Below are 57,671 nucleotides of genomic sequence, written 5' to 3' on the forward strand. Positions count from 1 at the left end.
TGTCCGGGTTGACCATCTCCGGCAGCTTGTCGGTGTAGGTGCTGCGCAGCTTGGCCAGGCCGCGGTAGTCGAGGATCACCCGCGGCAGCTCGTGCTGGTCGGCAATCGCCTCCAGCGCCTCTTCATTGGTGCTGGGCTGGCCTTTGGGGGTCTTCACCACCGCCGGCAGCTTCAACTCATCGAACAGCACCGCCTGCAGCTGCTTGGGCGAATCCAGGTTGAAGCTGCGCCCGGCCAGTTCGGTGGCCTTCTGCTGCGCGGCCAGCATGCGCGAGGACAGGTCCTGGCTCTGCCGGCGCAGTTCGTCGGTGTCGATCCGCACGCCGTTGGCTTCGATCGTGGTCAGCACCGGCACCAGCGGCATCTCGATGTCGCGGTACACGCTGTCCAGCGCCGGCTCGGCCAGCAGCTGCGGCTGCAGCGCGTGGTGCAGGCGCAGGGTGATGTCGGCGTCCTCGGCCGCATAGCGGCTGGCTTCGTCGATGCCCACCTGCGAGAACGGAATCTGCTTGGCGCCCTTGCCGGCCACGTTCTCGAACTTGATGGTGTTGTAGCCCAGGTAACGCAGGGCCAGTGAATCCATGTCGTGGCGGGTGGCGGTGGAGTTGAGCACGAAGCTCTCAAGCATGGTGTCGTCGTGGTAGCCCTGCACCTCCACGCCATGGCGGCGCAGCACGTGCAGGTCGTACTTGCCGTGCTGGCCCAGCTTCTTCTTCGCTGGGTCCTGCAGCGCCGGGCGCAGTGCATCCAGCACCTGCTGCAGCGGCAGCTGCGCCGGTGCGCCAGGATAGTCGTGACCAACCGGGATGTAGGCGGCCTTGCCCGGCTCGACCGCCAGGCTGACACCGACCAGGCGCGCGCGCATCGCGTCCAGCGCGTCTGTCTCGGTATCGAAACTGATCAGGTCCGCCTGCTGCAGGTGCTCAACCCAGGCCTGCAGCTGTTCGGTGGTCAACACGGTCTCGTAGTCACCCGGTACCGCCAGCGCCGGATCCAGCGTGCCGGCGGCCGGCGCCTCGGCGCTGCCGCGGGCAAAGCCAGCCGCGGTACCGCGCAGGCTCGGCGTCGCTTCGCTGGCGGCCGTCGGCGCCGGCAGCGGCGCACCCAGCTCCTTCAGCGCCTGGGTGAAGCCGTAGCGCGCATACAGCTCGGTCAGCTCCGGCACGTCCTGCTCGCGCAGGGCCAGCGTGGTCGGGCTGGCATCCAGCTCCACATCGGTGCGGATGGTCACCAGTTCGCGGTTCAGCGGCAGGCGCTCCAGCGCCGCGCGCAGGTTCTCGCCGATCTTGCCCTTCATGGTCGGCGCAGCGGCCATCACGCCGTCCAGGTGCTGGTACTCGGCCAGCCACTTGGCGGCGGTCTTCGGCCCGCACTTCTCCACGCCCGGCACGTTGTCGACGGTGTCGCCCATCAGCGCCAGCAGGTCGATGATCTGGTCGGCGCGCACGCCGAACTTCTCCATCACCGCGGCGTCCGAATCCATGCGGCTGCCAGTCATGGTGTTGACCAGCTCGATGCCCGGGCGCACCAGCTGGGCGAAGTCCTTGTCGCCGGTGGAAATGGTCACCTTCAGGTCCTGCGCCACGCCCTGCAGGGCCAGCGTGCCGATCACATCGTCGGCTTCCACGCCGGGAATGCGCAGGATGCTGATGCCCAGTGCTTCGACGATGCGGCACATCGGCTCGACCTGGCTGCGCAGTTCATCGGGCATCGGCGGGCGGTTGGCCTTGTACTGGTCGTACAGGTCATCGCGGAAGGTCTTGCCTGGCGCATCGACCACGAACGCCACGTAGGCCGGGCGCTCCTTCAGTGTCGAGCGCAGCATGTTGACCACGCCGAACAGCGCGCCGGTGGGTTCGCCCTGTGCATTGGACAGGGGCGGCAGCGCGTGGAACGCGCGGTACAGGTAACTGGACCCGTCGATCAGGACTAATCTGCTCATGGGTCGATTCTACGCGCCCGTGCCTGCACCGCGGCGACACGGCAGGTGCCCGGCGATGGGGCATAATCAAGGCTCATTCCAGGCAAAGGCCCCCGCCGATGAAGACCCTGATGCTGGCTTCCCTGCTCCTGCTCGCTGGCTGCGCCAGCATGGGTGGCGCGGGCGCTCCCCCGGTGGACGTCAAGGGCGCGGATGTGTCCAAGCGCACCATGGACAACGGCGATGTCATCGAGGAATACCGCGTGTCCGGCCAGCTGCGCATGGTCAAGGTGACCCCGTCGCGCGGCGCCCCGTTCTACATGTACGACAAGAACGGCGATGGCCGTTTCGACAACGACAAGGACGGCGTGTCGCCGGTGTACTGGAAGCTGTACAGCTGGTGAGGTGACCGGCATCGAACCGGGCGGAGTGGCCACACTCCGCCCGGTTCAACGGGTCATTGCACGCAACCCGCCGCGTCACCGTCACAGGCTCGCGCCAGCCCCGTCGGCAACCGGATCCCGGGGTGCGTGATGCCGATCGCACGCGGCTCGATGGTGGCCGCAGCCGCATCGACGTAGACCGCCCGCGGCAGCACCGCGCCCTGCGCACGCACGCCGGGGCCCATCGCAGCAGGATCAGGGCCAGGATCAGGTCCACCGCCCATTGTCAGAGGGCGGCCATCTGCGCCCACGGCATGGAAATAGGCCGGCGGCCGGCCGACGAAATCGACCTCGTAAGTACTGCTCGTGCTGGTCAGATGGATCGGCGCAGGCTGGGTGCCGATACCGCCGCTGGACCACCAACGACTGCTGCCGGCCAGCACCGGCGTGGTGCCCAGCTGGCGGATGTCACCCTCCTGGACCTTCAGGTAGAACGCACTGCTGCCGGCGTCGACGCTGAATGCGCTGCCGTTGACGGTGGCCAGGGTCAGGTTGCCGGTGTTGGTCAGGCTGAAGCCCGCAGGCGACTGGAAATCACCCAGGTTGCCGATGGCATTGGCCACGAACAACGACGCATTGCCCAGCGTCGTTGGACCGACCGCGCGACCGCTGAGCTGGTCGGCGAACAGGCGGCCACTGGCGCTGGAACGGATCGCACCGGCCGACTGCAGCCGGAGTCTGCCCGCCTGCAGGCTGCCATCGATCTGCAGATCCCCGCCACGCACGTCGAGCAGACCCTGTGCGCCGGCCTGCACAGTGCCGGTCACCTGCAGCCCCTGCTGGGTCTGCAGTTCCAGGCCCTGGCTGCTGAAATCGCCGAGCGTCGCAATGCGGTTGTCGCCGCGCAGGCGGGCGTTGCCACCCGCGCTGCCCTGCAGGCGTTGTGCGGCCAGCACGCCACCGCTCTGGGTCAGCGCACCCGCGCTGCCAAGCTGCAGTACGCCTGTCGCCAGCACATCGTGGGCGAGCTGCAGGTCCTGGCCGCTGTGCAGCGTGATGTTGTTGCCGCGCAGTGCCGCCGGAAGCTGCAGGGCACCGACCGCGAGCAATTGCAGGTCACCGCTGCCGGTATCGATCCGGGTGCCGGGCAGCTGCAGTGCTCCACCCGCCTGCAGGCGTACCGTCGCATTGCGGTTGTCGAGTGAGGCCACGCGCAGGTCACCCGCGGCGGCCAGGTCGATGCCGACGCCGGTCAGTGCAACCGCACCACGCAGGTCATTGTCCGAACGTGCCAATGCGATGCCCGCGTCGCTGCGCAGGTCAGCGCTTCCATCCACACGCAGTGCGCCACTCTGATCGATGCCATCGCGGCCCTCGGCCTGCAGGTTGCCACCGACGTGGGTCGTACCCAGATGCAGCTGCTGTCCGTCCAGCACCACGTTGCCAACGATGTCCACCGTGCCCAGGGCCAAACGCCCACCACTTCGCGCAACCAGGCTGTCCGCTGTCACGCGTTGAAGCTGCAGGCTGCCATCGGCGGCCAGTGCCACCTGCCGCCCCTGCACCGTGACAGCGTCGCCGAAACGGTTGCCACCTGCCTGCAGATCAATGGCACCGCCGGCGTTCAGGCGAGTGGTGCCTGCCACCTGCGCGCCGCCCTGCTGGCGGATGCCTCCTGCGCTGGCCAGCGCCAGTCTGCCCCCTGCACTCACGCTGCCCAGCAACAGCGAAGCAGCCACCACGTCGATATCGCCGCCAGCCAGGTCGAGCGCGCCGTCGAAGCGGTTGCCGGACTGGCCCAGGGTGATGGCCGAACCTGCCTGGAAGCGGCTGTTGCCTGCGACCTGCAGCGCATCGGACTGGGTGATCGCGCCGCTGCTGTTCACCTGCAGCGCACCCAGCACCGAGGTGGCACCCAACCGCACGCCGTTGCCACTGAGCTGCACGTCACGCATGGCCTGCAGGTTCTGCAGGTCCAGCGCCGTACTGCTGGTCAGTGTGATGTCACGGCCCTGTACCTGCAGTGCACTGCCCAGCCGGTTGCCGGTATTGCCCAGCAAGATATCGGTGCTGGCCCGCAAATCGCTGTTACTGCCGAAGGTCAGGGTGCCGCTGCCCTGGCGGATGTCACCAGTGCGCGCGGTGGCCTGCAGCAGCCCCCCCATGGATGCGCCGTCGAACAGCAGCGATGTAGCGTTGAGACTGGCAGCTGCAGCGACATTGGCATTGGCCAGCGACATCGCACCGCCACTGTAGGCGTCCAGCGTGGTGGTATCGATGCCGTCCAACGCCAGCCCCGACAGCGCCTGGATGCGCGCCTGGTTGCCCTTCAGGGAAACCTTGCCGCCGAAGATGTTGGGATAGGCATCGAGTACCAGATTGCCGGCGGGGCCTGCGCTGAAGCTGGCGTCGCCACCAACGGTGAACGCACCGCCTTGGGTGAAGCCGGAGCTGCTGGTGACGTCAAGCCGACCTGTCGTCCGGATCGCCTCGGTGGTCACGCTCGAGCCCTTCAGCTCCAGATCGGTCAACCAGGCGCCAGCGGTGGTCCCTGCTCCCGATTGCAGTTCAAGCGTGCCGTGCGCGTTGAGCGCCAGGCTGCTCAGCCCGTCACCGCTGCCGTCGACGCGACCGACCACCACATTGCCATTGTTGCTGCGGATGCTGAGCCAGCGCGGCGTGCTCGCGGCCAGGTTGACGTTGCCCAGTTGGACCGCGCCGTCGGTCGTGATGCTGCCGCCGAGCTGGAGCGGACCGGCACTGTTGATGCCCAGGCTGGCAAGCGCCTGGCGACTGCCGACGTCACCGGCAAACACCACGTCGAGTCCGCTCGTGAGCGTCAACGCATGCGACCCATCGATACGGCCGCGGAAGTTGATCTGGCCGAGCTGGCTGTTAAGCGTGCTGTCGCCGGTGAGCACTGCATCGCCCTGGAAGTATTGCAGGCCGATGCTCCTGCCACTGGCGGGGAGCTGCACCGTGTCGGCGATCGTCCACAGGCTGGCCACGTCGAAATCGGAGAACGCCAGCGTGCCTTTGGCGTAGAGGTAGCTGGCACCGCCCTTCAGCGACACAGCACCGGCAAACTGGTTGACCGGCCTGCCCATGCTGTCCACCTGGTTCAGAATGACCGAGCCACTGGCGTCGATGTGGGTGGTCCCACCGATATCCAGCGCACTACCGGCGGTCTGCTGGAGCGATCCACCCAGATTCAGCTGCAGGTTGTCCGACAGGATGGTGTTGCCCAGCTGCAGATTGCCCGCACGCAGTTCGGCTTTCCTGCCCAGGAGGCTGACCTCGCCGCTGAAGCGGTTTCCTCCGTCAACCAGGTTGATGTCGCCCAGGCTCTTGAACCGCGCGCGGCCATCGACCTGGTAGCTGCCCAGCTGGACCAGGCTCGCCACGGAATCGATGTCGAGATTGCCCTTGCTGATGATGCCGCGACCGTTGAAGAGCTGTCCGGTGATGCTGACATCGGCGGCACTGATGTTGCCGTTGACCTGGACCCGGCCGGAGGTGCTCAGCGCCAGGTTGTAGCCGCCGCTGACATTGCTGGAGATGCCGTCGGTGGTGATGGTGCCGCCACCGGTGCTGACCAGTTGGGTAGCGCCGGCCAGGCGCACGTCACCCTGCAGCAGGATTTCACCATTGGCGACGATGCGGCTGCCCAGTGTGAGGGTGTCGGCACCGCCGTAGATGCGATCGAATGCGCCGCGGGTCCCCGCTGCGCCACCCAGCGTGAGCTGGCGAGCGCTCAGGTTCAGCGAGCCGCCATCGCCATCGAGTGTGCCACCGAAGCGCAGGCTGCCACCCACGGATGACAGGTTGCGCGAACCGAACACCTGCACCGGACCATCGAAAGCGAGCATGCCGGTGGCACTGACATCGCCGAACAGGCGAGCGCCGGTACCGGTGGTGACGGACAGGCTCTGCAGAGCGGTGTTGCCACCGATGGCACGGGAGAAGGTCGTCAGCCCGCTGGATTCAACCGCCAGATGGTAGCTGCCATCGACACTGCCATCGAACTGGACCGTACTGCCCTGCAGCGTCGAGTTGCCCCGCAGTATCACCGGTGACTGATAGGTCTGATCACCGGTGGTGATGATCGTGCCGCTCAGGTCGATGGTGCTGCCCTGCGCGGCCAGGCTGCGGGCGTTGATGTTGCCCAACCCGAGTGTGCCGCTGCTGACCAGCGCGATACCACCGCCATTGGCACTGACCCGGTTGCCGAAGCTGTTTCCGGAATGGGTCAAGGTGATGTTGCCGGTGCCGGCGTCAAGCGCGGTGAAGCCGCCGACCGACAAGGCATCGCCGTTGGACAGACCGATGGACGTGGCCAGCGTCAGGTCGGAGCCCACGCTGCCGCCCACACTGCCGATGCGGTTGCCGGTCTGGCCCAGGGTTGCGCCGCCCTGGAGGGCCAGGGTCAGTGCCCCCTCCAGCGCGCCGCTGGCCTGCACGACATTGTTCGCTGCAACGTTGATCGAGTCGGCCTTGACGTCACCGTTCAGCATGACGTCACCGTTGGCTCCGCCATTGAGCGCGACGGAGCCGGCCTGGAGACGGCCACCATCGATCTGGATCGCAACGGGGCCGCCGACTGCGTTGCCGACCACCGCCACCGTATCGGCGGTGATGGCGGCATTGCTGGTCACCACCGGGGCCGTGCTGTGGATGGTGAGACTGCCATCACCGGCGTCGATCGCATTGGCGGTGATCGTACCGCCAGCATTGATGCCTGTGCTGGACAAACCCGGGCCCATCAACGCGGTCATGCTGATGCTGCGTGCATCGAGGACGCCGACATTGCTGACGCCGGTACCGGCCACGGTGCTGGGTGCAGTGGCGGCAAATGCCAGGCGCGACATGCCGTCCGGGGACACGCCGCTCACCACCGTGGCTGCACCGGCGGCCACCAGATCGATATTGCCGTTGGCCGCGTAGATGGACCCGCTGTTGGAGACCGCGCCACCAATCAGGCTGATGCCACCGGCCGCAGCGCGCAGCGTGCCACCCAGATTGCTGACCACGCCAGTACTGCCACCGCCAGCCAGCTGGAAGGCGGCCGGCAGCGGACCACCATCCATCGGCAGTCCCGGCGTACCCGGCATCAGGGTACTGGCCAGCAGTCCGCCAACATTGACGCTGGCAGTGCCGGTGAAGGTGATGCCCGCCGGGTTGATCAGGAACACCTGGCCGGATGACAGCAGCTGGCCACTGATGATGCTGGCCGAACTGCCGGTGACCAGGTTGATGGCCGTCGATTGCGAGCCCTGCTGCATGTTGAACTGCACTACATCGCCGGTGCCGATGCTGAAGCTGCTCCACTGGATGAGCGCGGACTGGCTGGCCTGGGTGACGGTCATCACGTTGCCGTTGGTGTTGATCGCCCCGGAGCCTGCGATGATGCTGCCGTTCTGTGGCAGGACAACCTGCGCCATGGCAGGCAGGCTGCCGGTCAGCAGCAGCGCCGCCGTCAGCGGCGCCAGCCACAGCGTGCGGCACGTGCGTTGTGGCGCACAGCGGCGCGGCCCGCGTGCGAGTTCTGCGGCGACCTGCACCTGGCCCAGCGAAGGATTGAAGACGAGTCGGTAGATACGGTTCATGGTCGCTCCTCAGAAGGTCAGGCCAAGCCGCGCATACACGCGGACATCGCGGCCGTCACCCGGTCGCAGGGCGCTGGTCGGCTTGGCCGCCGCCACACGCAGTTCGAGGTTCTTCCACTGGCGCAGGCGGAAAGTCGCGCCCATGCCCACCGATGCCAGATCGGCCGGTGCCTCCACACCATCGATATCGAACACGCGCGCCTGGTCAGCGAACACGTCCAGCTCCAGCACTTCGCGCCACGGCACCCCGCGGAACGGCGAGACCACGTCGCCGAAACCCGGCGCATCGACGTGGTACTCCAGCGCTCCGTACCAGCCACGATCGCCCAGCGTCTCGCCCTGCGCATAACCCCGCACGCTGTCGTTGCCACCCACCTGGAACTGCTCCAGCGCCGGCAGCGAGTTGTTGCTGTACTGGCCATTGAACTTGAACAGCAGGCGCTGGCTGCGGCTGAGATACTGCAGCCGCAGCAGGCCCAGGCGCACTACGGTGAAGCGGCTGTCGCGGGTCGGGTTGATCGCATCGAAGTCGGCCGAGCGATCATGCAGCGACTGGCGCACGCTCAACTGCGCCAGGTTGATGCCATGCAGGCGCGCATCGTTGTGGCGCAGGCTCGCGCCCACTTCGGCCACGTCGTACTTCTGTTTGGACAGCACCAGGCCCAGCGCTTCAAAGCGTGAGCTCTCGCGGATGTAGCGCATCGAGCTGGTCATCTGCAGGTCGGGACGGTTGATGAACTTCCAGTCGGCACCGGCATAGGCCTGCGAGGCGGGGCCCTTGAGCTTGAAGCCACGCAGGATGCCGTCGTCCACCTCCAGTTCACTGCGGTTGGCACCGGCCAGCACCGACAGCCCCTGCACCACCTGCAACGGCACGCTGTAGGACAGCGCGCCAGCGCGACTGGCCTGCGGATCGAACGCATACGTGCCACTGGCCGCAAATACATCGCCCAGTCCCAGCGGACTGTTCCAGGTGACGCCCAACTGGGCGCGCCCGCGACCGGTCAGCTCGGTGCCGTGGTTGTCCACGCTCGTACTGATTTCGTACGGCCGGCCGCTTTCGCGTGCGACCAGTACAAGATCGGTTTCTCCTACGTTCTCGCCAGGCTGCAGCACCGAGGACACGGATACACCGGGCAGGTCACGTGCATACAGCAACGCGCTGTCGATGTCGGCCTGGCGCAGCGGTTGCCCGCGCAGGCGCTCGGCGACGTTGCTGAGCACATGCGTGCGATAGCGCTGGTTCCCTTGCACCACCACCTTGCCGATGCGACCTTCCAGCACGCGCACTTCGATGCGTCCTTCGGCATCGAGTTTCTGCGGAGGCAGATAGGCAACGCTGACCAGGAAGCCTGCCTTGCGATAGGCCGCCGTCACTGCATCCGCCGCCCCCTGCAACTGGGCGAAGTCCAGCGAGATCACGTCCGCGCCGTGCGCCAGACTGGCGAAGTAGGCATCCAGCACTGCCTGTACCTGTGCAGGCGTGATACCACGTTGCGGATGGTCCCCGACGTCGCTGGCGCGGAAACCGCGTACCTGCAGGGTTTGGCTGCCGGTGCGCGCGGCCATGCCGGGCAGGTCAACCGTGGATGGCGCATCGGCCTGCTGCGCGGCAGCGACTACTGGCAGGGCCGCAGACAGCAGCAGTGCGAACGACGATCGATTCAATGGCACGAATGTGTCCTCCAATGACGACGGATGTCCAAGACAATGGACAGCACCCGCCAGTCCCCGGGCGGAGCGCATGAAAGAGACAGGCGCAGCAGGACGCGCTGGCATCCAGCAGGCGATTCGCCCACTGCCCAGACATGCGTGCACCTCAACAACCCCGCGCGGAGGATGCCACAAAGAATGAACGGCCACGCGTGCCGTTCGTAACCGTTCGTCGGACGCATCTGTGCATGGCCGATGGCTTCGGCACATGGATCGATCTGAATGCATGTGCGCCGCTCAGGGCACACAAAAGATGACGCCGGCGCGCATCCTGCGGCCGGCGTCGGGTCCCCTCCCCGGGAACGCTTGAATCAGTGGGTGTGGATCAGCGGATGACCAGCACCGGCAGGGTGCTGCGCGCCAGCACTTCCGCGGTCTGGCTGCCCAGCAGCACGCGGGTCACGCCACGGCGGCCATGCGAGGTCATCACGATCAGGTCGCTGTTGCGCTCGCCCGCCGTCTCGATGATGCCATCGGCCGCATAGCGGTCCAGCACATGCACCGGATTGGCGGTAATGCCCTGCTCGGCGGCCTTGGCCAGCGCGGGCTGAAGGACCTTCTGCGCGCCTTCCTCGCGGTCTGCCTTGTACTCCGGGCTGTTCATGTAGCCCACGCTCCAGCCCATGGCGTCGTACATGCCGACGGCCCACGGCTCGGAAACGGTCACGATATCAACCTCGGCATTGAGGTCCTTGGCCAGCTCCAGGCCCTTGGCCAGGCCCTTGTCGGCCAGCTCGGACCCGTCGGTGGCAATCAGGATGCGCTTGTACATGGTGGGGCTCCGTAGCGATCTGCCAGATGGGAACGACACCATTGCACACCGGATGTGCAGGCCGCGCCTTGAGCAGGATCAATCCGGCGCCGCGCAGCGGGGTGTGCGCACCGTCGGCTTGCGTACCCGGACACTGCGGCGCATGCTCGGCGGGGGCGCACCGCCGCGCTCAAGGATGACCGACATGCAGGACAACAAACCGCCCGTCTGGAGTTCCCGGAAATCCATCCTGGTCGCCGTGATCGTCGCCTTGGCTGTGCTTTTCGGCGGCTACCAGGTCGGCAAGGACATGGCGCTGCGCGACAACGCGCGGCAGGCAGCCGGCCGATAACCTGCTCCTGTAGCCGAGCATGGCGATGCCGGTCGTCCTGACCGGCACCCTTCGGGCCATCGCAAGCGACGTTGGCAGCGGCTCCTGCCGCTACCTTCGGCTCCACATCAGGCCTGCTCTCAGGCGATCTGCACCACGCGTGCGTTCTGGCACAGCGGATAACTGGCCACGAACCCGGCGATCGCATCGCGCATCGCCTCGAACGATTCGCCATACATGTACAGCGCGGTTTCGGTCGGGCCCTGCCACCAGCTGCAGATCTCGCCCAGGCCGTCGATGTTCTCGGACAGCTGCTCGAACACGTGGTTGGAATCGCACTGCTCGTAGACTTCGTCCGGCAGGGTCAGGCCATCCAGGTAGATGCCCAGGCCCTCGGTGACGCCGAAGCTGCGGTCGGCCTCGCCCGCCCCCTGCAACTGCGAACCCTTCGGCGCACCCAGCTGTTCCAGCAGGTCGATCAGCTTCGGCACGCCGTCCGCATCGACCAGCGCCACTTCGATGTCGCCGTACTCGACTTCACCGAGGTCGGACATTGCAGTGCCACCACCGGTCAGCTCGCCCACCTGGGCCGCCTGCAACAGCGCGTCGAGCGGATCCTCGAACAGCTCGTGGCGATGCTCGGGCTGCAGCCGGGCGTTCAACTTCACGGTGACGTGCAGGGTCGGTTCGGTCATGGGGGCATTCCTGGAAGGTGTGGGGCCTATTGTAGAGCCGAGCCCATGCTCGGCTGACGTTCCCCGTCCTGACCAAAGCCACTCCCGTTTCCTGCGGCCCACGCGATAATGCGCAGGGCAAGGACACCATTCCAACAGGGGGAATACATGAAGTCGATCATTGGTCTTTCGTTGCTGCTGCTCCTCACCGGCTGCGGCATCCGCACCGAAGTCGTGCGCGTGAACGTGCCGGACATCCGGGTGAATCCGGAACAGGGCACAACGGTCGTGGTCGACCCTGTACGGGACAATCGTCCGTCAGACTTCCTTTCCCTTGTTCCCGCATCGGATCGCGTCAGGAATGTTGGCGGAGAGGTCCGCAACGGCAATGGTTTCAACCTCGTCCTGGAATCGGGCACGACGTCCGACAAGGCCCGCGAGATCATCATCCAGGCACTGCGCAACATGGGTTATCGCACTGCCGACCAGTGCGATGCGCAATGCCTTCGTCTGGAGGCGTCAATGAACGAGTTCGTGGTCAGGGCACCCTTCAACTTCTGGCGTGCTGCCGGCTGGGCGCAGCAGATGGTCGCGGATCTGTCGGTCGAAGTGACGACCCACGACGGAGACCGGGCCCGTTCGTTCACCGCCAAGGGCCATGGCACCAATGTGTTCCAGGTGGTTTCGCCGCAAAACTGGGAGAAGGCGCTGGAACGTGCCGTCACTGATTTCACGGCGAACTTCAAACAGAACATGTCCGCGCAGGACGCGGCGGCCGGCTCAAAGGCCCAGGACTGAGGCTCTGCCCTTCTGGTAGAACCGAGCCCATGCTCGGCTGCTTTTCCCGCCAGAAGCAGCCGAGCATGGGCTCGGCTCTACAACACCCACGCTCAGCGCAGGAACGGTGGCACCTTGCGCTTGAGCAGCTCGACCAGAACCGGGTCCATGTAGTCGTAGTCATCGGGGATATCCAGGCAGATCACCCGTTTGCCGTTCAACCATGCCTTGTAGCGGCTGGACAAGCGGTTGCGGTGCGCCTTCTCCATCACGAACACCAGGTCCGCCCACTGCAGCAGCTCCGGGCTAAGCACTTCATCCGCGTCGGCCAGCAACCCGGCCGAGGCGGTTTCAATCCCCGGCCACTCGACGAACACCTGCTCGGCCGTCGGGCTGCGCAGGCGGTTCTGGCTGCAGAGGAAGAGCACGTTCCGGGGAAGGCGCTGCGACATGAATCGTCAGGCTCCGGCGTCGTTGAACGACGTCGATCCTGCGGCCTTTACATGGATTTTGGAAGCTGCTAACTTCAATCATAGGCATTGCGAATGCCTCCCCGCTGCAAGGGAAAATTCGCCACAGTGTCACTCACTCTTGAAGACCCCCTTTTCGCCATATTGGCAAGCAGCGTGCCGACTCGACCAGTTCTTCTGGTAGGCGATCTCTTTGGAGTCTTGCATGTTCTCTTTCAACGAAGTGATTGACGCGTTCAAGAGCGCTTCTGTTCTTGATTCCACCGTGGCTGAGATTGGTTATTGCCGGACACTGGACCGGAAAGCGGTCCTGCTCGGTTACCGGGATTATCATGACTTCCGTGCCAGCTTGGAGCACATGCCCAAAGACGAACTTGGGCCAGTGTCTCTCCGGCTCATGCGGAAGATCTGCGCTGCAAGGCTGCCTTTGGACAATTCACAGCCCTACTTCGAGCTGAAGGTGCTGCCGAACGGCATAGCCCACTACAGCCAGTGGGAGGGTTGGGACAAGTTCGGTCAGGAAGTTCGGGTACCGCGCCCCCTCGAGGGAGCCGCATCGGTAGAGGCAGTACGTAGATTGGGACGTTATCCCGTCTACGTCATCGAAGCCGAGCGGGAACTCATCGCATGGAGGGGCGTTTGGCAATCAACCGCGTATGTCCGATCGGATCTTGCGAGGAAGAACTTCCCAAAGATGTTCAATAAGCGGCACTTGATTGCCGATGACGTTCCAGTCGAACTGATTCGACTTGCAGCCGCCCGCTGCAATTTTGATAGCAACATTGCAATGGGGTGACTATCGACTCCAGCTTGCCTGCCGACGCAGGCAAGCTGGATCCTGCCATGCGATTTCAGATCACCGTCAGGTTGGCGTAGGCCATCACCAGCCACTTGCTGCCGGCGTCGGCGAACTCGACCTGCACGCGGGCATGGGCGCCGCTGCCTTCGTAGTCGGTCACCATGCCTTCGCCGAACTTGGGATGGGTGACCAGCGCGCCCAGCTTCAGCGGCGGTGCCTCGATGGAGGCATGGCCCATCACCCGGCTGCTGCCCAGCGATGCCGGCCGCGAGACCTGCACCTTCGGGCGCACTTCGTGCAGCAGCTCGCGCGGAATCTCGCGCAGGAAACGCGATGGCAGGCTGTAGTTGTCCTGGCCATGGATGCGGCGCGATTCGGCATAGCTCAGCACCAGCTTCTGGCGCGCGCGGGTGATGCCGACGTAGGCCAGGCGGCGCTCTTCTTCCAGCCGCCCGCTTTCCTCCAGCGAACGTGCGCTGGGGAACAGGCCTTCCTCCAGGCCGGCCAGGAACACCAGCGGGAATTCCAGGCCCTTGGCCGAGTGCAGGGTCATCAGCTGCACGCCGTCCTCGCCCGCCTGCGCCTGGCCCTCACCGGCCTCCAGCGCGGCGTAGGCCAGGAATGCGACCAGCTCGTCCATGTCCTCGCCCACTTCCTCGATGTCGTCGGCGCGGCGCACGAAGCGCGATGCCACCGAGACCAGTTCGTCGAGGTTGTCGGTACGCGATTCCGAATCCAGCGCGTTGCGGCTTTCCTTGCTCCAGTGCTCGCGCAGCTGCGAGCGCGCCAGCACATGGTCCACGCGCTCGGCCAGGGTCATGTGCAGGGTCTGCGCCTGCAGCTCGTTGACCAGCACCAGGAAGCCGGCCAGTGCATTGCGCGCACGTGCGGCCAGCGCGCTGCTCTGGGTGACCAGCATGGTCGCTTCCCACAGCGAGATGCCCTGCGCGCGTGCCTCGCGGCGCACTTCGTCCAGCGTGCGGTCGCCGATGCCACGGGTGGGCGTGTTGACCGCGCGCTCGAAGGCGGCGTCATCGTTGCGGTTGGACAGCAGGCGCAGGTAGGCCAGTGCGTCCTTGATTTCGGCACGCTCGAAGAAGCGCATGCCACCGTACACGCGGTACGGCACCTGTTCGCTCAGCAGCGCTTCTTCCAGCGCGCGCGACTGCGCGTTGCTGCGGTAGAGCACGGCCACTTCGGTGTAGCTGCCGCCATCGCGCACCCACTGGCGAGCACGCTCGACGATGTAGCGCGCCTCGTCCATCTCGTTGTAGGCGGCGTACAGGTCGATCGGCTCGCCGTCGCCGCTGTCGGTCCACAGCTGCTTGCCGATGCGATCCGGGTTGTGCGCGATCACCGCATTGGCGGCGCCGAGGATGTTGGCGGTGGAGCGGTAGTTCTGCTCCAGGCGGATGGTCTGCGCGCCCGGGAAGTCGCGCAGGAAGCCCTGCACGTTCTCGACCTTGGCACCGCGCCAGCCGTAGATGGCCTGGTCATCGTCGCCAACCACGAACACGTGGCCGGAATCGCCGGCCAGCACGCGCACGAAGGCGTACTGGATGGCATTGGTGTCCTGGAACTCGTCCACCAGGATTTCGCGGAAGCGCGCGCGGTAGTGCGCCAGCAGGGCCGGGTTGTCGCGCAGCAGTTCGTGCGCGCGCAGCAGCAGTTCGGCGAAGTCGACCAGGCCGGCGCGGTCGCAGCGCGCCTGGTATTCGATGTAGGCCTGGCGCATGGTTTCCAGCCACGCGTCGTGCGGTTCGGGCTGGATGTGCTGTGGGCGGCGGCCTTCGTCCTTCTGCGCGTTGATCCACCACGCGATCTGCTTGGCCGGGTATTTGCCGTCGTCCAGTTCCAGTGCCTGTACCACGCGCTTGACCAGCCGCAGTTGATCGTCCGAGTCCATCACCTGGAAGCCTTCGGGCAGCTTCGCGTCCTGCCAGTGCAGGCGCAGCAGGCGGTTGGCCAGGCCGTGGAAGGTACCGATCCACATGCCACGGCTGCCATTGGGCAACTGTGCGTCGATGCGGTGGCGCATTTCGCCGGCCGCCTTGTTTGTGAAGGTCACCGCGAAAATGCCGTGGGTCGGCACGCCATCGACTTCATGCAGCCAGGCGATGCGGTGGGTGAGTACGCGGGTCTTGCCGGAACCGGCACCGGCCAGCACCAGGTGGTGGCCGGGGGGAGCGGAGACGGCTTCGCGCTGGGCCGGGTTCAGGCCATCAAGCAGGTGGGAGACATCCATGCCCCCATTTTACGGCATCGCCGTCGCGGCTCCTGCGACCACCTGGGTGGCCAGTGCGTGCGCCTGCTGACGCAGTTCAGGCACCGCCAGGCTTTCCCACAGGCTGCCGATGCGCAGGCTGCCAAGCACGCCCAGCCGTGCCTGCGGCTGGCCACCGGCGGCACACAGGCGATCGCCCGGCACCGAGCTGTCCAGGCCCAGCCCATGCGGGCCGGGGCGCGCCAGCCCATCGGCCTGCAGCTGCTGCAGCAACGGATTGCGCAGCGCACTGGCGCGGGTTTCGACGCCGGTGGCGTTGATCACGCCGCCGATCATCCACTGCTGTTCCTCGCCCGAGGCATCCCGGCCGGACAACTGCACGGCATCGCCATCACGCCAGATGCGTTGCAGGCGGGCGCGGTGGACGCGCAGCTGGCCGCTGTCGATCAACGCCTGCAGCTGAACATCCACCTCTTCGGCGATGCGGTGGCGATGCACATCCCAGTAGCGCACCGCATGGCGCAGGAAGCGGCGCTGGTCGGCCTCATCGAGGCTGCACCACAGCGCCTGCCCGTGCGGGCGGATGCGGTCCATCACGCCCTGCCACGGCAGGCCGTCGGCCTGCGCCTGGCGTGCGAACCCGCGCAACGCGCGCAGGCGCTGACGCAGGTTCATCGGCAGCAGCGTGGCCGGGTCGAACGTGGGTAGGCCCCCGTGTGCGTGCGGCAACGGCAGCAGGCCGTGGCGCGAGATCACATGCAGCGGGCCGGTGTGGCCGGCGGCAACCAGCGCCAGCACGGTGTCGGCCATGCTCAGGCCGGAGCCGACGATGGCCACGGCCTGTTCGCCGGCAAGGGTGCGCACACCGTCGTAGTCCCAGGCCTCGATCACGTCATCGGCGGGCAGCGCATCGGCGCCGGCCACCGGCAGCGGGCGCATGCTGTTGCCAGTGGCCAGCACCGCCTGCGCGGCGTGCAGCGTGTGGCCATCGCCGAGTGCCAGCTGGTAGCCGTGGTCGTCCGGCTGCAGGCCCAGCACCGGCTGTGCGATCACCTGCAGCTGCGCCGGGCTGGCGGCGGCGGCCTCCTGCAGGCGCTGCTGCAGATAAGCCGCAAAGTAGTGGCGGCACACGTAACGCTCGCCCAGCACCTCGCGCGCCTCGCCCGGGTAGGCGTCGGCGGCCATCAGGTAGTCGAGGAAATCGCCAGGCTGGTCGGCAAACGCACTCATCTTCGCCGCCGGCACGTTCAGCAGATGCTCCGGCCACGGCGTGGCATAGGCGATGCCCTGGGCCAGCTGCGAGGCCGGTTCGAAAATGGCCAGCGCCAGCGGCGCCTTCGCCTGGCGCAATACCTGGATCGCCACCAGCACCCCGGCCGCACCACCACCGATGATTGCCAGGTCCAGTTCGCCATTACGCGGTGAATCAGTCATGTGCCGATTGTAGGCCATCGGCGATGACAGGCCGGATTGCCGAAATGGGCGGCCGGCATTGCCTTACATCAACGCGTCGGCCAGCCGTGCGATGCCCTCGCGGCTGCGCCGCCACGTGGGGCGACTGCGCCACTGCTGCAGATCCAGCTGCCGCGACTCGCGCAGGTAGCCATCCTCGATCGCGCACAGCTGCTGCACCAGCGCGCGGTCGTAGCAGATCAGGCCGATTTCGGCATTCAGTGCGAACGAGCGGATATCCATGTTGATCGAGCCGAGCACAGCGATGTCCTCATCCACGCTCATGTGCTTGGCGTGCAGGAACTGCGGCTCGTACAGCGCGATGCGCACGCCACAGCGCAGCAGCTCGTCGTAGTAGGCCTCCTGTGCCCACGAGGTCAGCCGCTGGTTGTTGCTGGCCGACAGGATCAGCTGCACTTCCACGCCGGACAACGCCGCGATGCGCAGCGCGCTGAGCGTGGCTTCGTCAGGCACGAAATACGGGGTGACCATCACCAGCCGGCGTCGTGCGAGGTGGATCAGCGCCGCCACCGCGTCGCGCGCGTTGCTGTACGGGTAGGCCGGGCCGCTGGGCAGCAGCTGGGTGGCGATGTCGTCGCTGCACTCGGGCACATCGGCGATCACGTCCAGGCGCTGGCCGGTCTCCATGTACCAGTCGCTTGCGAACACCGCCTCCAGATGCGCCACCGCCGGGCCGCGCACGCGCGCCACCAGTTCGCGGTTCGGGTGGCCAGGCACGAACTGCGGGCCGGCCAGGTTCTGCGAACCGACATAGGCCACTTCGTTGTCGATCACCGCGATCTTTCGATGGTTGCGCAGGTCCATGCGCCCGCTGCGGCGCCAGCGCAGGCCGCCGGGCAGCATCGCGCGCACTTCGATGTCGCGTGCTTCCAGGCGCTTGCGGTAGGCGCGCAGGCCGCGCTTGGCACCTACCGCGTCGAGCAGCACGCGGCACTGCACGCCGCGTGCGGCGGCGCGCTGCAAGGCCTCGACGATGGCCTCGCCGACCGCGTCGTCGAACATCAGGTAGTACAGCAGATGCACACGGTCTTCGGCTTGGTCGATGTCGGCGATCAGCGTATGCAGCGATTCGTCGTAATCGGTCAGCAGATCGACGGCGTTGCCGTGCACCGGCATGAAGTCGCCCTGGCGCTGCACCAGCGGCACGATCTCGGCGCTGGCGGTGTCCGGCTGCGGCGTCCAGCGCAGGCGATGCTGCAGCGCCTGTTCCTCGCGGATGACCTGCGAGGCCTCGGCCTGGCGGCGGATACGCTCGCGCGACAGCCACGGGTGGCCGAACAGCAGGTACAGCGGCAGGCCCAGCAGCGGCACGAAGCCGACCAGCAGCAGCCAGCTGCGCGCGGCCCCCGGCGTGGTGCGGGTGGGAATCCAGCACAGCGCGACCAGCCGGATCAGCCAGTCGATCAGCAGCAGGTAGGAACCCAGCAACCACTCGAACAGCATCGTGTCGCCCGTCGGGAGGTGATGGGCCATTCTGCCCAGCGGGGTGTGTAGAGTCGAGCCGCGCTCGACTGCCTTGAACCAGCGTGTCGACCAAGGTCGATACGTACCGGGCGGACAGCGTGCCGACCAACGGTCGGCACCCACCACGGCAATGGCGGAGCAGCCGGCAGCCGCCCTGGAATGCCGGGCATGAAAAAACCCGCCACAAGGGCGGGTTTCTTCGCGGGGACCAGCAATCCTTGCGGATTACTTGATCTTGCCTTCCTTGTACAGGACGTGCTTGCGCACGACCGGATCGTACTTCAGGAATTCCATCTTCCCCGGGGTGTTCTTCTTGTTCTTGTCGGTCGTGTAGAAGTGGCCGGTACCGGCCGAGGAAATCATACGGACCTTATCGCGCTTGCCTGCCATGATGCTTTACTCCTCAGACCTTTTCGCCGCGCGCACGCAGCTCAGCCAGAACGGAATCAATGCCGTTCTTGTCGATGGTGCGCAGTGCATGCGCGGAAACACGAAGCTTGACCCAGCGGTTTTCGCTGGCCACCCAGAAACGGCGCTCGTGCAGATTCGGCAGGAAACGACGACGGGTCTTGTTGTTGGCGTGCGAGACGTTGTTACCCGTCTGCACTCGCTTGCCGGAAACCTGGCATACGCGGGACATTGCGCACCTCGATAGTAGTAGTTGTCAGCCCGTAGCCCGGGAGACGGCGGCCTCGATGGTTGCCCACCACACGTCAAGAGAATCAAAGGGTTACGCTGGCGTTGGGCGGCCGGGGACGTGCTCCCGGGGGCGCCGCCCGGTAGAAAACCGGACACAGCGAGCCGCGCATTATGCACGTGTTCAAGCACTTGCGCAAGTTACCCACAGGCTGGGGCTGAACGCGACGGCCGCTCCCCGTGGAACCGAGCCCGCTCAGCGCAGGTGCGGGATCACCTGGGCCAGCAGATGGGCATCCTTCAGCGCACCGTGCAGTCCCCGGGTGCCGGGAATGCGCAGGCGCTGCAGCACATCATCCAGCTTGTTGCCCTGGCCCGGCCAGCGCCCGCGCGCCAGCTTCAGGCTGCAGGTGATGCGGCAATGCTGGGCCAGCGTGACGGGGATGCCGGCCAGGCGCAGCTCATTGTCGAGGAAACCCACATCGAAGGTGGCGTTGTGCGCGATCATCTCGCTGCCGCGCAGGAAGTCGAGCAGTTCGGCGGCTTTGCTGGAAAACAGCGGCTTGCCCACCAGCATCGCGTCGCTGATGCCATGTACCCGCTGCGCGCCCCAATCGACCTTGCGCTGTGGCTGCAGGTAGGTGTGGAACTGGCGGCCGGTGAGCTGACCATCGACCAGTTCGACGGCACCGATTTCGATCACGCGATGGCCCAGGCGGTGGGAGATGCCGGTGGTTTCGGTATCCAGTGCGACGATGCGACTCATGCGTGAGGCTGTTTCCTGTTGCGTGTTGTGGTGATTTTCGCACGCCCGGTGCGTGTCACCCCAACACCTCCACCACCCAATCGATGAACACCCGCAGCCGCTGGCTCATGTGCCGGTTCGGCGGAAACATCACGTGCATCGGCATTGGCGGCAGCTGCCAGTCCTGCAACACCGGCATCAGCTCGCCGCGCGCCACGTGCGGCTCGGCCATATAGCTGGGCAGCGCGACCACGCCGAGCCCCGCCAGCGCAGCCGCCAGATACGCGTTGCCGTCGTCGAAGCCGACTGTATAGCGGCCCTGCACCTCGATGCGCTCATCGCCGCGCTTCGCATTGAACACTCGGGCACGGCCGCTACGCGGGCTGAGGAAGCCGACCATGTGGTGGTCCGGCCCTTCCAGCGCGCGCGGGTCGGACGGCACGCCGAAACGCTGCACGTACGCCGGGCTGGCGTGGAAACCAATCTGCAGCGCAGCCAACGGCCGTGCCACCAGCGCCGGGTCGGCCGGGGTGCCACCGCGGATCACGCAATCGACGTTGTCGGCGATGACATCGACCTCGCGGTCGCTGACGCCGATATCCAGCTGGATCTCCGGGTAACGCGCCTGGAAATCCGGCAGCGCCGGTACCAGCCGCAACCGCGCATACGGCCCGGGCACATCCACGCGCAGGCGTCCGCGCGGCTGGGCGGCCGCATCGCCCAGCCCGCCCTCTACCTCGTCCAGCTCGGCCAGCAGGCGGGCGATGCGCGGGTAATAGGCTGCGCCATCGGCGGTGACGCTGACCCGCCGGGTGGTGCGGTTGAGCAGGCGCAACCGCAGGTGCGCCTCCAGCTGCTGCACCAGCTGCGTAACCGTGGTGCGGCTGACCTGCAGGGTGTGCGCGGCGCGGGTGAAGCTGCCCGTTTCCACCACCCGGGCAAACGCCCGCATCGCCTCGAAACGGTCCATGGCAGGCCATGATTGTTTGGAATTGACAATCAATCTAGGCCGATCATCGCGGTTTATCCAGACAGCGCTGGCAGGGAGGATGGTGTTCTCTCCCACGGGATCTTCCCCATGTCACAGCGTGATGTCGTTTTCCCCGCCGGCCGACAGGCCCTGTACGAGCGCAACCGCTACTCGCCGGCGATCCGATCCAATGGCTTCCTGTTCGTCTCCGGCCAGGTCGGCAGCCGCGAGGACGGCTCGCCCGAGCCGGACTTCGAGGCGCAGGTGCGCCGCGCCTTCGAGAATCTCAATGCGGTGCTTGCCGCCGCCGGCTGCACGTTCGATGACGTGGTCGACGTGACCGTGTTCCTGGTCGATCCAGAGAAGAACTTTGAGAAGGCCTGGGCGATCGCGCCCGAGTACTGGGGCGAAGCACCGCACCCGACCCTGACCGGCATCGGCGTGACCTGGCTGTATGGGTTCCAGTTCGAGATCAAGGTGATCGCGAAGCTGCCGTGACACGGGTAGTGCCGGCCGCTGGCCGGCAACGTGGTGGGGTCGAAAAGCGTGTCGACCAAGGTCGACACCTACCGGGACGGCTGGTCGCGCGAAAGCAGCCGAGCGTGGGCTACAGAAGCGCATCCCGGTGTCCCACCCCACGGGCCGAAAGGCGTGCCGACCAAGGTCGGCACCCACCAGGGCAGGAGGTCGGCCCCTACCGGGACAGGAGGCCCCCAGGCCACCCACCTGAACGGGAGATTCCGACGAATTCCCGAAGCGTCCATTGATATTGTATCCGGCGAAAACCGCTTGCTAGCCTCCCTTCCATGCGCCGGATCACCCGCCAACTGCGTACGTACCTGATGATGCTGCTGATGGCGGCATTCGTGGTCGTGCCGGTGGCCGACGCACTGGTGTGTGCGGTGGAACCGCATGCCAGCAGCGCCCATGTCGAGTCCCTTGCGGACGATGCAGGCGGCGACAGCGACAGCAAGCACACGGGTGCCTGCACGCATAACCACTGCCATCACTCCACGCTGAGCCTGCCAGCGAATGATTTCGCCGCCTTCGGTACGCCGCTGCCGGCGCGCTGGATGAATGCCGGCGACGTGGCGACCTATGCGGTCGCCCAGGATGAATTGACGCGTCCCCCCCGGGCGTGAGTTGAGCGCGTCCCGCAATCGCGGGCTCCCGTTTCACTCACAACCGGAATCCCCCTATGTCGATCCTGACACCTCGGTCGCCGCGTGCGGCCGGGCTGGTCGTCGCCGTGTTGCTGGGCCTGGCCCCGGCAATGCAGGCGTCGGCACAAGCCGCCCCCTCCTACGACACCCTGCTTGAACGCCTGGACCAGCTGCCCGGCACCCGTGTGGGTACGGCGCTGGCCGAGGCCGCCGACGCGCGCGCCGACCAGGCCCGTGCGTTGCCCAACCCTTCCCTTTCCTACTCCGCCGAAAACGCCTGGGGCACCGGCTCCTATGGCGGCATGGGCAAGGCCGATACCGTGCTCACCCTGTCCCAGCCGCTGGAGGTCTGGGGCCAGCGCGGCGCGCGTGTCCGTGCCGCCCGCGCCGAGGCACAGGCGGCCAACCTGCGTGGCGCGCAGAGTCGCAGCGATGTGGCCAGCCAGCTGGCGGTGGTCTATGCACAGGCGGAAAGTGCACTGCGCCGTTACACGCTGGCCGAAGAAGCACTGTCACTGACCCGCGATGACGCCAACGCCGTCAACGCCATGGTCAAGCAGGGCCGCGAACCGCAGCTGCGCGCGGTGCAGGCACAGAGCGAGGTGGCCAACGCCAGTGCTTCACTGGATGAGGCGCAGGCCTTCCGTGATGCCGCGCTGGCCCGCCTGGCCGGTGCCGCGCTGCTGGATGCGCCGGTGCAGTCGATCAACGACAGCCTGCTCGACCGCGCGCCACCGCTGCCGCGCGGTGCCACCGATACCGCACTGGCGGTGCGCATCGCCGAAGCCGAGGCCGATGCGGCGGGCAAGCTGGTCGACGTGGAGCGCAAGCGCGCCCTGCCTGACCTCAGTGTCACCGCCGCGCAGACCCGCTTCCGCGAAGGCGGCGAGCGTGCCTACAACCTCGGGGTCAGCCTCAGCATCCCGCTGTTCGACCGCAACCGTGGCGGCATCCGCGCCGCCAATGCCGACCAGCGCGCGGCCGAGGCACGACTGGACCAGCAGCGCCGCGACAGTGAGGCCGCACGCCTGTCAGCCGTGGCCGGGCTGAAGGCGGCCAGCAGCCGTACCCGTGCCGCCGATGAAAGTGTGGTCGCCGCCGAAGAGGCCTATCGCCTCGCACGCGTTGGCTTCGATGCCGGACGCATCTCGCAGCTGGAACTGCGCAGCACGCGCAGCGCCCTCATCGCCGCCCGTGGCACCGCCGTGGATGCGCGCCTGTCGCGCGTCGGCGCGGAAATCGATCTTGCCCGCCTGGAAGGGCGCGCACCTTTTGTGGAGGCCCCATGACTCTCTCCCGTTCCTTTCCCCTGATCGGCGGCCTCCTGCTGACCGTGTTCCTGGCCGGCTGCGCTGGCAACGCGCAGACACCTGCAAATGACGACCCCGCCGCGGCCAAGGCGGGCGCCGACGATGGCCATGGCCACGCCGCCGACAGCAAGGAAGCCAAGGCAGAAACCGCGAAGTCGCCGGCTGACGCCGACGAAGGCGTGGTGCAGCTGACGCCAGAGCAGATCAAGGCCTCCGGTATCGAGGTGGTCGCGATCGGTCGCGGCGGTGGCGGTTCAACCCGCCTCGCCGGCCGGGTCGAACCCTCGGTCGGTGCCCGCGCATCGGTGGCCTCCACGGTGACCGGCCGCGTTGAACGCGTGCTGGTCGCGCCGGGCACGGCGGTGAAGCAGAACCAGGCACTGGCCATCGTGGTCAGCGGCGAAGCCGCGGTGTTCCGTGCCAACGCGCTGGCCGCATCGGCCGAGGCCGAAGCCGCGCGCCTGGCCTATGGCCGCGACAAGGCCCTGGTCGACCAGGGCGTGGTCGCCCGCCAGGAAATGGAGGCCTCGCGCGCACGTTCGCTGGCGGCACAGGCCCAGGCCGCCGCCGCGCAGGCCCAGGCCGCTGCCAACGGTTCGCCGGACAGCAGCGGTCGCGTGCGCATCACCAGCCCGGTAGCCGGCATCGTCGGCAACGTGCAGGTCACCCCGGGTGGCGTGGTCGCCGCCGGCAGCGCGGTGGCCGACGTCGCCGACCCGACGATGAATGAGCTGGTGTTCACCGCACCGCCGGCGCTGGCCGCGCAGGTCACGCCGGGCATGAAGCTGGAAGTGAGCGTACCGGGTGGCAGCTTCACCGCCACCGTCACCGGTTCGGCCGCCGATGTCCGCCAGCAGGGCGGCGTCGCGGTGATCCGCGCCACGCCGGTGGACGCCTCGTTGCCACCGGCAGGTTCGCCGGTATCGGCCGTGGTGGTCACCGAAGGCCAGGACGGCTCGCTCAGCGTGCCCGCCGATGCGGTGCAGAACGTCGATGGCAGCAGTGCGGTGTTCGTGGCCGTCGAAGGCGGCTTCAAGGTGCAGCCGGTGCTGGCTGGCCGTCGTGCCGGTGACCGCATCGAGATCCTCGGTGGCCTGAGCGGCAGCGAGCGCATCGTTGGCAGCAACGCCTTCCTGCTCAAGGCCGAACTGGCCAAGGGCGAAGCCGAGCACGGCCACTGAGGAGGCGACCATGTTCAAGCTGATCATTGAAACAGCGGTGCGCCACCGCTGGCTGGTGGTGTTCATGGCCGCGTTGATCGCCGCCGTGGGCCTGTTCCAGCTGGGCAAGCTGCCGATCGACGCGGTGCCGGACATCACCAACCGCCAGGTGCAGATCAACACGGTGGCACCGGCGCTGACACCGGAGCAGATCGAGCGGCAGGTGACCTACCCGCTGGAAACCGCGCTGGCCGGCATTCCCGGCCTGACCACCACGCGTTCGTTGTCGCGCAATGGCTTCTCGCAGGTCACCGCGATATTCACCGATGCCACCGACATCTACTTCGCCCGCCAGCAGGTGGCCGAGCGCATGCGCGAAGCCTCCGAAGACCTGCCCGATGGTGCGTCGCCGATGCTGTCGCCGGTCACCACCGGCCTCGGCGAAGTGCTGATGTGGACGGTGGACTTCAGCGCGTTCGATCCGGCCAAGCTGGCCAAGCCCGGTGAAGCCGGCTGGCAGGCCGGCGAGGTCTACCGCACGCCGGAAGGCAACCTGCTGCGGACACCCGAAGAACGTGCGACCTACCTGCGCACCGTGCAGGACTGGATCATCGCGCCGCAGATGCGTTCCAGCCCGGGGCTGGCCGGCGTCGATACGGTCGGCGGTTACGTCAAGGAATACGGCGTGCATCCGGACAGCGCCAGGCTGGCCGCACATGGCCTCGGCCTGGCCGACCTGGTCACTGCCCTGCAGCGTTCCAACGTGCAGGCCGGTGCCGGTTTCGTGCAGCGTGCCGGCGAAGGCCTGGTGGTACGTGCAGACGGCCTGGCGCTGACCACCGATGACCTGGCACAGGCTCCGGTGGCCACCCGCAATGGCGTGGTGGTGCGCGTGGCCGATGTGGCCACGGTGGAACTGAGCCGCGCGCCGCGCCTGGGCGCGGCCAGCCGCAACGGTCACGAAGCCGTGCTCGGCACCGCGCTGATGATTGCCGGTGGCAACAGCCGCACCGTGGCGCAGGCTGCCGCGGCGCGCCTTGAACAGGTGAACAAGTCGCTGCCGGCCGACATCGTGGCGGCACCGGTGCTGGACCGCAGCGTACTGGTCAATTCCACCATCAAGACCGTGGCCAAGAACCTCACCGAGGGCGCGCTGCTGGTGGTGGTGGTGCTGTTCCTGCTGCTGGGCAACCTGCGCGCAGCGACGATCACCGCGCTGGTGATTCCGCTGTCGTTCCTGTTCGCGGTAATCGGCATGAACCGCTTCGGCATCAGCGGCAACCTGATGAGCCTGGGTGCGCTGGACTTCGGCATCCTGGTGGACGGTGCGGTGATCGTGGTTGAGTCGACGCTGCTGATGCTGGGCCAGCGCCGCGCCGAACTGGGCCGTGCGCTGACCGCGATGGAACGCCTGCGTGTAGCCGCCGATTCGGCGCTGAAGATGGCGAGGCCGGCGGCGTTCGGCCAGCTGATCATCCTGCTGGTGTTCGCGCCGATCCTCACCCTGGAAGGCGTGGAGGGCAAGACGTTCCACCCGATGGCGGCCACCTTCATGCTTGCCCTGGTCGGTGCCTTCATCTTCTCCTTCACCTTCGTGCCGGCGATGGCCGCGCTGCTGGTGCGCGAGCCCAAGGTGAAGGACGGCGATGCCCATGCGGATGATGGCGAGCACGAAACGAAGTTGATCCGCGTGCTGCGCGCGCGCATCGAGCCGGTGGTGCGCAAGGCCGCGGCACATCCGCGCACGGTGCTGGCCGGTGCGGTGATGATGGTGGTGGTGGGCATCGGCTCGTTCTCGCTGCTGGGCCGCGAGTTCATGCCGACCCTGGACGAAGGCAACGTGGCGATGCAGGCCCTGCGCGTGCCGTCGACCTCGCTGGAGCAGTCACTGGCGATGCAGCTGGCGCTGGAAAAAGCGATCGCCAAACAGCCGGAAGTAGAGACCGTGTTCTCGCGTACCGGTACCGCCGAAGCGGCGATCGATCCGATGCCGACCAACATCTCCGACAGCGTGATCGTGCTGAAGCCGCGCAAGGACTGGCCTGATCCGAAGCTGGACAAGGAGGCACTGGTGGCGCGCTTCGAAAAACTGGCCGGGCAGCAGCTGGGTAACAGCTTCGAGTTCAGCCAGCCGATCGAACTGCGCTTCAACGAACTGATTTCCGGCGTGCGTACCGACCTGGCGGTGATGATCTTCGGCGATGACTTCAGCCAGCTGCAGAAGGTGGCCGACCAGGTGGCGCTGAAGCTGCGTGCGGTGAACGGCGCGGCCGACGTGCGGGTGGAACAGATCTCCGGCCTGCCCACGCTGAACGTGGCGATCGACCACGTGGCGGCGGCGCAGTACGGGCTGACCGCCGCGGACGTGAGTGATGCACTGTCCACCGGCATCGGCGGTACCGCAGCGGGCAAGATCTTCGAAGGTGATCGACGCTTCAACGTGGTGGTGCGGCTGGACGATGCCTCGCGCAACGATCCGGACCAGCTGGCCTCACTGCCGATCGCAACGCCGTCGGGGCTGGTGATTCCGCTGTCGTCGGTGGCGCGCATTACCGTGAGCGAAGGGCCGAACCAGATCAGCCGCAACAACGGCAGCCGCCGCGTGGTGGTGCAGGCCAACGTGCGTGGGCGTGACCTGGGTGGCTTCGTCGGCGAGGCACAGGCAGCGGTGGCCGACGTGGCGCTGCCGCCGGGTGCCTACCTGACCTGGGGTGGCCAGTTCGAGAACCTGCAGCGCGCGGAGAAGCGGCTGGCGACGGTGGTGCCGGTGGTGTTCCTGCTGATCGGCAGCCTGCTGTTCATGGCCCTGCGCAGCGGCAAGGAAGCCATTCTGGTGTTCAGCTGCGTGCCGCTGGCGCTGGTCGGCGGCATCCTCGCGCTGCTGCTGCGTGGCATGCCGTTCTCGGTGTCAGCGGCGGTCGGCTTCATCGCCGTCTCCGGCGTGGCCACCTTGAACGGCCTGGTGCTGATGCAGGCGATCCGCGAACGCCTGGATGCCGGTGACCTGCCGCTGCAGGCAGCGATCAACGGTGCCTCCAGCCGCATCCGCGCGGTGCTGACCACGGCGCTGGTGGCGATCGTCGGCTTCATTCCGATGGCGATCGCCAGCGGTTCCGGTGCGGAAGTGCAGAAGCCGTTGGCGACGGTGGTGATCGGTGGCTTGATCACCGCGACCGTGCTGACCCTGCTGGTGCTGCCGACGTTTGCCGCGCGAGTGGCCAAGCCGCGGGCGGTGGGCTGAAAGACCACGGGGTCGGATCCTGTGATCCGACCCCGTTTCCCGGTCCGAGGTAGTGCCGGCCGCTGGCCGGCAATGTCGAACGATCGCGGTGCGTGCAGGTGGCCGGCCAGCAGCCGGCACTACCCGGTAGCGGTCAGGCCTTCTTGCGTTCGGCGATGTAGGCCTGGATCTGCTGTTCCAGCACCGGCAGCGGCACCGAGCCCTGCTTGAGCAGGGTGTCGTGGAAGCCCTTGATGTCGAACTTGTCGCCCAGCTCCTTCTCGGCCTGCGCACGCAGGCGCACGATGGCGATCTCGCCCAGCTTGTAGCTCAGCGCCTGGCCCGGCCAGGAAATGTAGCGGTCCACTTCGGTGGTCACTTCATGCTCGCTCAGCGCGGTGTGGTCTCGCAGGTAGGCCAGCGCCTGCTCACGGGTCCAGCCCTTGCTGTGCACGCCGGTGTCGATCACCAGGCGCGTGGCGCGCCACATCTCGTAGGTCAGGCGGCCGAAATCCTCGTAGGGGGTTTCGTAGATGCCCATCTCCACGCCCAGCTTCTCGCAGTACAGCGCCCAGCCTTCGCCATAGGCGGAGATGTAGGCGTTGCGGCGGAACTCGGGCAGGTTCTTCTGCTCGGCGGCAATGGCGCCCTGCAGCGCGTGGCCCGGATCGGATTCATGCAGGGTCAGCGCCGGCAGGTTGTACAGCGGGCGCGACGGCAGGTTGTAGGTGTTGAGCCAGTAGGTGCCCATGCCGCCACGGCCGGCGGTCCAGAACGGCGCGATATCCGGCGGCACCGGCACGATGGTGAAGCGCGCGCGCGGCAGCGTCATGTACTTGCCAAGCTGGCCATCGGCGCGCTTGGAGATCCACGCGGCACGCGACAGCAGCTCTTCCGGCGTCTTGGCGTAGAACTGCGGATCGGTACGCAGGAAGGTCAGGAACTCGGCGAAGCTGCCCTTGAACTTCACCTGCTTGATGATGTCGTTCATTTCCTTCTGGATGCGTGCGACTTCATCCAGGCCGATGCGGTGGATCTCGTCCGGCGACAGGTCCAGCGTGGTGTATTCGTGGATCTGCTGCTTGTAGTACGCCTTGCCATTTGGCATCGCTTCGGCGGCCAGGGTGGTACGCGCCTGCGGCACGTACTCGTTGACGAAGAAGGTGCGCAGCTGCTGGAACGCCGGCACCACCTTGCCGCTGATCGCTTCACGCGCCTGTGCCTGCAGCTTGGCCTGTTCGGCGGCCGGAATGCTGTTGGGCAGTTTCTTGAACGGCGCGTACAGCGGCGACTCGGTGGGATCCATCAGCTCGGCGACGGTAGCGATGGAGACCTCGCGGCCATCGAGCACGGCACGCGGCACGCTGAAGCCACGCTTCAGGCCGGCACGCATGTTCTCGGTCTGCTGGCCGAAGTATCGCGGCACATCGTTCAGCCGTGCGATGTAGTTCTGGTAGTCCTGCACGGTCTTCATCTCGCGCCGGGCCATGAAGGACAGGTTGGACCAGAACGAGGAGTCGGCGTTGAACGGCATCTCGTAGCCGCGCAGACGCGTCTCTTCAGCCAGGTTGAACACCTGGTCGCGGTAGATCGCATAGTTGACCTGGTTGTCGGGCGACAGGGTCTTCGGGTCGATCTTCTTCAGCGCGGCGAGGGTCTCGTCCCACACCTTCAGGCGCGCCTGCTGCGCAGCCGGGCTGATGTCGGGCATGCGGGTGGCATTGGCCGGGGCGTCCTCGTCCTCACTGGCCTCGCCGCCACCTTGCTGGCGCCACTTCCACTCCTTCTCGTACAGCGCGCGGAAGGCGGCATCGGCGGGCGATTCGGTGGCCACGCTGGCCGGTGCGGCGGTGGCGGGCGGCGCGGCCAGGGCCACGGCAGGGGCGGACAGGGCGATCAGCAGGGCAACAGCAAGACGGGTTTTCACGAGCACAGGTTCCCGGGAAGGCAGGCGCCGATGATGGCACCGCCCACGGCCCGTGGCATGGGACGAAGGTCCTGCCTGCGCAGCAGACCGGGGCCCCTGTAGCGGCCAACCTTGGTTGGCGCTGGATTTCCCCGTGTGCCAACCAAGGTTGGCAGCTACCAGGCACGGTAGCCAGGCACGCAGTAGATCCACGCCATGCGTGGATGCGGCGGGCCCGGATACACCTGTGCCGACCAAGGTCGGCACCTACAGGATGGGCCCCGCAGGCCTCAGTGGCTGGCCCTGTCGCGCTTCCAGCCGCGGTGCTTGATGTCCAGCTGCAGGCTGTACAGGGCGGTGAACGCCGGGAACAGGTTCTGCAGCACGCCCACCGAGTCCTGCTTGGCCGAGAACAGGAAGTAGCTCAGCGTCATCAGGCTGCCGACCACGCTCATGTACCAGAACAGGCGCGGGATGACCGGCTTACCGGCACGCTTGGAGGCGACGAACTGGACCAGCCAGCGGCCACCGAACATCAGCGCGCCGGTGTAGCCGATCAACTTCCAGCCGGTCACATGCAGGCCGGTCCAGTACAGCCAGGTCAGCGGCTGGTCCAGCCAGTGCAGTTCCAGGCCCATCACCGTTCTTCCACCGTGGTGCGCTTGCTGCGGGTGATCAGCCAGGCCACGCCGCGCAGATCACGGATGCCGACCAGCGCACGGCCCAGGTTGTTGTACTTGGATACGCCGGCGGTGCGGTGGCGGTGGTTGACCGGCACACTGGTGGTCTTCCAGCCGGCACGCTGCATCAGCGCCGGCAGGTAGCGGTGCATGTGGTCGAAGTACGGCAGGTCGAGGAACGCGCTGCGCTCGAACAGCTTGATGCCGCAGCCGGTATCGGGCGTGTCATCGCGCAGCATGCGTGCACGGATGGCATTGGCCCACTTGCTGGCCCAGCGCTTGCTGCCGCTGTCCTGGCGGTTGACCCGCCAGCCGGCGAACAGCTTCACCTGCGCCTCGGCCGCATCGCGCGCGGCCAGCAGCTTTGGAATGTCGGCCGGATCATTCTGCCCGTCGCCATCCAGGGTCGCGATCCACGGCGCACGTGCGTGCTTGACGCCGGTGCGCACCGCGGTGCTCTGCCCGCTCTGGTTCACGTGGTGCAGCACCCGCAGTTCCGGCGTGGTCGCCTTCAGGCCCTGCAGCACCGCCAGGGTGTCATCGCGCGAGTGGTCGTCGATGTAGACGATCTCGAACGGCAGCCGGCCGCGCAGTGCAGCGGTGATTTCGGCGACCAGCGGGGCAACATTGTCGCGCTCGTTGAACACCGGGACGACAACGGAAAGCTCGGGTTGGCTCATAAGGCACTCGGCCAAAGGGGGACAAAGACCGCGCATTCTCCGAAGCCGAGGTTATCCGAAGATGAATCCGGCTGTGTGAGGGTCCGTCCTCAGGCGCGGTCGCCAAAATACTCGCGGCACCACTGCACGACAGGGGGCAACCCTTCTTCGATCGGGGTCACCGCGTCGAAGCCGAATGCGTCATGGGCGCGCCGGGTATCGGCCATCGTGCGCACCATGTCGCCCGGCTGCATCGGCTTGTAGACCTTCTGCGCCTGGCGGCCGGCGGCCTGCTCGATCACGCTGATGAAGCGCTCCAGCTCGACCGGCGTATGGTTGCCGAGGTTGAACACCCGGTGCGGTACCGGACCATCGGCCGGATGCGCGAGCGCGCCGAGAATACCCGACACGATGTCGGAGACATGTGTGAAATCGCGCTGCATGCGGCCTTCGTTGAACACGTCGATCGGCCGCCCGGCCAGCACCGCGCGCGAGAACAGCAGCGGTGCCATGTCCGGCCGGCCCCACGGGCCATACACGGTGAAGAAGCGCAGGCCGGTGGCATGCAGGCCGTACAGCTGCGCGTAGGTGTAGGCCATCAGCTCGTTGGCCGCCTTGGTCGCCGCGTACAGCGAGCGCGGCTGGTCCACGCGCTGGTCCTCGGAGAACGGCGGCGTGGCCGAATCACCGTAGACCGAGCTGCTGGAGGCATACACCAGGTGCTGCACGCCACGATGGCGACACAGCTCCAGCATGTTGACGAAGCCGACCAGGTTGCTGTCGACGTAGGCCTGCGGGTTCTCCAGCGAATAGCGCACGCCGGCCTGCGCGGCCAGGTGGATCACCGCGGTCGGCTGTACTTTGTCGAACAGCGCGGCCAGGCCCTGCTGGTCGGTCAGGTCCAGGGTGCGCAGGTCCAGGGTCGGGCACAGTGCGGCCACGCGGTCGCGCTTGATCTGCGGGTCGTAGTAGTCGTTGAAGTTGTCCAGGCCGACCACCGGCTGGCCCGCCTCCAGCAGCGCGCGGGCGGTGTAGGCACCAATGAAGCCGGCAGCGCCGGTGAGCAGGATGGTCATTGCAGTTGCCTGGAAATCAATGAGTACAGGTGCAGAGGATACGCTGCGGGCTCAGAACAGCCCGAAACGCTTCTTGGCCACATTGGTGCGGCCGGGTTCGATCACGTCCTGGATCTTCTTCGCATCGAAGCGGTCGAGCAGCGCCTCGGCACCCTTCTTCAGCTTCAGGTCCATCTCTTCCGGATACAGCGGAACCAGGCTCATGAAGCTGATGAGCTTGCCGTCGTCCAGTTCCAGCGTGGCGAAGTCCACCGGGGTAGTCACCGGCGGCAGCACGATGGCACCGTCGAAGCCCACGCCCGGCGCGTAGGGCTCGCTGGGATGGCCGTTGGGAATGGTGTGGCCGAAACCCAGCCAGGTGTCGTACTCGTGCGGCAGCCGCGCCATGCCCTTCAGCAGGCGCACCGGCCAGTAGTTGCGTTCGTCCTCGAAGGCATCCTGGGACATCGGCCAGTCGGCCGGCAGGGTCACCATCAGCTCCATGTAGCGCGGCACGTCCGCGTCCACCTCGGCGGGCACGGTCATCGGCAGGTCGCTCATGCCGGAGGTGACCAGGCGCAGGTACGGGAACTGGTCATTGGCCGGCACCACGTGCACGTCGATGTGCACCAGGTCGGAGATGATCTCGTGGAAGACACCGGACACCGGACCCAGATGGCGCTCTATGTGCGCGCCGATCGCCTCGATGTGTTCTTCGCCCTGCGGCGGGGTGAAGTCCTTCTGGCGGCTGTGCACCATGATCGGGCTGCCGCCCGGGCTGACGTCGTCGAATGTGTTGCTCATGTCCTGCTCCCTGGATGAGGCCACGGACCGGAGAGCAGTGCATCCCCCGGCGCGCGCGGCGGTGCGTTCCCTGTCATCTGCAGGACGCGGCAGGAACAGGCCGCATCCCCTGGCGCTGCGCCGGGCTCAGCCCTGGCGCGTACGCAGTTTTTCCAGCACGCCGTCCAGGGTATCCAGGTCGGTGTAGTGGATGATCAGCTTGCCCTTGCCGCCGCGGCCATGGTTGATCGCCACCTTGGCACCCAGCGCTTCGGACAGTTCGGTTTCCAGCGAGGCGATGTCGGCCTGCTGCACTTTCGGTGTGGCGACCGGGCGGTTGCTCGGCACCTTGCCGGCCGCGAAGGCCTGCGCACGGCGCTCGACCTCGCGCACCGACCAGCCTTCATCGGCCGCTTCCTGTGCCAGCTTGCCGGCCAGCTCGGGGGCCAGGGTCAGCAGCGCGCGGGCGTGGCCCATTTCCAGGCGGCGGGTTTCCAGCAGCAGGCGGATGGCCACCGGCAGCTCCAGCAGGCGCAGCAGGTTGGACACCGCCGCGCGCGAGCGGCCGACGGCCTCGGCGGCCTCGGCATGGGTCAGGGTGAATTCGCTGATCAGGCGCTGCAGCGCCTCGGCTTCTTCCAGCGGGTTGAGGTCTTCGCGCTGGATGTTCTCGATCAGCGCCATCGCGATGACGGTGCGGTCTTCCAGCTCGCGCACCACCACCGGCACTTCGTCCAGGCCGGCCAGCTGCGATGCGCGCCAGCGGCGCTCACCGGCGACGATTTCGTAGTTGCCCGCCGGCAGCTGGCGCACCAGGATCGGCTGGATCACGCCCTGCGACTTGATCGAGTCGGCCAGCTCGGACAGCTTGCCCTCGTCCATCTCGCGGCGCGGCTGGTACTTGCCCGGCTGCAGCTGGCCCACGGCCAGCTTGCGCAGCACTTCACCCGGCAGCGGCTCGATCACCGCGGTGGTGGCCTGCACCTGGCTGACCGCCCCCTTGGGACCCAGCAGCGCGTCCAGGCCACGGCCGAGGCCTCGCTTCTTGGCTGCCGGCTTGCTGCTGGTCATCAGACGGTCTCCACGGCCTTGGCGGCCTTGTTGCGTTCGTTGTTGCGGCGGATGATCTCGCCGGCCAGGCCCAGGTAGGCCACGCCACCGCGCGAAGCGCGGTCGTAGCCGACGATGCTCTGGCCATGGCTCGGCGCCTCGGCCAGGCGCACGTTGCGCGGCACGATGGTGCGGAACACGCGGTCGCCGAAGTGCTCGGTGAGCTCGGCCGAGACCGCGTTGGCCAGGTTGTTGCGCACATCGAACATGGTGCGCAGCACGCCTTCGATCTCCAGCGCCGGGTTGAGGTTGGCACGCAGCGCTTCGATGGTTTCCACCAGCGCGCTCAGGCCTTCCAGCGCGTAGTACTCGCACTGCATCGGCACGATCACCGAATCGGCGGCGGCCAGTGCGTTGAGCGTCAGCAGCGACAGCGCCGGCGGGCAGTCGATCAGGATGTAGTCGTACTCGTCGCGGATCGGTGCCAGCGCGCGCTTCAGGCGCTGCTCGCGCTCGCTCTGCGCCATCAGCTGGATCTCGGCGGCGGTCAGGTCGATGTTGCCGGGCAGCAGGTCGTAGCCTTCGGCGGTCTGCACGCGCACATCGGCGGCGCTGGACTCGCCCAGCAGCAGATCGTAGGTGGAGGAGACCAGCTCACGCTTGTCCACGCCACTGCCCATGGTCGCGTTGCCCTGCGAATCCAGGTCGACCAACAGCACGCGCTTGGGTGCGTTGGCCAGGGAAGCGGCCAGGTTGACGGCGGTCGTGGTCTTGCCGACGCCACCCTTCTGGTTGGCGATGGCGATGATGCGGGCCATGCGGGTGTGCCTCGTCGACGTGTGCTGGGACCGGTCATTATGCGTACAACCGGCCCCTTGCGGAAATCGTGGATCGCCAACCCGTTGTTCCACAAAGGGCTGGCGGCGGGAATCAGGGGCCTGTAACGGTGACCAGATGGCGTTCGCCGGCCAGGCCGGGCACGCTCAACGGGGTCACCTCACGCACCTGCCAGCCAGCCGGCAGGTCCGCGATCTCCTCATGCGGGTAGACGCCCTTCATGGCCAGCAGCACGCCGCCAGGGCGCAGCAGGTGGCCGCCGACGCGGACGATGCCGGCCAGGGTGTCCATCGCGCGCGCGGTCAGCTGGTCGTAGCGGCCGGCCTCGTCCAGCGCCTCGGCGCGCGATTCGGCCACGCGGGCATTGTCCAGGCCGAGCTGGCGCACGGCCTCGCGCATGAAGCGCGCCTTCTTGCCGTTGCTCTCGACCAGGGTGACCTGCAGGCCCGGGCAGGCGATCGCCAACGGGATGCCGGGCAACCCGGGGCCGGTGCCGAGGTCGGCCAGGCTGCCATCGGCCACGAACGGCTGCATTGCCAGCGAATCGAGCAGGTGGCGGGTGACCATCTCCTGCGGATCGCGGATGGCGGTGAGGTTGTAGGTGCCGTTCCAGCGGTGCAGCAGGGCCAGGTAGCGCAGCAGCGGCGGCGCCAGCGCGGCGTCCAGGCCCATGCTGGCCAGGCCCTGTTCCAGCGTGGCAGCCACGCTGGCGGGAAGTGGGTGTTCGCTCATGCCGACATTATCGCCGGTTTTGCACGCTGATTCCCCGCTTCAGTGTGGATACCAGGCCAATGCCGCACGGAACTGGCCGGTGGCCTGCCATTCGTGCAGGTGCCAGCGCGCGGCCTCGCCCAGTTCCGGGTCGCACCAGCGCAGGTGCAGGGCACCATCGGCCCCCGGCGCCAGCTGCAGCCGGTGCAGGCCGAACGAGATGCCCTGCCCGTGCGCCTTCAGGATGGCTTCCTTGACGCACCACACGCGGAAGAACCAGTGCTCGCGCCCGGCCTCGTCCAGGCTTTCCAGCCAGATCACCTCCTCGGGGTGGAAGAAGCGCCGTACGATTTCCAGAAGACGCGGCCGCGGCCGCAGCAGTTCCAGGTCGACACCCAGCCGCACGCCTTCGCCCAGCGCCACCAGCAGCACCTCGCCACTGTGGCTCCAGCCGGTGCCGTAGTGGGCCAGAGCGCCGCTCAGTTCCGGCCGGCCCTTGTCATCACGGACCAGCGGCAGCGTCTCCGGGTCGGCACCCAATGCCTGCGCCAGCACCTGCCGCGCCTGCGGTTCACCCCGGTGGCCCGGCACGTGCGGGCGGCGCCAGACCGTCACCGGACCGAAACGCCACGGGCCGTCGAGGGTGGCTGGCAGGCTCATCCGCACGCGCCCATCACGCAATTCCACGACGGGTTCACAGCCCTGCGCGTCAACTGGTCACAGTTCCCCACCGGAGGTTCGATCATGGGCATCATCATCTGGCTGATCGTCGGCGGCATCGTAGGCTGGCTGGCCAGCATCATCATGAAGCGCGATGCCCAGCAGGGCATCATCCTCAACATCGTGGTCGGCATCGTCGGCGCGCTGATTTCCGGCTGGCTGTTCGGCGGCGGCATCAACGAAGCGATCACCATCCGCACCTTCCTGTTCTCGCTGATCGGTGCGGTGATCCTGCTGGCGATCGTCAACCTGTTCACCCGCAAGAGCATACGGTGATCTGAGGGTAGTGCCGGCCGCTGGCCGACAGACGCATCACAACGGGCCCGGCAATCGTCGGGCCTCGTTCGTTCAAGCGATCTGCACCCACGCCGGCGCATGGTCGCTCGGGCGTTCCCAGGTACGCGGCTCGCGGTCGATGCCCGAGGCCACCGCACTGCCCTTCAGCGCCTCGGAGACCAGGGTCAGGTCGATGCGCAGGCCCAGGTTGCGGCGGAAGCCAGCGGCACGGTAATCCCACCAGCTGAACACACCGGCCTCGTCGTTGTGCAGGCGGAAGCCATCGTGCAGGCCCAGCTGCAGCAGCTTGTTCAACGCGCCGCGCTCGGCGGTGGAGGTCAGGATGTGGTTTTCGTTCCACACCTCCGGGTCGTGCACATCGCGCGCGTCCGGGGCGATGTTGAAGTCGCCCATCACGATCAGCTTCGGGTGGCGCTGCAGCTCTTCGGCGATCCAGGCGTGCACCGCCTCGAGCCAGCGCAGCTTGTAGTCGTACTTGTCGGTGCCGATGTCCTGGCCGTTGACCACGTACAGGTTGATCACCCGCAGGTCGCCGAAGGTACCGGCGATGACACGCTTCTGCTCGTCCTCGAAGCCGGGAATGCCGATCTGCACGTCCTGCGCCGGCTCACGCGACAGCAGCGCCACGCCGTTGTAGGTCTTCTGGCCGGCGAACACGCTGCGGTAGCCCGCGGCGATCAGTGCCGAATCGGGGAACTTGTGGTCCTCCAGCTTGGTTTCCTGGATACCGACGATGTCCGGGCCGAACTCCTTGAGCCACTGCTCCAGGTGCGGCAGGCGGACATTGAGCGAATTGACGTTCCACGAGGCGATCTTCATGGGGGCATTCTACCCGGGTGGGCCTTGATGGGCGCCCATATACCCCGGTAGACGCCAACCTTGGTTGGCGCCGGCAATCACCCTGTGCCAACCAGGGTTGGCACCTACCGGAACCCGATCACCGCAGCAGCAGCTTCAACAACCCCGCAATCTTCGAATACGGCGGCCGCAACCGGTCGCTGGCCGCCCAGCGCGACTGCCACAGCACCGGCAGCCGCTTGCTCATCGCATCGAAGCCGGCGCGCCCGTGGTACGCGCCCATGCCGCTGGCCCCCACGCCGCCGAACGGCAATCCGTCGGCGGCGAAGTGCAGCAGCGTGTCATTCACTGTCACCCCGCCGGCCACCACCTGGCCGAGGATGCGCTCCACCGTCGCCGTGTCGTGGCTGAAGGGATACAGCGCCAGCGGGCGGTCGCGGGACAGCACATCGGCCAGCGCCGCTTCCAGGTCCGGATAGGCCCGCACCGGCAGGATCGGCCCGAAGATCTCCTCGCGCATCAGCTCCAGGTCGTCCGGCGGGTCCAGCACCACGGTCGGCACCAGCAGGCGTTCACGGTCGGCACGCGCCTCATTCACCTGCGCCAGCGGAATCACCGGCACGCCGCGTTCGCGCGCCTGCGCCAGGTAGCCCTGCAGGCGCCGGTACTGGCCCTCGTTGATGATGCGCGTGTAATCGCCGGCTTCGCTGAAATCGCCATAGCGCTCGCGCACCTGCTGCTGCAGCGCCTGTACGAACTCGCGCTGGCGCGCGGTGTCGATCAGCACGTAATCCGGCGCGATGCAGGTCTGCCCGGCGTTGAACCATTTGCCGGTGGCCAGCCGCGCAGCGGCGGTGTCCAGCGGGAAGTCGCGACAGACAATCGCCGGCGACTTGCCACCCAGTTCCAGCGTGACCGGCACCAGATGCTCGGCGGCGGCCGCCATCACCTTGCGGCCCACCGCCGTCGAGCCGGTGAACAGCAGGTGGTCCAGTGGCAGCGAGGATACCGCTGCAGCCACGTCCGCCCCACCCTGCACCACCGCCACGCGGTCGGGCGGGAACACGCTGGCCAGCAGATCGGCCAGGAATGCGCTGGTGCGCGGCGTGTGCTCAGACGGCTTCAGCAGCACGTGGTTGCCGGCGGCGATGGCGGTGGCCAACGGCACCAGTGCCAGGGTGACCGGGTAGTTCCAGGGCGAGATCACCCCGACCACACCCAATGGCGTCGGCCGAAGTTGCGCGCGTGCCGGCCACAGTCGCCAGCCCGCACCCACCCGCTGCGGCTTCGACCAGCGCCGCAGGTGACGGCGCAGGTGGTCGATGGCCGAGAGCACGCTCATGCCATCGGCCAGTTTCGATTCAACGTGGGCGCGGTGGCCGAAGTCCTCGGCGATGGCCTGGGCCATTTCGTCCAGGCGTGGCTTCAGCGCTTCGCGGAGGCGGCGCAGGTCGGCTTCGCGCTGGTCGAGCGTGGGCCGCTGCGACTGCCAGGCGCTGCGCAGGGTGTGCAGGATGGCGGGGAGGTCTGCCGGCGTGGTGATGGTCATGGGCCGACTATACGGCGTGCTGCGCAACGCGATGGTCGTCTCGATGGGGTCAGATCCCTTTCGCAAGCGAAAGGGATCTGACCCCAAAAACAGGGAAACAAAAAAGGCCGCGGTCTGCACCGCGGCCCCTGAAACCCGGTGGGTGCCGACCGTTGGTCGGCACGCCGGCTATTTGGTGATATCCACGTCCTTGGTCTCGCGCAGGAACAGGCCGCCGATCACCACCGACATCAGCGCGATGATGATGGGGTACCACAGGCCGTAGTACAGGTTGCCGGTACCGGCCACCAGCGCGAACGAGATTGCCGGCAGGAAGCCACCGAACCAGCCGTTGCCGATGTGGTACGGCAGCGACATCGAGGTGTAGCGGATGCGGGTCGGGAACAGTTCGACCAGGTAGGCGGCGATCGGGCCGTAGACCATGGTCACGTACAGCACCAGCAGCCACAGCATGAAGATGGTGCCGGCGATGTTGATGCGGGCGCCATCGGCCTTGGCCGGATAACCGGCGGTGGTCAGGGCGGTCTTCAGTTCCGCACCGAACGCATCGGCCTTGGCCTTGCCGTCTTCCTTGGTCAGGCCAGCGGCTTCATACGAGGTGACGCTGGCGCTGCCCACGTTCACCATCGCCAGCGAACCGGCGGCGGCGGGCTGCACGTCGTACGGCACACCGGCCTTGGTCAGCGCGGCGGTGGCCACGTCGCAGGAGCTGGTGAACTTGCGCAGGCCGACCGGATCGAACTGGAACGAGCAGGTGTTCGGATCGGCCACAACCAGGGCCGGCGAGCTGCTGCGGGCTTCTTCAATGGCTGGGTTGGCGAAGTGGGTCAGGCCCTTGAAGATCGGGATGTAGGTGACGGCAGCCAGCAGGCAGCCGGCCAGGATGATCTTCTTGCGGCCGATACGGTCGGACAGCCAGCCGAAGAAGATGAAGAACGGCACGCCCAGCGCCAGCGCGGCGGCGATCAGCAGGTAGGAGGTGGTGGCATCGACCTTCAGCATGCTGCTGAGGAAGAACAGCGCGTAAAACTGGCCGCCGTACCAGACCACGGCCTGGCCGGCCGCAGCGCCGAGCAGGACCAGCAGCATCAGCTTCAGGTTGCCGCCCTTCAGGCTGTCGCGGAACGGGGTCTTGGAACCCTTGCCTTCCGACTTCATCTGCTGGAACAGCGGCGATTCGCTCAGCTGCAGGCGGATCCACACCGAGATGCCCAGCAGCAGGATCGAGACCAGGAACGGGATGCGCCAGCCCCAGGCTTCAAAGGCTTCATTGCCCAGGAAGTAGCGGCAGGCCAGGATGATCAGCAGCGACATGAACAGGCCGAGCGTAGCGGTGCACTGGATGAAACTGGTGTACAGGCCACGCTTGTCGTCCGGCGCGTGCTCGGCCACGTAGGTAGCGGCACCGCCGTACTCGCCGCCCATCGCCAGGCCCTGGGCCAGGCGCAGGATGATCAGGATCACCGGTGCGGCGAAACCGATCGATGCGTAGTTGGGCAGCACGCCGACCAGGAAGGTCGAGATGCCCATGATCAGGATGGTGACCAGGAAGGTGTACTTGCGGCCGATGCGGTCGCCGAGGCTGCCGAAGAAGGCCGCGCCGAACGGACGCACGAAGAAGCCGGCGGCAAACGCCAGCAGGGCGAAGATCATGCCCGTGGTTTCGTTGACGCCACTGAAGAACTGCTTGGCGATGATGGCGGCGAGCGAGCCGTACAGGAAGAAGTCATACCACTCGAACACCGTGCCGAGGCTCGAGGCGAAAATGACTTTCTTGTGGCCCTGGGTCAGGGTGCCCGCTTTGTGTGCGGTGCTGGGTGTGCTGGACATGGGACGTTTTCCCTCTGTAGGTGCCGACCTGGGTCGGCACTCAATCCGGTAGACACCGACCGTTGGTCGGTACTCAATTCGGTAGGTGCCGGCCGCTGGCCGGCACGCTCTTAGAAGCTGTACTTGGTGGTGAACTGCAACCGGGTGATGTCACCCTTGTTTCCGTTCTCCACTTCGCGACGGCCGTACATCAGCTCGGCGCCGATATCGACCTTGGGCAACGGCGAGTAGAAGATGTTGCCGCGGATGCTCTGCACGCTCTTGGTCACCAGCGGGCCGAGGATGCTGTCGTTGTCGTAGTCGCTGCGCGCGTAGATCAGGTTGGTGCGCAGCTTCGACGAGAACGCATGCCGCCAGCCCACGTAGCCGGCAAGCACGCCGGTCGGGTTGAGCTCGTCGCGGGCCACGTCGTAGGCACTGTCGGCGGTGATGCCCAGGCCGATGTAGCGGGCGATGCCTTCGCCACCGGTCAGCTGGTAGTGCAGCGAATCGCTGTCACCCATCACCCACTTGCCGCCCAGGGTCAGGCCGCCGGCCACCTTGTCGGCCTTGGCGCCGGTGGCCTGGTTGTCGACCTTCAGCTGACGGACGATACCGCCGACACCGAAGGTGCCCCAGTCGCCCTTCCAGCCATAGCGCATGGTCAGATCGGGCAGGCTGCCACGGTCGGAGTTGGCGCTGGCGTTGGTCCATGCCCCGGTGACCGGGTTGCGGGTACCGGTGAGGGTGGTGGTTTCCGGGTTTTCCAGCGCGACGCTGAAGCCGCCCTGGGTGTAGCGCACCTGGGCCTGGCGCACGAAGATCACGCCGTCGGTGGGGCCGACGAAGTCGACCGCTTCGGGCAGTGCGGCCGCGTCCATGAAGTTGGACCAGGTCTGGCCGGCCATCCAGTTGTTCCAGTACATGTAGGCGTGGCGCAGGGTCACACCGTAGGTATTGGTGGCGGTCTGGTTGCCCAGCGAGTTGCCGAAGAAGTCCATCTCGAAGAACGCACCGGCCTTGTTGCCCGATTCGCTCACGTTGTCGATGCCCAGGTTGAAGCGCGAGAACTTGGCGTGGGCATTGAAGTCGGTGCCCGAACGCTTGCCGCTGCCGCCGGCGCCTTCCACCGGGGTCTGGCCCGGCAGGTACAGCGAGCGGCCGGTGGCGTCGTCGGCCAGCTGGCCGTCACTGGTCTGGGTGGCGAGGAAGTCGGCCTTGATGAAGCCGCCGATCTTGACTGTGGTGCCCGGCGCCGCGCCCGGGGTGATGGTGGTGACCTGGATCGGCTGCTTGCCGGCCGGCACCGAGGCGACCGACTTCTGCTCGGCCTGCACGGTGCGGACTTCGGTCACTGCCTGCTGGGTCTGGCTGATCTGGGTCTGTTGTTGCTGCTGCGAAGACAGCAGCAGCTGGACCTGGCGTTCCAGTTCGGCAACGCGTGCTTCCAGCGCCTTCTCTTTGGCGGTCTCTGCGAACGCCATGCCCGGTGCGACCAGGGCGACCAACAGGCAGGCCGCCAAAGGTGTGCGCACGGCTTTCAACGTACGGTGGCTCATGTTGCCCTCTCTCCCAAGTGGCAAGGTGATGCCGCGCGTGGGGCACGGTCGAGCCGAGACTGCGGGGCGATTATGTATAGCGGCTATTCGCCATTGGTCGAACCCGGCCCTGCAGGGCGCTCACTTTCGACCATGGTCTAACCAAGGTGGTGACGCGACCGGGGGTGGATGGGGCAAACTGAGGGGGATCGGTCGCCGCAATGCTGCGACCGCACACACAAAGTCAACGTGCAAGTGAGGGTGCCATGGCTGATATCTACCCCGTCGATCCGCAGTTCGCCGCCAAGGCACGCATCGACAAGACGTCCTACGAACAGCAGTACCAGGCTTCGCTGACCGACCCGGATGGTTTCTGGGGCAAGGCCGCCGAGCGCCTGGAATGGATGCGCAAGCCGACGAAGATCAGGAACGTCAGCTACGACCTGTCCGATTTCCACATCAAGTGGTTCGAGGATGGCGAGCTCAATGCCAGCGTGAACTGCCTGGATCGCCAGCTCGAGAAGCGCGGCGACAAGACCGCGCTGCTGTTCGAGCCGGACAGCCCGGATGCGCCGGCCCAGCACGTGACCTATCGCGAGCTGTACGAGCGCACCTGCCGCCTCGGCAACGCACTGCGCAACCTCGGGGTCAAGAAGGGCGACCGCGTCACCATCTACCTGCCGATGATCGTCGACGCCGCGGTGGCCATGCTGGCCTGTGCGCGCATCGGTGCAATCCACTCGGTGGTGTTCGGTGGCTTCGCACCGAACTCGATCGCCGACCGCGTCAGCGACTGCCAGAGCAAGCTGATCATCACCGCCGACGAGGGCTTGCGCGGTGGTCGAAAGATTCCGCTGAAGGCCAACGTCGATGCCGCGCTGAAGCTGCCGGGCACCAACACGGTTGAAACCGTGCTGGTGGTGCGCCACACCGGCGGCGCGGTGGACATGCAGGCCCCGCGCGACCGCTGGTTCCACGACGTGGTGGACAGCCAGCCGGCCAGCTGCGAGCCGGAACGCATGAATGCGGAAGACCCGCTGTTCATCCTCTACACCTCCGGTTCCACCGGCAAGCCGAAGGGCGTGCTGCACACCACCGGCGGTTACCTGCTGTACGCGGCCTACACCCATGAAGCGGTGTTCGACCTGCGCGAGGACGACATCTACTGGTGCACCGCCGACGTCGGCTGGGTCACCGGCCACAGCTACATCGTGTACGGGCCGCTGGCCAACGGCGCGACCTCGCTGATGTTCGAAGGCGTGCCGAACTACCCGGACACCTCGCGCTTCTGGAACGTCATCGACAAGCACAAGGTCAGCATCTTCTACACCGCCCCGACCGCCATCCGTGCACTGATGCGCGAAGGCGAGGAACCGGTAAAGAAGACCTCGCGCGCGTCGCTGCGTCTGCTCGGCAGTGTCGGCGAGCCGATCAATCCGGAAGCCTGGCGCTGGTACTACGAAGTGGTCGGCGACAGCCGCTGCCCGATCGTCGATACCTGGTGGCAGACCGAAACCGGCGGCATCCTGATCTCGCCACTGGCCGGTGCGATGGATCTGAAGCCGGGTTCGGCCACCCTGCCCTTCTTCGGCGTGCAGCCGGCGCTGGTCAATGCCGATGGCGAGATCCAGGACGGCCCGACCGAGGGCAACCTGATCATCCGTGATTCCTGGCCGGGCCAGATGCGCACGGTGTACGGCGACCACCAGCGTTTCATCGATACGTATTTCCGCACCTACCCGGGCAGCTACTTCACCGGCGACGGTTGCCGCCGCGACGAAGACGGCTACTACTGGATCACCGGCCGCGTCGATGACGTGATCAATGTGTCCGGCCACCGCATCGGCACCGCCGAAGTGGAAAGCGCGCTGGTCTCGCACCCGAAGGTGGCCGAGGCGGCCGTGGTCGGCTTCCCGCACGACGTGAAGGGCCAGGGCATCTACGCCTACGTCACCCTGGTGGCCGAAGAGGCCCCGAGCGACGAGTTGCAGAAGGAACTGGTTGCCTGGGTGCGCAAGGAGATCGGCCCGATCGCCACGCCGGACCACCTGCAGTGGGCGCCGGGCCTGCCGAAGACCCGCTCGGGCAAGATCATGCGCCGCATCCTACGCAAGATCGCCGAGAACGCGCCGGACCAGCTCGGCGACACCTCGACCCTGGCCGATCCGTCGGTGGTGGCGTCGCTGGTGGACGAGCGCAAGGTGCGCTGACGTACGACCCGGGGTCGGATCCCTTTCCGCAAGGAAAGGGCTCCGACCCCATCTGCTTTCCCCACGGTTCCCCCCGACCATGACCACCCTCCTGATTGCCGATGACCACCCGCTGTTCCGCGAAGCCCTGCGCGGCGCCGTGCAGCGGGTCATCCCCGGCGTGCAGCTGTTCGAGGCCGACAGCGTGGAAGCGCTGTACGCGCTGGCCGATCAGCACAACGACGCCGACCTGGTCCTGATGGACCTCAACATGCCTGGCGCACAGGGTTTCAACGCGCTGGTGCACATGCGCTCGCTGCACCCGCACCTGCCGGTGGTGGTGGTGTCCGCGCGCGAAGAAGCCACGGTGATGCGCCGCGCGCTCGACCACGGCGCGCTGGGCTTCATTCCGAAGTCTGCGGATTCGGACACCATCGGCCATGCACTGGGCACCATCCTCGATGGCGAGACCTGGGCACCGCCGGAAGCGCACAACGTGCCGCCCACCGGCAGCGAAGAACGCGAAGTCGGCCAGCGACTGCGTGAGCTGACCCCGCAGCAGTTCCGCGTGCTGCAGATGCTGGGCGCAGGCCGCTTGAACAAGCAGATCGCCTACGACCTCAACGTTTCCGAAGCGACGATCAAGGCCCATGTCACCGCCATCCTGCGCAAGCTGGGTGTGACCAACCGCACCCAGGCCGTGCTGATGGCCGGCAAGCTGGCCATCGACGACGACGCCATCGTGCTGCCGCCGGAAGAAGACTGAGGGTAGTGCCGGCCGCTGGCCGGCAATCCCCCTGAAACGTGCGACATCATCTGAAACCACACTGGTAGGTGCCACGCTTGCTTGGCACGCTGCCCTGCCGGCCAGCGGCCGGCACTACCGCATCCCCGGTGGGTGCCAAGCTTGCTTGGCACGCCTTTGCTTCGCCCTGTTATAGCCATCGCTATACAAACCAGCCCTGCCTGCGCGTTTCGCTGGAAATGCGCCACGCGCGAATCGCGGTGCTAAGCTTCGCGTCCCCTTGGGGAGTAGCCGGATTCCTTCGCAGGAATCGTCCACGTCAACATACTCGGCCAGTGCGCCGTGGCGTGGACAACCATGATGGTTGGCGAGACCAGCGGCCCGCGCGCGCAACGTCAGGTTGGGCGCGAGCGCAGGCCGTGCGTCCGTCCCAGCCCGACCTTCAGCAGCCGCCCATGTCCCCCATTTCGATCCTCCTGATCGGCTTTGCCATGTCCACCGATGCCTTCGCCGCGGCGATCGGCAAGGGTGCGGCCATGCGCAAGCCGGTGTTCCGCGATGCACTGCGTGCCGGCATCATCTTCGGCGTCATCGAGGCGATCACGCCCATCATCGGCTGGCTGCTCGGCCGTGCCGCCCTGCAGTACGTCGAAGCCTTCGATCACTGGATCGCCTTCGGCCTGCTCGGCGCGCTGGGCATCCACATGATCTACAACGGCCTGCGCCCGGACAGCGACGAGGCAGATGAAGATCCTTCGCAGCATCACGGCTTCTGGAAGCTGGCGCTGACCGGCTTCGCCACCAGCATCGACGCGATGGCGGTGGGCATCGGCCTGGCCTTCATGGACGTGCATATCGGCGTGATGGCCGCGGTCATCGGCCTGTGCACGCTGACCATGGTCACCGCCGGCATCATGCTCGGCCGCGTGCTGGGCAGCATGGTCGGCAAGCGTGCCGAGATCATCGGCGGCGTGATCCTGGTGATCATCGGTGCGACGATCCTGTACGAACACCTGCACGGCGTGGGGTAACGCGTCGAGAGCGAGCGATTGCGTGGTTGCCGGCCAGCGGCCGGCACTACTGCGCGTCGCGCAGCGCGCCCAGGAAGGCGCGCAGCGAGGCCGGCTTGATCGGCTTGGTCAGCACGCGATAGCCACGTTCGCGTGCCATCCGCTTCAGCTCGTCGCGGCCGTCGGCGGTCAGCAATGCGCCTGGCAGCACGTAGCCGGCGGCTTCGCGCAACGCCACCAGCGCGTCCAGGCCATCCATGCGGTCGTGCAGGTGGTAATCCACCAGCATCACCTGCGGGCGCTCGGCAATCTTCTCCAGCGCCTGGTCGACGGTGGCAGCGGTGATCACCTGCACCTGCCAACGGCCGAGCAGCGCGCGCATGCCGTCGAGGATCTCCTCGTCATTGTCCACGCACAGCACGCGCAGGCCGGCCAGCGAATCGCTGCGCACCGGCGCAGTCACGGCCTGTACCGGCGTGGCCAGCTCGGTGTAGCCCGGCAGCGGCGCCACCCGCGGCAGGATGATCGAGAACATCGACCCGCTGCCGACGCGGCTGCGGGCATTGAGGCGATGGTCCAGCAGTCGCGAGATGCGCTGGCAGATCGACAGGCCCAGGCCCAATCCCTGCTCGCCCCAGTCGAACGGCTGCTGGTAACGATGGAACTCGTCGAAGATCTGCCGCATGTGGTGTTCGGGAATGCCGGGGCCGGTATCCCACACCTGCAGTTCCACTTCATCGCCGCGATGGCGTACCGCCAGCACGATGCGCCCCTGCCGTGTGTAGCGCAGCGCGTTGGCCAGGAAGTTCTGCAGCACGCGGCGCAGCAGGCGGCGATCGCTGCGTACCCAGGCCGGCCGCGCGAACAGGTCCAGGCGCAGGCCACGACCCGCAGCAACCGGGGTGTACTGCGCGGCCAGTTCGCGCATCAGCGCGCTCACGTCGAACTCCCCGATGACCGGGTGCAGGCCACCTGCATCCAGGCGCGACACGTCCAGCAGGCCATCGAGCAGTTCCTCGGCCGCACGCAGCGAGGCATCCACACGCTCGGCCAGGTGCTTCTGCTCATCGCTCACATGGTCGCTGTCACGCAACGCCGATGCGAACAATCGTGCAGCGTTCAATGGCTGCAGCACGTCGTGACTGATCGCCGCCAGGAAACGGGTCTTCGACTGCTGCGCGACCTCGGCCTCGTGCGAGCGCTCGGCCACGCGCTGCTCCAGCGTCTCGTTGGCCTCCAGCAACGCCTTTTCCGCGTGCTTGTAGTCAGTGATGTCGTTGTAGCTGGTCACGTAGCCACCACCGGGCAGTGCCTGGCCACGCATCTCGATCACCTTGCCATCGCTGCGGGTGCGTTCGAACACATGCGGCGAACCGGCTCGCATGTAGCCGATGCGACGGTTGATCTGCACCTCGATATCACCTTCGCCCAACTCGCCGCGCTCGGCGTTGTAGCGGATCAGGTCGGCCACCGGGCGGCCCACGTAGAGCATGCCGTCGGGGTAGCCGAACATGTCCTGGTAGCGGCGGTTCCATGCAGTCAGGCGCATGTCCGGATCGACCACGCTGACCCCGGCGCTGATGTTCTCCAGAGTCGTCGACAGGATTTCCCGGTTGAAGCGCAGCTCCTGCCCGGCTTCGTCCAGCACTGCTACCACTTCGCCCAGGTCCATGCCCGAACCACGCAGCAGGCTGGTCAGCAGCAGGCGTGCCGACGCCGCACCAATCGACGCGGCCAGCAGGCGTTCGGTGAACTGCACCCACGGCCGGTCCGCAGGCGCCGAGGATTGCAACTCACGGCCCAGCGACTGCGCCTGCTCGAAGAACGAGCGCCGTGCGTGACGTTCACCGACCACGCGCGAGGCCAGTGCCAGCAGGTCGCCCACATGCACATGGCCGGGCCAGCCACCGGCCACCGACGGGCGCTCGGCATAGGGGTCGAGGAACGGCGCCGCACGCAGCCGTTCGTCCACACCGGGGCGCCAGCGCGCAGACACCAGCATCATCGTCGCCGCGTTGACCAGCAGCGACCAGAAGGTGCCGTGGGTGAGCGGATCCCAGCCGGTCATGCCGAACAGCTGCTGCGGGCGCAGCCACTCGATGCCGAACGGTCCGTGCTGCACCCAGGCGGCATCGACCCAGCCGGCCATGGTCATCGCCGGCAGCAGCAGGGTGTACAGCCACGTCGCGAAGCCGAGCAGCATGCCCGTCTCGACGCCACGGCGGCTGGCGCCGCGCCAGTACAGGCCGCCGATCAGGCCCGGCGCGAACTGCGCCACCGCAGCGAACGCCATCAGGCCGTACGAGGCCAGCGTGCTGTCGTTGCTGCTGGTGCGGTAGTAGCTGTAGGCCATCAGCGCCAGCAACAGGATCGCCAGGCGACGGATCCACAGCACGCGCGAGGCAACGTCGGCCGCTTCCTGGTGGTCGCCACTGCGGCGCAGCAGCACCGGCATCACCAGGTCGTTGCTGACCATGGTGGCCAGCGCGATGGACGAGACGATGACCATGCCGGTCGCCGCCGAGAAACCGCCGACATAGGCGATCAGCGCCAGCGCGTTGCGGCCCTCGGCCAGCGGCAGCGCCAGCACCATCGAATCGTCGGCGACGCTGCCACCGGTGCCGAACAGGGTGACGCCAGCGGTGGCGATCGGCAGCACCATGCCCGAGATCACCACCAGGTAGCCGCCGAACATCCAGCGCGCGCGGCGCACGTCGCGCACGTCTCCGCACTCGACCACGGCCACGTGGAACTGGCGCGGCAGGCAGATGATGGCGAGAAAACTGAGCAGTGTCTGCGAGATGAATCCCACCGGCGGCAGGCCGGTGAACAGCGTATGCACCGACTCGACCACCGCGTCGGTGCGGTTGCTCAGCCACAGGTAGGCGAACACGCCCACCGCCACCATCGCCAGCAGCTTGATCACCGATTCGAAGGCGATCGCCAGCATCATGCCGTGGTGGTGCTCGGTGGCGTCGACCTGGCGGGTGCCGAACAGGGTGGCGAACAACGCCATCAGCAGCGCCACGTACAGTGCCGGGTCGGTGAAGAAGCCGGTGGGGCCGGTGTTGCCGGTCAGCACCTGCAGGCTCATCGCCACCGCTTTGTACTGCAGGGCGAGGTACGGAATGATGCCGATCAGCGCGATGATCGCCACCAGTGCCGCCAACCGCCGCGAGCGGCCGAAGCGCGAGGAGATGAAATCGGCGATGGAGACCACGTTCTGGCTGCGTGCGATCAGCGCCAGGCGCTCGATGATGCGCCAGCCGAACAGCAGCAGCAGCAGCGGGCCGATGTAGATCGGCAGATAGCCCACGCCGTTGCGCACGGCGGTGCCGACCGCGCCGTAGAAGGTCCACGACGAGCAGTACACGGCCAGCGCCAGGCTGTAGACCACCGGCCGCAGCCACGGCCGGTCGGGGTACATCGGCCGACGGTCGCCCCACCACGCCACGCCGAACAGCAGCGCAGCATAGGCAACCGAGACCAGCAGCAGGATCCAGCTGGAGACCACGCGCGCGTTTCCGTCGGGAGAACCCGCAGTGTAGGCCAGGCGTGGCCGGGGGTGCGGGCTCGTTGGGGGCAACCACCCCCACCAAGGTGGGGGCCTACGCGGTGCGGGCCACGACCGTTGGTCGTGGCCGGCTTCTTACTGGGCCGGCACGCCCATTTCCTTCAGCAGCTCCGGCGCCGGGTAGACCTTGGCCAGCAGCCAGCGCAGGTAGCGCATGTCCACGTGCACGGCACGCTTGTAGCGCGGGTCGAACCACCAGCTGGCACTGACCGACTCCCAGTTGCTGTCGAAGTTCAGGCCGATCAGTTCGCCCTTGGCGTTGAGCACCGGCGAGCCGGAGTTGCCGCCGGTGGTATCCAGGTTGGTCAGGAAATTGACCGTCTGGGTCTTCAGTGCCGGGTCGGCGGTGCTGCCGAAGTCACCCTTGGCGATCGCGGCCAGCAGCGGCTTGGGTGCATCGAACGGATAGGCGTTGGTGTTCTTCTCGACGATGCCGGCCACGGTGGTCACCGGCGAGTAGGTCACGCCATCGCGCGGGTGCAGCGCCTCGACCTTGCCGTAGCTGATGCGCAGGGTGCGGTTGGCATCCGGGTATACGGCGCGGCCCTGCTTGGCACGCCAGGCGAACAGCGCCTGCATGTAGGCCGGGCGCAGGCGCAGCTGCTCGCCTTCGCGGGTCTTGCTCTCGTTCTCGATGCGCAGCTGCGCGGCCACCAGCGGGCCGGCCACGGCGATCAGCGGATCGGCGGCCAGCGCCTTGCCTTCGCGCGCAGCAGCGAAGCGCGACAGGCGCTGCGCCTCGTCACCCAGCTGGGTGGCGGCGTACAGGGTGTCCAGCGCCTTGGCCAGCTGCTCCGGGGTACGGCCGAACGCCGCGTCGAACTCGGCCACGCGCTGCGCGTCCGGCAGCTTCTGGTAGCGGGTCAGCAAAGTCGTCAGCAGCGCCTTCTCGACCTCCGGTGCGTAACGGCGCTGGACCTGCTTGAGCACGCCTTCGATCATCGCCTGGTCGCGCTGCTGGAAACCGCTCTCGCGCTGCGCGTCCGGCTTGGCCGATTCGATGCGCAGGCGCTCCAGCAGCAGCGCAGAGCGCAGCAGCTGGCTCTGCGCGGCCATCTGGTCCAGCAGCAGGTCACGCTCGCCCACCGCCGCGCCCTGCGACAGGTTGGCCAGCAGCGCCTTGATGTCGGCCTGATATTTGCGGTCGGTCGCGGCCAGCATCGCCGTCTCGTCGGCGGCACGCTGGGCCTTGGCATCGCTGCGCAGCAGGCCTTCCAGTTCACCGGCAGCGCGCTTGCGGTTGTTCTTCAGCGACTGCAGCTGCGAGGCATAGCGGGTGCGCGCCTGCGCATCCTTGGCGCTGGCGGCCTCGATGGTGTCGATCATCTGCTGGAACACCGACACGCGGCGCGGCAGCACAGCATCGATCTGGCCGGCGAATTCGGCCGCGGTGCGGTGGCGGTAGGTGATGCCCGGGTAACCGGCCAGCATCGCGTAGTCGCCTTCCTTCGGGCCTTCCACCGACATCTGCAGGTGCGCCGGCGCCTGGTAGGGCACGTTGTCCTTGCTGTAGGCGGCCGGCTTGCCGTCCTTGCCGACATAGGCGCGCAGCAGGGTGAAGTCGCCGGTGTGGCGCGGCCACATGAAGTTGTCGATCTCGTCGCCGTAGTTGCCGATCGCACGCGGCGGCGCGTACACCAGGCGCACGTCGCTCAGTTCCAGCTGGGCGATGCGGTAGAAGTCGGTGCCGTAGTACATGTTGGCCACCGAGCAGCGCACGCTGCCGTCCTTCTCGCACTCGGCCACGATCTGCTTGCTGGCCGCATCGACGGCATCGAAGTAGGCGCGGCCGGTCTTGCCACCCGCCTGCGCCAGCACCTGGTCGGTCACCTTGTCGAAGCCGACGGTGACCAGCACGCGGAAGTCCGGGTTGGCCGGGCGCTCGTCGGCACGGTCCTTGGCGATGAAGCCACCGTTGATCAGGTCGTGCTCTGGCGAGCTGTTGTACTGGATCACGCCCATCGCCACGTGGTGGTTGGTCAGCAGCAGGCCATCGGCGGACACGAACGAGCCGGTGCCGCCGCCGGCACGCACCACGGCGCTCAGCGGCGGCGCAGTGACATTGGCCAGGTCGGCCGGATTGCCCTTGAAACCTGCGGCCTGCAGCGGCTTGGCCAGTTCCGGCAGCTGGGTCGGCATCCACATGCCTTCATCGGCGTGGGCGCCGGCGGCGAGGGTCAGGCCCAGGGCCAGGGCGGTGGGAAGGGCTTTGCGTGGTGACATGAGGCAATCCGGTACGACAGAACAGCCCGGGACCATAGCCCGTGGGGCGCTGTCGGGCAACGCCCGATAGTCAGGCTTGCGCCGCGCTCCTAGAATTGCCGTTTTCTGCACATCGGACGTTCGCAGATGATCGTCGGCATCGATCTTGGTACCACCCATTCCCTCATCGGCATGCACACGGCAGCGGGGCCGCAGCTGTTCCCCAATGCCCATGGCGAGCTGTTGACCCCTTCGGTGGTCAGCCTCGTCGATGGTGCCGTACTGGTCGGCCAGCCGGCCCGTGACCGCCTGGTCAGCCATCCTCAGCAGACCGTGGCCCATTTCAAGCGCTGGATGGGCAGCGACCGTGAGACCCGGCTGGGTGAGCGCAGCTTCCGTCCCGAGGAGCTCTCGGCCATGGTCCTGCGCTCGCTGCTGGCCGACGCCGAAGCCGCCCTGGGCCGCAAGGTGGAGGAGGCGGTGATCAGCGTGCCGGCCTATTTCTCCGACGCCCAGCGCAAGGCCACCCGCGCCGCCGGCGAGCTTGCCGGCATCCGCGTCGAGCGCCTGATCAATGAACCCACGGCCGCCGCGCTGGCCTACGGCCTGCAGGAGCGTGACGGCGAAGGCCGCGTGCTGGTGCTGGACCTGGGCGGTGGCACCTTCGACGTCTCCATCCTGGAACTGTTCGACGGCGTGGTCGAAGTGCATGCAAGCGCTGGCGACAATTTCCTGGGCGGCGAGGACTTCCTGCAGGTGCTCGTGCAGGCCTTCCATGCCGACCAGCGCACGTCCGCCAGCGACCTGTCCGCTGCCGAGCAGGCGCAGCTGCTGCGTCGGCTGGAACTGTTCAAGCGCGAACTCAGCCAGAACAGCACTGCCAGTCTGCAGTTGCCCCTGGCCGGCAGTGAACGCCATTGGCAGCTGGATGAAGCACGCTACACCCAGCTCTGCGAGCCACTGCTGCTGCGCATGCGCACGCCCATCGAGCGCGCGATCCGCGACGCCCGGCTCAAGCCCGAGGCGCTGGACGACATCATCCTGGTCGGCGGTGCGGTACGCATGCCGATGGTCAGCAAGCTGGCGACCCGCATGTTCGGCCGGCTACCGCTGCGCCACGTCCATCCGGACCAGGCGATCGCATTGGGTGCCGCCGTTGCCGCAGGACTGAAGGCGCGCGACGAATCGCTGCGCGAGGTCGTGCTGACCGATGTCTGCCCCTACACACTGGGCACGCAGGTGTCCCGCCAGGATGTTTCCGGTGGCGAGCGCAGCGGCTATTTCCACCCGATCATCCAGCGCAACAGCGTCGTGCCGGTCAGCCGCGAGGATCGCTTCTACCCGCTGCACGAGCGGCAAAGTGCCATCCGTATCGACGTGTTCCAAGGCGAGAGCCCGACGGTGGATCGCAACATCAAGCTCGGTGAGCTGACCGTCCCGCTGACCCATTCTGTCCCGATGCAGGAGCGCAGCGTCACCGCCCGCTTTACCTACGACGTGAACGGGCTGCTGCAGGTCGAAGTCACCGAGGACACCACCGGCAAGCGCCACGAGCTCATCCTGGAACAGAATCCCGGGTTGCTGTCACCCGAAGAGATCCAGCAGCGCCTGCGCGCACTGGAAGCGCTGAAGATTCACCCGCGTGACGCCCAGCCCAACCTCGCGGTGATCGCCCGCACCGAGCGCCTGTACGAGGAACGCATCCATCACCGCGAACTGTTGCAGTCGTGGCTGAGCAGCTTCCGCCATGTGCTGGAAAGCCAGGATGCCGTTGCCGTCGAGCGCCATCGCCATCAGCTGGACGAGGCACTCGACACTCTCGAGCGCGATGCATGAGCTGGGCACTGCACGTCCTGGAGCTGGACGAGACGGCTGACGAGCGCGCGATCAAGCGCGCCTACGCAAAGCGCCTGCGGGTGACCCGCCCCGACGAGGATCCCATCGCCTTCCAGCACCTGCATGAGGCCTATCAGGCGGCATTGGACTGGGCCCGCCAGGATCCTCTGGCCGATACCGCGGACGAGGCCGAACCGGCGGAGCATGCAGCCGATATCGTCCCCTGGCCGTACGACGTCGACGTGGCATGGGCGCCGCCGGAAACGCGTTCGTACTCACCTCCGTTGCCACCCCGCGGCACGCCTGTGCTGCTGCGCACGGCACCGGTGGTGGAGCTGGAGGGGGTGGTCGATGTACCAGGCCACGCGCAGTTGATCCTGCGCCAGGCCTATCTGTTGCCGGTCGACGACTTCGGCCCCTGGCTGGAGGCCACGCCGGTGCTGTGGTCGCTGCGCTACAAGCCATTGGCGGGTGATGCGCTGCTGGATGAACTGGCACGAAGTCACAACGGCATCAGCGCAGCCAACATGGGTCTGCTCGCACGCTGCTTTGGCTGGGATGATGTACACGATGGCGTGGATCCGGACAGGCTGGCATCGATCCAGTCGCGCGGTCATCGACGCTGGGCCGCCGAGACCGGGAATGCGGCGGAACTGTCGGCACTGCTTGAACGAGAGGGCAGCCTGCGGCTGGGAAAGATCACGGTCAGCCGTTGCCTGAGCTACCTGTCGCAGCCATGGAACCTGCGACGATCCCTCTGGCAGGCGCAGCTGCCCGAGCACATCAATGAAGTCAACGCACTGCTGGATGCCATCGAGTCGGGGGGAAGGGAACAGGTACCCGAGGCATGGCATCCGCAGCAGATCCTGTTCTGGCGAAGTCTTGCCGACGTCTCCCGGCCCAACCGGTGGCGCTGGCAGGTGAACGCGCTGCGTGGCGTGCTGCTGGGCGTCTGCAGCCTGTTGTTCTTTGGTGGAATCGCAGGTGTCTCGTTGGTCCAGGGAAAGGCGGGCGAAGCCGCGATGTTCGTCCAGCTGGGGGCGCTCTTGGGCCTGCTGCTGGCGGTGATGGGAGTACTGTGGGTGCCTGTTCGCTGGGCGCTGCGCCAACTTACGCTTGACCTCACTCATCAGCGTGCAGGGCTGCTGCTGGCCCTGCCGGCGCCGTTGATGGCGATCGGCAGCCTGGTTCTTGTCCATGGCCTGGGCCACCGCATGGAAGGTACGCTGCTGATCTTCATGGCACTGCCCTTGGCGACTGCGCGCCTGTGGCGACGCGTCGGGGCCCGGATGCGGTTCGGAATCCGCCACGCCGTTTTCATGGTGCTTGCCATGCTGATCGCCGAAGCAGGCATCGTTCTCACCCTGCTGCAGTGGGGCGCCGAGTTCCTGCATCGCGCGCGTCGTCACGTGCCGATTGACCGGCTCCCGCCGGCCTCTGGAAACACTGCGTGAAACAGGCGCTGGACGCTCTCGGGCTCGACGCCAGCGCCGACGAACAGGCGATCAAGCGCGTCTACGCGCAGAGACTGCGTGGGGCACGCCCGGACGAAGACCCGGTGGCATTCCAGGCGCTGCACGAGGCTTACCAGGAAGCGCTGCAGTGGGCACGTAACCGCGCGCAATGGCAGGAGGAAAGCAGTGCAGAAGCCCTGTCGATCCCACCTGCAGACAACAGCCCACCCGTCTCATCGCCGCCGTATGACAACCATTCGCCGATGGACCACATGCCGGTGCTGCATCATCCATGCACGCTCGACACCGACATGCCGGACGATGTGGTGGAACCGCCATTGAACCTGCCCCGGTTTGCGCGCCTGCTGATCAATACCGCGGCCGACGCCGACCCGGCCAGCTTCGAGCGCTGGCTGGCCCATCGTCCGGAGCTGTGGTCATTGGCTGACAGGCCACGCATCGGCGACGTGGTACTGCAGCAGCTGCTGCACCAGGGCGGGCCCCTGTGCGAGTCCAACTTCGATCTGCTCAGCCGGTATTTCTGCTGGGATGAGATCCGGGGTGATATCGATCCCTACCGGGTGCGTGCACGACGCAGCCAGCTGCATCGCCACTGGCTGCTGCAGCCGCGCAACCACGCGGCCCTCACCGAAGCACTGGATCGACCGCAGGACCGCGTGTCCGCACAGGAAGCCCATGCCCGCATGGAACGCTTGACCCGACCGTGGCACTGGCTGGAATCGACGCTGTCGGCCTGCGTGCCCGGGCGCGCAGGCACCATGCGGCGCACGATGCAGCATCTGGGGGTGCACACCGTCCGCGACACGCTGGCGCCACTGGACGCAGATCAGATCGCCTTCTGGATGGCGATATCGCAGCCCAGGCACTTCAGTCTCCTGAAGATGCAGGTGGCGATTGTTCGCTGCCTGCTGGGTGCAATGATCGTGCTGGCGGTTCTGGCAGTTCTGGCACTGCTGGGTGATGCCGCGCGACCGCTTGCGCTCAGCACGTCCGGCATGAAACGCGTGGCGATCCATGCCTCGGTGGTCATCGTGGCCGGCGTCGTCATGCTGGCGACCTTCGTGGGATGGACTCCATCGCGAACGGCGTCCGCGCCAGCCCCCGTCGAACCATCGTCGCCGTCCGATGCACTCGGCATGCTCACGCACGGGCCTCGTCCGCGCAGGCCAGCCCCCTCCTTCGCCGTCGTCAGCCAGATGGACCCCGGCACAGAGGGCGGTTGAGTGGCGGCGGGTTACTTCTCCCGCCGCCAGTTGATCGACCCACGGTTTTCCACCGTGCTCGATTCCACTTCCACGTCGAAGCCACGACGCAGCAGGTACTTCAGCGTGATCACCGAACCGGCACCGACCAGCGACACGCCGTAGCCGACGTACAGCTTCGGCGAGATGTACTTGCCGACGCCGATCACCGAACCACCCAGCGCGCGCGACTGGCTCACGCCGGCGTCGTCCAGGCCCAGCTTGGCACCCAGCTGCGAGGCCAGCAGGCCGCTGCCGGCCGACAGTGCCGCCGAGGCCGCGTTGACCTGCTGCGTCTGATCGCTGCTGGCCCCGGTCAGGCTGCGGCCCAGCACCAGGTAGGCCAGTGCTTCGGACTGCGACATCGCCGGATCGGACCACACGTCCGCACGCGGCTGCTGCGCACGCCCGGTCACGTCGATGCCGGCGGTGACATCACCGATCCGGCGCTCGGCACGGATGTTGATGCGCGGGTCGGACACCGCGTTGTAGTTCCAGGTGAGGTTGCCGCGGGTGATGGTCAGGTCCTGCCCATACGCCTTGTAGCGGCCACTCACTTCCAGGCCGCCATTGGCGGTCATCTCGCGGCCGGGCTTGGCCCAGACCTGCATCTTGCCGGTCAGCGCGCCCTTCAGGCCGAAGCCGGTCATCTTCACCTTGTCACCAAGGCTGACAACCAGCTCCATGTCCAACGGCGAGGTACGCGACTCTTCCGGATCAGCCGGGTCCAGCACCACCACGTCTTCGGACACCGAGGTGCCACGGTCCAGGCGCTCCAGATCGATGTCGGCCTCGGGCACGTGCACGGTACCGCGCAGTTCCATCGCCGCCTTGGCCAGGGTGAAGTCGAGGTTGGGGTTGGCGACGATGCGCAGCTCGCTGGTGTTGGACAGCAGCACGTTGTCGCCGTGGATCTTCAACTGCAGCGGCTGTGCATCACCGAACCAGGACAGGCCACCATCGACATACAGCGTGCCCTGGCCCGAGTTGGCCTGCGCGGTGATCTTGGCCGAACCGTCGGGCTGGGCCACGAAGCTGCCCTTGCCCTGGTCGAAGGTCAGGCCCAGCGCGGGGAATTCGCCCTTGAAGTTGCTCAACTGCGCGTCGCCGCCCAGCGACGGCTGGCCGCGCGTGCCGCGCAGGCTGACGTGGCCTTCGATCAGGCCGGTCGGGCGCACGATGTCCGGCGAGAACAGCTCCAGCCAGTACAGCCGCGA

45 protein-coding genes and 1 riboswitch (2 of these 46 only partly in view) are annotated in these 57,671 nt (G+C 66.9%); of the genes, 16 read left to right on the forward strand and 29 right to left on the reverse strand.

Annotated features, from left to right (window positions below):
* On the reverse strand, positions 1-1,942 hold the 5' portion of the coding sequence (gene polA / locus EZ304_RS10915) for a DNA polymerase I (protein WP_142807057.1). It extends 833 nt beyond the left edge of the window; only the first 1,942 of its 2,775 coding nucleotides appear in the window; its start codon is at positions 1,940-1,942; its stop codon lies beyond the left edge, outside the window.
* 98 nt (positions 1,943-2,040) lie between these two features.
* Between polA and EZ304_RS10920 the strand changes: the two genes are divergently transcribed.
* Positions 2,041-2,325, forward strand: coding sequence for a DUF2782 domain-containing protein (locus EZ304_RS10920; RefSeq protein WP_005411628.1), 285 nt, complete (start codon positions 2,041-2,043; stop codon positions 2,323-2,325).
* Between the two features lie 53 nt (positions 2,326-2,378).
* Here the strand turns inward: EZ304_RS10920 and EZ304_RS10925 are convergent, their stop codons facing one another.
* The 3 genes from EZ304_RS10925 to EZ304_RS10935 all read right to left on the reverse strand — a co-directional run bounded on the left by EZ304_RS10925 (position 2,379) and on the right by EZ304_RS10935 (position 10,395).
* Complete coding sequence (locus EZ304_RS10925) at positions 2,379-7,910, reverse strand: filamentous hemagglutinin N-terminal domain-containing protein (RefSeq protein ID WP_142807058.1); 5,532 nt, start codon at positions 7,908-7,910, stop codon at positions 2,379-2,381.
* 9 nt (positions 7,911-7,919) lie between these two features.
* A complete protein-coding gene (locus EZ304_RS10930) occupies positions 7,920-9,578 on the reverse strand; it encodes a ShlB/FhaC/HecB family hemolysin secretion/activation protein (RefSeq protein WP_428999717.1) in 1,659 nt (552 codons plus the stop codon).
* 370 nt (positions 9,579-9,948) lie between these two features.
* Positions 9,949-10,395: a universal stress protein gene (locus EZ304_RS10935; RefSeq protein ID WP_005411629.1), complete on the reverse strand. Its 447-nt coding sequence runs from the start codon at positions 10,393-10,395 to the stop codon at positions 9,949-9,951.
* 184 nt (positions 10,396-10,579) lie between these two features.
* On the opposite strand from EZ304_RS10935, the gene EZ304_RS21035 reads away from it, so the two are divergent.
* Entirely contained in the window at positions 10,580-10,726 is a 147-nt protein-coding gene (locus EZ304_RS21035; protein WP_221931192.1) for a hypothetical protein, read from the forward strand.
* A gap of 119 nt (positions 10,727-10,845) precedes the next feature.
* On the opposite strand, the gene EZ304_RS10940 is transcribed toward EZ304_RS21035, so the two are convergent.
* Positions 10,846-11,400: a hypothetical protein gene (locus EZ304_RS10940; RefSeq protein WP_142807059.1), complete on the reverse strand. Its 555-nt coding sequence runs from the start codon at positions 11,398-11,400 to the stop codon at positions 10,846-10,848.
* A gap of 147 nt (positions 11,401-11,547) precedes the next feature.
* Here EZ304_RS10940 and EZ304_RS10945 point away from each other — a divergent pair, with 147 nt between their 5' ends.
* Positions 11,548-12,177, forward strand: coding sequence for a hypothetical protein (locus EZ304_RS10945; protein ID WP_142807060.1), 630 nt, complete (start codon positions 11,548-11,550; stop codon positions 12,175-12,177).
* Between the two features lie 92 nt (positions 12,178-12,269).
* On the opposite strand, the gene EZ304_RS10950 is transcribed toward EZ304_RS10945, so the two are convergent.
* Positions 12,270-12,608 carry a low molecular weight protein tyrosine phosphatase family protein gene (locus EZ304_RS10950; RefSeq protein ID WP_142807061.1) on the reverse strand — a complete coding sequence of 113 codons (339 nt, stop codon included), beginning with the start codon at positions 12,606-12,608 and terminating at the stop codon, positions 12,270-12,272.
* A 223-nt stretch (positions 12,609-12,831) separates the two neighbouring features.
* Between EZ304_RS10950 and EZ304_RS10955 the strand changes: the two genes are divergently transcribed.
* The gene (locus EZ304_RS10955; RefSeq protein WP_142807062.1) at positions 12,832-13,422 is read left to right on the forward strand and encodes a hypothetical protein; all 591 of its coding nucleotides are present in this window, start codon (positions 12,832-12,834) and stop codon (positions 13,420-13,422) included.
* A 55-nt stretch (positions 13,423-13,477) separates the two neighbouring features.
* Here the strand turns inward: EZ304_RS10955 and uvrD are convergent, their stop codons facing one another.
* The 7 genes from uvrD to EZ304_RS10990 all read right to left on the reverse strand — a co-directional run bounded on the left by uvrD (position 13,478) and on the right by EZ304_RS10990 (position 20,937).
* Positions 13,478-15,670: a DNA helicase II gene (gene uvrD, locus EZ304_RS10960; protein ID WP_142807063.1), complete on the reverse strand. Its 2,193-nt coding sequence runs from the start codon at positions 15,668-15,670 to the stop codon at positions 13,478-13,480.
* Positions 15,671-15,679: 9 nt separating this feature from the next.
* On the reverse strand, positions 15,680-17,101 hold the full coding sequence (locus tag EZ304_RS10965; protein ID WP_142807064.1) for an FAD/NAD(P)-binding protein: 1,422 nt from the start codon (positions 17,099-17,101) through the stop codon (positions 15,680-15,682).
* Positions 17,102-17,146: 45 nt separating this feature from the next.
* Positions 17,147-18,565, reverse strand: a complete 1,419-nt coding sequence (cls, locus tag EZ304_RS10970; RefSeq protein WP_142808095.1) for a cardiolipin synthase — start codon at positions 18,563-18,565, stop codon at positions 17,147-17,149.
* A 246-nt stretch (positions 18,566-18,811) separates the two neighbouring features.
* A complete protein-coding gene (gene rpmG, locus EZ304_RS10975; protein WP_169411268.1) occupies positions 18,812-18,979 on the reverse strand; it encodes a 50S ribosomal protein L33 in 168 nt (55 codons plus the stop codon).
* 10 nt (positions 18,980-18,989) lie between these two features.
* Positions 18,990-19,226 carry a 50S ribosomal protein L28 gene (gene rpmB, locus EZ304_RS10980; RefSeq protein ID WP_005411638.1) on the reverse strand — a complete coding sequence of 79 codons (237 nt, stop codon included), beginning with the start codon at positions 19,224-19,226 and terminating at the stop codon, positions 18,990-18,992.
* 252 nt (positions 19,227-19,478) lie between these two features.
* Positions 19,479-19,988 (reverse strand): DNA polymerase III subunit epsilon, encoded by a 510-nt coding sequence (gene dnaQ, locus EZ304_RS10985; RefSeq protein WP_099551790.1) that lies wholly within the window; start codon positions 19,986-19,988, stop codon positions 19,479-19,481.
* Positions 19,989-20,043: 55 nt separating this feature from the next.
* Positions 20,044-20,937: a LysR family transcriptional regulator gene (locus EZ304_RS10990; protein WP_099551791.1), complete on the reverse strand. Its 894-nt coding sequence runs from the start codon at positions 20,935-20,937 to the stop codon at positions 20,044-20,046.
* A gap of 108 nt (positions 20,938-21,045) precedes the next feature.
* On the opposite strand from EZ304_RS10990, the gene EZ304_RS10995 reads away from it, so the two are divergent.
* The 5 genes from EZ304_RS10995 (at position 21,046) to EZ304_RS11015 (ending at position 27,811) form a co-directional block, all read left to right on the forward strand.
* Complete coding sequence (locus EZ304_RS10995) at positions 21,046-21,435, forward strand: RidA family protein (protein ID WP_142807065.1); 390 nt, start codon at positions 21,046-21,048, stop codon at positions 21,433-21,435.
* A gap of 308 nt (positions 21,436-21,743) precedes the next feature.
* Positions 21,744-22,079 (forward strand): hypothetical protein, encoded by a 336-nt coding sequence (locus tag EZ304_RS11000; protein ID WP_006402574.1) that lies wholly within the window; start codon positions 21,744-21,746, stop codon positions 22,077-22,079.
* Positions 22,080-22,135: 56 nt separating this feature from the next.
* Positions 22,136-23,389 carry a TolC family protein gene (locus tag EZ304_RS11005; RefSeq protein ID WP_099551792.1) on the forward strand — a complete coding sequence of 418 codons (1,254 nt, stop codon included), beginning with the start codon at positions 22,136-22,138 and terminating at the stop codon, positions 23,387-23,389.
* Positions 23,386-24,591, forward strand: a complete 1,206-nt coding sequence (locus EZ304_RS11010) for an efflux RND transporter periplasmic adaptor subunit (RefSeq protein ID WP_142807066.1) — start codon at positions 23,386-23,388, stop codon at positions 24,589-24,591. The genes EZ304_RS11005 and EZ304_RS11010 overlap by 4 nt, the downstream gene beginning before the upstream one ends.
* A 10-nt stretch (positions 24,592-24,601) precedes the next feature.
* Positions 24,602-27,811 carry an efflux RND transporter permease subunit gene (locus EZ304_RS11015; protein ID WP_142807067.1) on the forward strand — a complete coding sequence of 1,070 codons (3,210 nt, stop codon included), beginning with the start codon at positions 24,602-24,604 and terminating at the stop codon, positions 27,809-27,811.
* Positions 27,812-27,944: 133 nt separating this feature from the next.
* Here the strand turns inward: EZ304_RS11015 and EZ304_RS11020 are convergent, their stop codons facing one another.
* The 9 genes from EZ304_RS11020 to EZ304_RS11060 all read right to left on the reverse strand — a co-directional run bounded on the left by EZ304_RS11020 (position 27,945) and on the right by EZ304_RS11060 (position 36,131).
* Positions 27,945-29,717, reverse strand: a complete 1,773-nt coding sequence (locus tag EZ304_RS11020) for a DUF885 domain-containing protein (protein ID WP_142807068.1) — start codon at positions 29,715-29,717, stop codon at positions 27,945-27,947.
* Between the two features lie 269 nt (positions 29,718-29,986).
* Positions 29,987-30,334, reverse strand: a complete 348-nt coding sequence (locus tag EZ304_RS11025) for a lipid-A-disaccharide synthase N-terminal domain-containing protein (RefSeq protein WP_010482376.1) — start codon at positions 30,332-30,334, stop codon at positions 29,987-29,989.
* Positions 30,334-31,056: a glycosyltransferase family 2 protein gene (locus tag EZ304_RS11030; RefSeq protein ID WP_099551796.1), complete on the reverse strand. Its 723-nt coding sequence runs from the start codon at positions 31,054-31,056 to the stop codon at positions 30,334-30,336. Before EZ304_RS11030 ends, EZ304_RS11025 begins: the two co-directional genes overlap by 1 nt.
* 89 nt (positions 31,057-31,145) lie before the next feature.
* Positions 31,146-32,111, reverse strand: a complete 966-nt coding sequence (locus EZ304_RS11035) for an NAD-dependent epimerase/dehydratase family protein (RefSeq protein ID WP_142807069.1) — start codon at positions 32,109-32,111, stop codon at positions 31,146-31,148.
* Positions 32,112-32,162: 51 nt separating this feature from the next.
* Complete coding sequence (locus tag EZ304_RS11040) at positions 32,163-32,894, reverse strand: suppressor of fused domain protein (RefSeq protein ID WP_142807070.1); 732 nt, start codon at positions 32,892-32,894, stop codon at positions 32,163-32,165.
* 126 nt (positions 32,895-33,020) lie between these two features.
* Positions 33,021-33,944, reverse strand: a complete 924-nt coding sequence (locus tag EZ304_RS11045; protein WP_008267278.1) for a ParB/RepB/Spo0J family partition protein — start codon at positions 33,942-33,944, stop codon at positions 33,021-33,023.
* Positions 33,944-34,741, reverse strand: a complete 798-nt coding sequence (locus tag EZ304_RS11050) for a ParA family protein (protein ID WP_032128472.1) — start codon at positions 34,739-34,741, stop codon at positions 33,944-33,946. The genes EZ304_RS11045 and EZ304_RS11050 overlap by 1 nt, the downstream gene beginning before the upstream one ends.
* A 112-nt stretch (positions 34,742-34,853) precedes the next feature.
* On the reverse strand, positions 34,854-35,492 hold the full coding sequence (gene rsmG / locus EZ304_RS11055) for a 16S rRNA (guanine(527)-N(7))-methyltransferase RsmG (RefSeq protein ID WP_049436024.1): 639 nt from the start codon (positions 35,490-35,492) through the stop codon (positions 34,854-34,856).
* A gap of 39 nt (positions 35,493-35,531) precedes the next feature.
* Positions 35,532-36,131: a 4'-phosphopantetheinyl transferase family protein gene (locus EZ304_RS11060; protein ID WP_142807071.1), complete on the reverse strand. Its 600-nt coding sequence runs from the start codon at positions 36,129-36,131 to the stop codon at positions 35,532-35,534.
* Between the two features lie 84 nt (positions 36,132-36,215).
* On the opposite strand from EZ304_RS11060, the gene EZ304_RS11065 reads away from it, so the two are divergent.
* On the forward strand, positions 36,216-36,467 hold the full coding sequence (locus tag EZ304_RS11065; protein WP_005411656.1) for a GlsB/YeaQ/YmgE family stress response membrane protein: 252 nt from the start codon (positions 36,216-36,218) through the stop codon (positions 36,465-36,467).
* 72 nt (positions 36,468-36,539) lie between these two features.
* On the opposite strand, the gene xth is transcribed toward EZ304_RS11065, so the two are convergent.
* From xth to EZ304_RS11085, 4 genes are all read right to left on the reverse strand, one after another.
* Positions 36,540-37,307 carry an exodeoxyribonuclease III gene (xth, locus tag EZ304_RS11070; RefSeq protein ID WP_142807072.1) on the reverse strand — a complete coding sequence of 256 codons (768 nt, stop codon included), beginning with the start codon at positions 37,305-37,307 and terminating at the stop codon, positions 36,540-36,542.
* Between the two features lie 118 nt (positions 37,308-37,425).
* Positions 37,426-38,835, reverse strand: a complete 1,410-nt coding sequence (locus EZ304_RS11075) for a coniferyl aldehyde dehydrogenase (protein ID WP_142807073.1) — start codon at positions 38,833-38,835, stop codon at positions 37,426-37,428.
* A 168-nt stretch (positions 38,836-39,003) separates the two neighbouring features.
* Positions 39,004-40,665 (reverse strand): MFS transporter, encoded by a 1,662-nt coding sequence (locus tag EZ304_RS11080; protein ID WP_099551802.1) that lies wholly within the window; start codon positions 40,663-40,665, stop codon positions 39,004-39,006.
* A gap of 110 nt (positions 40,666-40,775) precedes the next feature.
* Positions 40,776-42,203, reverse strand: coding sequence for a DcaP family trimeric outer membrane transporter (locus tag EZ304_RS11085; RefSeq protein WP_142807074.1), 1,428 nt, complete (start codon positions 42,201-42,203; stop codon positions 40,776-40,778).
* 245 nt (positions 42,204-42,448) lie between these two features.
* On the opposite strand from EZ304_RS11085, the gene acs reads away from it, so the two are divergent.
* From acs to EZ304_RS11100, 3 genes are all read left to right on the forward strand, one after another.
* Positions 42,449-44,392 (forward strand): acetate--CoA ligase, encoded by a 1,944-nt coding sequence (gene acs, locus EZ304_RS11090; protein ID WP_142807075.1) that lies wholly within the window; start codon positions 42,449-42,451, stop codon positions 44,390-44,392.
* A 79-nt stretch (positions 44,393-44,471) separates the two neighbouring features.
* Complete coding sequence (locus tag EZ304_RS11095; RefSeq protein ID WP_006477308.1) at positions 44,472-45,137, forward strand: response regulator transcription factor; 666 nt, start codon at positions 44,472-44,474, stop codon at positions 45,135-45,137.
* Positions 45,138-45,392: 255 nt separating this feature from the next.
* A riboswitch (yybP-ykoY riboswitch) is annotated at positions 45,393-45,482 on the forward strand.
* 89 nt (positions 45,483-45,571) lie between these two features.
* Positions 45,572-46,147 (forward strand): manganese efflux pump MntP family protein, encoded by a 576-nt coding sequence (locus EZ304_RS11100; protein WP_142807076.1) that lies wholly within the window; start codon positions 45,572-45,574, stop codon positions 46,145-46,147.
* A 46-nt stretch (positions 46,148-46,193) separates the two neighbouring features.
* Here EZ304_RS11100 and EZ304_RS11105 read toward each other — a convergent pair whose 3' ends face one another.
* Together EZ304_RS11105 and EZ304_RS11110 are read right to left on the reverse strand one after the other, a co-directional pair.
* Positions 46,194-49,640 (reverse strand): hybrid sensor histidine kinase/response regulator, encoded by a 3,447-nt coding sequence (locus EZ304_RS11105; protein ID WP_099554352.1) that lies wholly within the window; start codon positions 49,638-49,640, stop codon positions 46,194-46,196.
* Between the two features lie 135 nt (positions 49,641-49,775).
* Positions 49,776-51,923, reverse strand: a complete 2,148-nt coding sequence (locus EZ304_RS11110) for a S46 family peptidase (RefSeq protein WP_142807077.1) — start codon at positions 51,921-51,923, stop codon at positions 49,776-49,778.
* Between the two features lie 126 nt (positions 51,924-52,049).
* On the opposite strand from EZ304_RS11110, the gene EZ304_RS11115 reads away from it, so the two are divergent.
* Genes EZ304_RS11115 through EZ304_RS11125 form a run of 3 tightly spaced genes read left to right on the forward strand, consistent with a single transcriptional unit; the run spans position 52,050 to position 56,436 of the window.
* Positions 52,050-53,738, forward strand: coding sequence for a molecular chaperone HscC (locus tag EZ304_RS11115; protein WP_099554348.1), 1,689 nt, complete (start codon positions 52,050-52,052; stop codon positions 53,736-53,738).
* Entirely contained in the window at positions 53,735-55,192 is a 1,458-nt protein-coding gene (locus EZ304_RS11120) for a J domain-containing protein (protein WP_142807078.1), read from the forward strand. The genes EZ304_RS11115 and EZ304_RS11120 overlap by 4 nt, the downstream gene beginning before the upstream one ends.
* Positions 55,189-56,436 carry a heat-shock protein gene (locus EZ304_RS11125; RefSeq protein WP_142807079.1) on the forward strand — a complete coding sequence of 416 codons (1,248 nt, stop codon included), beginning with the start codon at positions 55,189-55,191 and terminating at the stop codon, positions 56,434-56,436. Before EZ304_RS11120 ends, EZ304_RS11125 begins: the two co-directional genes overlap by 4 nt.
* A gap of 11 nt (positions 56,437-56,447) precedes the next feature.
* On the opposite strand, the gene EZ304_RS11130 is transcribed toward EZ304_RS11125, so the two are convergent.
* Positions 56,448-57,671: the 3' portion of a translocation/assembly module TamB domain-containing protein gene (locus EZ304_RS11130; RefSeq protein WP_142807080.1), read on the reverse strand. It continues 2,637 nt past the right edge of the window; the window shows 1,224 of its 3,861 coding nt (coding positions 2,638-3,861); the start codon falls outside the window, past its right edge; its stop codon occupies positions 56,448-56,450.

The organism is Stenotrophomonas maltophilia (assembly GCF_006974125.1).
Lineage (GTDB): Bacteria > Pseudomonadota > Gammaproteobacteria > Xanthomonadales > Xanthomonadaceae > Stenotrophomonas > Stenotrophomonas maltophilia_O.

Coding starts and splice junctions, on each gene's coding strand:
- EZ304_RS11045 (WP_008267278.1), bottom strand. CDS start 33,944: ATGACCAGCAGCAAGCCGGCAGCCAAGAAGCGAGGCCTCGGCCGTGGC.
- EZ304_RS11060 (WP_142807071.1), bottom strand. CDS start 36,131: ATGAGCCTGCCAGCCACCCTCGACGGCCCGTGGCGTTTCGGTCCGGTG.
- EZ304_RS11110 (WP_142807077.1), bottom strand. CDS start 51,923: ATGTCACCACGCAAAGCCCTTCCCACCGCCCTGGCCCTGGGCCTGACC.
- EZ304_RS11005 (WP_099551792.1), top strand. CDS start 22,136: ATGTCGATCCTGACACCTCGGTCGCCGCGTGCGGCCGGGCTGGTCGTC.
- EZ304_RS11080 (WP_099551802.1), bottom strand. CDS start 40,665: ATGTCCAGCACACCCAGCACCGCACACAAAGCGGGCACCCTGACCCAG.
- EZ304_RS11025 (WP_010482376.1), bottom strand. CDS start 30,334: ATGGGCCTGGAACTGCACTGGCTGGACCAGCCGCTGACCTGGCTGTAC.
- EZ304_RS21035 (WP_221931192.1), top strand. CDS start 10,580: ATGCAGGACAACAAACCGCCCGTCTGGAGTTCCCGGAAATCCATCCTG.
- EZ304_RS11050 (WP_032128472.1), bottom strand. CDS start 34,741: ATGGCCCGCATCATCGCCATCGCCAACCAGAAGGGTGGCGTCGGCAAG.
- EZ304_RS10935 (WP_005411629.1), bottom strand. CDS start 10,395: ATGTACAAGCGCATCCTGATTGCCACCGACGGGTCCGAGCTGGCCGAC.
- EZ304_RS11120 (WP_142807078.1), top strand. CDS start 53,735: ATGAGCTGGGCACTGCACGTCCTGGAGCTGGACGAGACGGCTGACGAG.
- EZ304_RS11085 (WP_142807074.1), bottom strand. CDS start 42,203: ATGAGCCACCGTACGTTGAAAGCCGTGCGCACACCTTTGGCGGCCTGC.
- EZ304_RS11015 (WP_142807067.1), top strand. CDS start 24,602: ATGTTCAAGCTGATCATTGAAACAGCGGTGCGCCACCGCTGGCTGGTG.
- EZ304_RS11075 (WP_142807073.1), bottom strand. CDS start 38,835: ATGACCATCACCACGCCGGCAGACCTCCCCGCCATCCTGCACACCCTG.
- EZ304_RS10955 (WP_142807062.1), top strand. CDS start 12,832: ATGTTCTCTTTCAACGAAGTGATTGACGCGTTCAAGAGCGCTTCTGTT.
- acs (WP_142807075.1), top strand. CDS start 42,449: ATGGCTGATATCTACCCCGTCGATCCGCAGTTCGCCGCCAAGGCACGC.
- EZ304_RS10925 (WP_142807058.1), bottom strand. CDS start 7,910: ATGAACCGTATCTACCGACTCGTCTTCAATCCTTCGCTGGGCCAGGTG.
- EZ304_RS11065 (WP_005411656.1), top strand. CDS start 36,216: ATGGGCATCATCATCTGGCTGATCGTCGGCGGCATCGTAGGCTGGCTG.
- EZ304_RS10965 (WP_142807064.1), bottom strand. CDS start 17,101: ATGGCCTACAATCGGCACATGACTGATTCACCGCGTAATGGCGAACTG.
- EZ304_RS11040 (WP_142807070.1), bottom strand. CDS start 32,894: ATGAGCAACACATTCGACGACGTCAGCCCGGGCGGCAGCCCGATCATG.
- EZ304_RS11030 (WP_099551796.1), bottom strand. CDS start 31,056: ATGAGCCAACCCGAGCTTTCCGTTGTCGTCCCGGTGTTCAACGAGCGC.
- uvrD (WP_142807063.1), bottom strand. CDS start 15,670: ATGGATGTCTCCCACCTGCTTGATGGCCTGAACCCGGCCCAGCGCGAA.
- EZ304_RS11000 (WP_006402574.1), top strand. CDS start 21,744: ATGCGCCGGATCACCCGCCAACTGCGTACGTACCTGATGATGCTGCTG.
- cls (WP_142808095.1), bottom strand. CDS start 18,565: ATGCTGTTCGAGTGGTTGCTGGGTTCCTACCTGCTGCTGATCGACTGG.
- EZ304_RS11035 (WP_142807069.1), bottom strand. CDS start 32,111: ATGACCATCCTGCTCACCGGCGCTGCCGGCTTCATTGGTGCCTACACC.
- EZ304_RS11115 (WP_099554348.1), top strand. CDS start 52,050: ATGATCGTCGGCATCGATCTTGGTACCACCCATTCCCTCATCGGCATG.
- xth (WP_142807072.1), bottom strand. CDS start 37,307: ATGAAGATCGCCTCGTGGAACGTCAATTCGCTCAATGTCCGCCTGCCG.
- EZ304_RS10990 (WP_099551791.1), bottom strand. CDS start 20,937: ATGGACCGTTTCGAGGCGATGCGGGCGTTTGCCCGGGTGGTGGAAACG.
- rsmG (WP_049436024.1), bottom strand. CDS start 35,492: ATGAGCGAACACCCACTTCCCGCCAGCGTGGCTGCCACGCTGGAACAG.
- dnaQ (WP_099551790.1), bottom strand. CDS start 19,988: ATGAGTCGCATCGTCGCACTGGATACCGAAACCACCGGCATCTCCCAC.
- EZ304_RS10995 (WP_142807065.1), top strand. CDS start 21,046: ATGTCACAGCGTGATGTCGTTTTCCCCGCCGGCCGACAGGCCCTGTAC.
- EZ304_RS11010 (WP_142807066.1), top strand. CDS start 23,386: ATGACTCTCTCCCGTTCCTTTCCCCTGATCGGCGGCCTCCTGCTGACC.
- EZ304_RS10945 (WP_142807060.1), top strand. CDS start 11,548: ATGAAGTCGATCATTGGTCTTTCGTTGCTGCTGCTCCTCACCGGCTGC.
- rpmB (WP_005411638.1), bottom strand. CDS start 19,226: ATGTCCCGCGTATGCCAGGTTTCCGGCAAGCGAGTGCAGACGGGTAAC.
- EZ304_RS10940 (WP_142807059.1), bottom strand. CDS start 11,400: ATGACCGAACCGACCCTGCACGTCACCGTGAAGTTGAACGCCCGGCTG.
- EZ304_RS10920 (WP_005411628.1), top strand. CDS start 2,041: ATGAAGACCCTGATGCTGGCTTCCCTGCTCCTGCTCGCTGGCTGCGCC.
- EZ304_RS11100 (WP_142807076.1), top strand. CDS start 45,572: ATGTCCCCCATTTCGATCCTCCTGATCGGCTTTGCCATGTCCACCGAT.
- EZ304_RS11095 (WP_006477308.1), top strand. CDS start 44,472: ATGACCACCCTCCTGATTGCCGATGACCACCCGCTGTTCCGCGAAGCC.
- EZ304_RS10950 (WP_142807061.1), bottom strand. CDS start 12,608: ATGTCGCAGCGCCTTCCCCGGAACGTGCTCTTCCTCTGCAGCCAGAAC.